Below are 57,671 nucleotides of genomic sequence, written 5' to 3'. Positions count from 1 at the left end.
CGGTCTGCTGCAGAAGGAGAACAGTTTCCCTGCACGCCTATTTTATCGCCAATCATGAGCAGTTCATCGTAAGGATCGCCAACCAATCCGAACACTTGGGCGAAGGCAGGCTCCGTTTTGATTCCTGCTTCTTTCAAGCGGATGATCTCAGCCCTTAGATGGGGATACGTTTCCAAAAGATGAGGATAACATCGGATAAATCGTTCATGATGTTTAAATCGGAAATGGCTTTGTGGGCGCGGCATTGAATATCATTGCCCGCAAGTAAGTAGGATATCGTCTCAAACATACGCTTCCCTCCGCTTTTATTAACATTGAAGAGCAGCTTCCGGAATGCCGGGGCTGCTTTTGACTTTACTTAATGAACATGGCCATGCTCCAACGTATTACGCAGCGAAACGGCTAGCTTGAACTAGCTATTCGCTTCCCGTGATCTTCTGCCGGTCTTGAATCCTTCCGGCTATTCCATAGAAAAACAATTCGATCAACGGATCGATACTCCGGGTTATGCGATCCTCGTTATCCGCTTCCCAGTGGCGGCCTAACTCATTTTTGAACATGGTGAAGTAAATCATCGCTTTCTCTTCCGTCAGATCCAGGCGAATATATCCCTCCCGCTTCCCGACCTCGACAAACTTCATGAAAAACCGCTTTACCTTGTCCTCCGTGTAGCTTTCAAGCATTTGCGCCAATTCGCCGAATTCGGATGCCGAAATGTTTGGCAGCTCATCCGATAGCGTCTTAACGTTACTGGCTTCAAGCAGCATGATTTTCTTCGTTTTCTCAACAAAAGCAAGCTCGGAATCGAGAATGCTCTCATACTTCTCCAATTGCTTGTCCATCCAATTCAGCAGCATTTCGGCATAAAGCCGTTCCTTGGTTCCGAAGTAGTTATAGATCGTGGCCGGCGACACGTTCGCCATTTTGGCGATTTCATTCACGCTGACCTTGTGAAAGCCGTATTTGAAAAACAGCTGTATGGATACGCTGAATATTTGTTCGATTTTTATATGCTTCCTTCGTTCAAAGCCGTTCATCTTTTCCACCTCATTTGAAGTGTAGCTCAAAGTTTAGAGTAATTCAATGATTTGAGTATAAAACTATTGAACTTACAATCGGAAAAGTTATAATAATTATGTAGTGTAACGATACATTTACTATATAATTAAACCGCAGCATAGCCGTGTACCGTTCCCTAAATACCGACTAGGAGTGAGAAAAAATGAAACAACTGAGGATTCCGCCGTTCTTGCATGATGTTTTTGGTGAAAGGGAGCATAGCGGAGCTATTTTAGCCATTTTGCTTTTTGGCGGACTGCTTACCGGCTGTTTGTATGGGATGTACCCGGAGATTACCGACAATTTGCCGGTATGGCGGAGCGCTCTGGCGTCGCTGCTCATTTTCGATATTTTCTCGGGCTGCATCGCGAATTTTACGGTATCAACCAGCAATTTTTATGCGGCGCGCAAAAAGAACCGAATCGTCTTCATCGCCATCCACGTTCATATCGTGCTAGTAGCTGCCTTAGTAAACACATCGATTTGGCACTCGATTGCGGTATGGGCTTTTACGATTCTAGGAGCATTTATCGTGAACGCGCTTATCGGCAAACGCTCGCAGCGATTCGTCGCAGGTTTGCTTCTGTCCGCAGGACTAGGCTGTATTCCATTACTTCCGGATATTCAGCCATTTATGTTGATCGTTTGCCAGTTGTTCATGCTTAAGGTGTTGTTCAGCTTCGCCGTCGATCATTATGGCTATGCAAACAACAGAACAGGTGTCCCCTCATGAGCGACAGGTATAAATTATGTAAACTTACAAAGACGGACAAACCCTTATTTATAACTTTAATGAGCAAGGCTTTTGCCCGGGATCCCTTGTTTCAACATGCATTCGGCGATCCGGAGACGGACTTCAAAGCACGAGATAGAATCACTGCTTTTCTTTCCTTTATGTTCGATAAAAGCCTTACGCTGAATGAAGAAATATGGGGCTATTTTGAAAATGAAAGCTTGAAAGGCGCTTACGCGGCTGAAAGGCCGCAAGCGGGAAGGATTCGTTATTGGGAAGGCGTTCGACTCATTTGGCGGCTGATTCCTTTATGTTTGCGGCTGCCCGGAAAAACGCTGATTTTCCTTAACGATTACATGCGGGTCACCAGAAACGCAGCCCCTTCGCTGCCGCATCACTACCTCATCATGATCGGCGTCGATCCGAACGCCCAGGGCCGAGGAATCGGCAAAGCGCTGTTAACGCATCTGTTTTGCTTGGCGGAGTCGGACCATCGCTCGCAAGGAATCGCTCTGGATACGGAGAACGAGGAGAATGTCGTGTTGTATCGGAGATTCGGCTTTACGTTAAACCGTGAGACGGAAATCGGGAGTTTGCCCGTTTATTGTTTGTTTTATCGCAAAAAATAACACTGTCGTCATGGCGCTTCTTCCATCTCGAGCAAAAGCTTGTATTGCCAATCTCGTTCTTGGGCAGTCCGCCCCGTCTTCGCCGGCTTACAGAAGCTTCACGATTCATTTCCAATAACGCGAATCCGCTCCGGTGCATGTTATAATGAAGGCATCAACAAGATCAGTCATCTCACATTTCCGATTAGGAGAGGTTGCATTTGACTACAGATCTTCGGGTTATGCATATGACCGACATCGAACCTCATGTAAGGTTTATTAACTTATTCAAGTTTTACCCCGGTCAAACCTACGGACCGCGAATGATCTATGATCATCAGTTTTTATATATTTTCGATGGAACCGGCGACATTGAAATTGACGGCACCGCTTACCGTGCAGCGCCAGGAGATCTTTTCTTTTATGGTCCCAAGGTCGTTCATCGTATCGCTTCCGACAGCAAAAATCCGTTCACGCTTTCCGGTATTCATTTTGACTTTATTAGCGGCTTCCAACATATGAACTTCCCTATCGGTCCTTTGAATCTTCCTTTTTTCGATTCCTCGCTCGTCAAAACGGGTAAAGTGTCCTTCGTCGATTTTGACGGCTTTCTCCCTCACATCAATGTTTTGCCGGAAGCGCGAATCGGTCAATATTTGCGGGAAATCGTAGGCGAATTCCGAAACGGATTGCTGTATAATCAAACGTATTTGAACGGCTTGTTTACCGCTTGGCTCATGCTGGTTGCCCGCATAACAAAGAGCAGAGACGCCTCCCTGCCCCTCAGAAACGGTCTCGTACAAGAAATTCTCGAGTATATCCAAACCAGGTACAATGAACCGATAACCTATGAACGACTTGGAAGCGAATTTCACTTCAACCCCATTTACTTAAATAAGCTTATTCAATTGCATACCGGAACCTCCTTGCACCAGCATATCATTAACTTGCGGATACAAAAATCGTTAGACTTGCTGTTAACCTCGTCCATGACGGTCAAGGAAATTTCCAGTCATATCGGCTACGATAATGTCGCTTACTTTACACGACTATTCAAAAAGAAAACAAAGTATACGCCGCAGCAAATTAGAGGACGTTAAGGACTTAAAAATGCCTCCTGCCGCTTGCTTGCGGCATGGAGGCAGCTTTGAGGCAGCATCGAAATCAGATTGTCAACAACAATTCTAGTCCTATATTGCCCCCTCTTCCATTAGCTCCAATTCATCCACCCATGCCGGACCATCTGCAATCTGATCCATTTTGAAATAAACCCAAATCGTTTTCGCTTGCGGCAGCGCCGTAACCTTAACTTGAACCTTTGTCCAGTCGCTGTTTTTAGCCGCTTCCGTCCATGTGTAGGTTAAGCTGCTTCCGTTCTCGTTCGCCTGTCTGATTCCCAAAGCTACGGAACCTGTCGTCGCACTGTTTTTGACCCATCCCGTAAGCGTATAAGTATGACCGGGTATAACCGCAATCCCCCGCGGCGGAGCCGTATTAATGGTGTTCCACGCGTTATTCGCATCGGGACTAAGCTTAACGGAATATTGTCCGTTGTGGACGACCGCTTGATCCCGAACCCCAGCGCCCGTATACCACCCGTCCGGTCTGCCGTCGGTTCCCAATTTTTCAAAACTGCCGTTGTATACAGGGTTTGTGCTGACCGTAATCGAAAGCGGAAGCGTTAAATAAGTCACATTTCCGACTTTCGCTTCTACCTTTATTCCATAAACGCCTTCGGTTACCGTTGCGGGTATATACACGGAGCCTGTAACCGTCTTTTTTTCCTTAGCAGCAAGCGCAACGGAAGAATCAAGCGTCATCGCTATCCCGTTCGGAACTTGCCCTATCAAATCTACCGATATCGGATTGGCCGAAGCGTTCGTCAACTCGATCGAAAAAGGGTAGTGCCCCGCTTGATTAGCATAAATACTGTCCGGTGTCAGCTTACCGTCCAGTACGGCGGTGATTGCAGTCAAAGACAAATCATCCACCCAAGCCGAGCCGTTCGCCGTCTGGTTCAGCTTGAAATATACGCTAGCCCCTACAGCGTTCGCGCGTGCAGTGAAGGTAACCTCCACCTTCGTCCACTCGCCGCTTTTCTCCGCTTCCTCCCATGAGTAAACGATGGAGTTGCCGGCTGCGTCGATTTGTCTGACCCCCAATGCGACCGATCCTTCCGTTGCCTCCGTTTTGACCCATCCCGTCAACGTATATTTCGTTCCGGGTTCCACTGGAAATTGTTTGGCGGCGTTTGTGTTCAGTACATTAAAGCTATTGTTCGGATCCGGATTCAATCTTGCGGAAGACAAGCCGCTATGGGAAACGTTCCGATCCCAAACGCCGCTTCTCAGCTCCCACCCGGCCGGTGAGGCCGAGCCGGACGCCTTCTGTTCGAATCCGCCGTTATAAACGGCATTCGTATTGATCAGAACGGAAAACGGGAGAGTCGCATGTCTGACGCCTGCCGAAGAGGCTTCGATGGCAACAGCATATTCGCCGTCCTCCGACGTCTCGGAAACCGTCAAAATACCTTGAACGGTTTTATTTTCATGCCCTGCCAGTACGACAGATGGTGCGAGATCAATCGAAAAGCCTTCCGCTGTTGTGTGCTGCAGATCGAGCACAAGCGGTTGATCGGATGCGTTTGTCAGTTCCAGGGCGAACGGATAAGAGCCTGCGTTAGTAATATCCATTCGATCCGGCGTCAGCCTGGCAGTAAGCATCGGCGAAACCGTAAACGCCGTTTCCGCGGGCACTTGGACGGCCGTTCCTTTATAATCGAAGGCTAGTGTAGCTTTTACGACATACTCGCCCTGCTGTCCGGCAATTGGTATAACCGGTTTCTCTGCATGGGCAAAGCTCTGGCCTTTGACGATTTTCCCAAGCTGCTTTACGGTCGGAGGCAGACCCAGCGCTTCCGGGTATTCGATGCGAAGCTCCGCATTTCGGATCGCTTTATCGCCTATATTTTGACCTGTTACGTTCAATGCCAACTCATCGCCCGGCAGCAAAGGCAATCCCGCAATTTGCACGTTAAGCTGCGCCATCGATTGTAAGATCGGAAGAAGACTGGAATACGCAAAGTCAAGCAAATCGTTTATTTGCGCTCTTTTCCCTTGAAGCTCAGTATCGGTTTTTTGGGTCACCCACTCTCGCAATTTCTCGATATTGTCTATCGCTTTTTCAGCTTTTTTGACGGTTTTTCCGCCATCGGTTTGCGCGCTTTCCAGCTCTTCTTTTACTTTCAGCAGCTCTGCTGCTAATTTCTGCGATTTCTTCTTCCACTGTTGGCTGGCGAGAAGCTCCGATGCGCTTTCCCACTCGCCGATCGCTTGCTGAACTCCGTTCAAATAAGGCGTTATCCGGTACACTAGCGTTTCCTCGGGCCCTAGGTCGATGTTCAGCACTTCCTCCCAACTGCCCGTCCGCTTTGGTTGACCGCCATACGCGAGCTCAACCGTATTCCCCGCTTGCGGGAGCGGAATTGCCGCGGTTTTCGCGGATTTTGTTACATTTAAAGCGATGACGTATTGCTCCAACCCTTTGTTGTATACGCCCCATTGCACGTCGCTGCCTGCGTGGCCGTCCGTCTTGGAGCCGCTTGTCGCCAGATCGGCGATCAAAGCCAGTTCGCTTTTAAACTTTACTAGCCCTGGCCATAGCTCGGATTCCTTCAGCTTCCAGCCCGGATCGTTATAGGCATAAAACCCGAGCCCCTTGCTCCCGGCCAGGAGAGACTGATACGCCATATTGCGGACTTGCTCGATTGTCGGAAGATAGTTCCATACGGTTTCCGGAAGCCGAAACATTTGCAGGATCGTCCAAATAGGCTTCGCATTGTCCACGGCTGCCACGGCGTCTCTTACCCCGTCGCCGACGATGGAAATCGGCTGCATGTAGTCCTTTGCGTACGGGTATCGGTCGGTAACCAATATATCCGTCGCTTGTCCTGTGGAAGAGTATGCGTATGGAGCCGCTTCCACCATATAAGTCGGATGAATCGGATCTAATGAACGCACCAGCTTGTATGCGTCCAGAAGCTCTTGCTGCGGAATGCCGTTTCCGACAGGTTCATCCATAATCATATAACCGAGCACGGCTGGATGAGACTTGAAACGGTTTACAATACGTTCCGTCAGGTCGTAATTTTCCTTAACTTTCATGTCCTTGTACAGCGGAACCAGCACCTTCAGTCCGTTCGCATGCGCCGAGTCGAACCAGCTCTGCATGGTGTCCAGATTGGAGCTGGCGACGCCCTGTACGGTATTGACGCCAATGGCGCTTAATTCGGCAAAGTCCGTCCGTTCGACATGGTATGCGATGAACGGAAAGAACGGTTCGCCGTTCTCGATTACCGGTCCGTTCTGCGGAATCGCCGCCGGTCGTTCCCACCTGTAAATCGTCTTCTCCTGTCGCTCCAGCTCCAGTCCGTTCTCATCCTTAAGTACTGCCGTCACAAAATACGGCTTCCGCAGCTCCATCGACAAAGGGTCGAACGAAGCGTTAAGCTCCGCAGCGGCAGCTATACCCTCCTGATGAAACAACGTCCCCTCATCCTCGTCACGGATCGAGAGATCCACCTTTTTGCCTGCATATACGCCGTTCACCGGATCCAAAGCGATTTTGACAACACCTTCGGACATCTCGGGATAAAAGTAGACATGATTCGTACCGAGTACGAGCTGCTGCTTGTCCTTCGTCTTTACGACCGAAACGTCGTCGAAATGTACGGTCCCCGTCCCGCAAAGACGCAGGTAAACGTACATATACCGTGAAGCGGATGGCGCTTGAATTTCATATTTCATCTCATGCCACTGTCCGTCCAGCTTCGATTGCGGCTCGGCATGGACAAATCCTTCCACCCAATTCTCCACCGTTTTCTCCAGACCTTTATAAAACTCCACTTTATAGCAGACATTCCCGCTATCCAGAAAGGCCCGAAACCAGGACGTCACGTCATATGTAGCGCCCTCCTCTACCGGAACAGGTGTCGCCACCCATGGACTATTGTTAATAGCCGTTTGAATGGAAATACCATAAATATCCGTTCGGGCAGCTTCCGGCACAGCTTTAATGGATTCATTCCAAACGTTCCAGTAAACCGACCACTTTTCGGGAGCGATCCCGGACGTATTCTCAAAACCGGCATTTTCAACAAGATTTCCGGTCAGCGCCGCTGCTGCCGGTTTTGGGACCCATACGGCAATAAGTTGGAAGATTAAACAGCAGGCAAGCATGAAGGCGAACCACGATTTTTTTCGCAAACTCATTCTATCACCCTTCCCATGTTTGAAAGCGCTTATAAATTTCAGTAATCGATTTCTTAACAGATTGCTGTATCCTCCCCCTTTTTCACTCGACTCTTATTCTATTGAGCACCTATAGAGAGCAATTGGACAACCGTCCAATAGAGAAAAGTATAGCAATATTTTTGACGATAATAATTGCACAAACCAAATCAAACCTTGCACATTCCGCATCATCAACGGTTAGCTCGAAAGCGGCGGCCGGCGATCGGCATATCCTAATCGACTTAGCCTCCATCCTTTTTGCAACGTCAAAAAGGATGAAGCGTCATGAACGACGTCCATCCTTTCGAAATCTTATTGCGAATCAGTACTCGTGCCCCGGCTTCCCTTCCCATGCATTTATGTAAATGCGCCGAATGTCGTCCAGCGTGTACGGCATGGGACTGCGTGCCAATAACCGCGTTTGTTTAATCGCGTCCTGTGACAACCGCTCGATGTCTTCTCTTCGAATGCCGAAGTCCTGAAGCGAAAGCGAAAGCCCGATTTCACGGATCATTTCTCGGAAGGAGGTAACCGCCGTTAGCGCCGCTTTTCGTTTCGTCAAGCCGCTGCTTGGCACGCCGAGCGCTTCCGTCATCATCAGCATTTTTTCATGACTGCATGCCGGCCAGATGAAGTCGAACACATAAGGAAGCAGCAGCGCGTTTGATTCGCCATGCGAAATTTTGAACAAGCCGCCCAAAGGGTAGGCAAGTGCATGAACGCCGGCAACGCCGGCATTATAAAAGCTTAGACCGGCAAGCAAGCTGCCGTACGACATCTCTCTTCTCGCGCTTTTGTCCGAACCGTGCAGAACGGCCGTATGAATGTTTGAACTAATTTTTCTGATCGCTTCCAAAGCAAGCGTATCCGTAATAGGCGAAGCATTGACGGAAAAAAAAGCCTCCGCAGCGTGCGTTAATGCATCCACTCCCGTAGCGGCGGTAATTTTAGGCGGAAGCGAGTAAGTAAGCTCCGGATCGACGATCGCAATATCCGCCAATAAGTACGGATGCGTCAAAACATCCTTCGTCGATTCCAAAGAAAAGACGGCGATATCGGTCACTTCCGCTCCCGTACCGGATGTAGTCGGTATTAATATTTTGGGCAGCCCTTTGCCGGATAGCTTCTTCTTCCCCGTTAAGTTCAAGTAATCCGCAATGGACCCGTCATGCTTGCTCAGCACAGCCGCCGCTTTCGTAATGTCCAAGCAGCTGCCTCCGCCGATCCCGATCACAAGCTCCGCTTGACTGTCCCGCAGCGCTGCAACGGCTTTATCGCCGACGGGAATAGGCGGTTCCGGTTGTATATCGCTGTAAATGGTATAGTCCACCTTGCCTTCATCAAGAATCCGGGTTAACGAATCGAGAATGCCGGCTTTCAGTACGCCCGGGTCGGCAAAGATCATCGTTTTCGATACGCCCAAGGCAGCGATCTCTTCCGGCAGCCGCGACAAGCTGCCCGTTCCGGTAATGATTTTAATCGGCGATACAAACGTTTTTATTTCACGTTCCATGGCTTTGGCCTCCCATTTGGTTGAGCTAGATTTGATAACGAAGACTGATCATTTTCAAGTCGGTCATTTCTTCCACCGCATATTTGACGCCTTCCCGTCCATATCCCGAATCTTTCAGACCGCCATACGGCATATGATCAAAGCGGATGCTCGGCGTATCGTTAACCAGCACTTGCCCGACTTCCAGCTCCGTGCTCATTTGCATCGCCTGCTTCAGATCGTTCGTAAATACGCCGGCATTCAGCCCGTATCGGCTCCGGTTCATTAATGATACGGCTTCCTGACTATCCGCAACGCTTTGCACGACGGCCACCGGACCGAAAACCTCTTTGCACGAAATATTCATGTCAGGCGAAACCCCGGACAACAAAGCGGGAGTCAGGATTCCATCCTTCACGACACCCCCTGCAATTAATTCGGCTCCGTTCGCCACCGCTTCATCGATCCAGGAACATATCCGGTTAAGCGATTTGGCATTGATCAGCGAACTGACGACCGTCCGTTCATCCAGTGGGTCGCCGACAGGAATACGTTCAACCTCATCTTTATACATGCGCAGGAACTCCGAGTATAGTTCCTGATGCACATAGATTCGCTGCGTGCTAATGCACACTTGGCCGCTGTATGCGAATGCCCCGATCGCCGCTTGCTTCGCAATCGACAACAGCTGATCGCAGACGGACTTGTCGATGTACATCGCGGAGTTGCTGCCGAGCTCCAGGGTTACTTTTTTCAAGCCGGCCATGCTTTTAATGGCAATCCCGACCTCAGGGCTGCCGGTAAACGATATTTTCCGGACTCGCTCATCGTCGAGCAGCACCTTGCCGAGAGCAGGCCCTTCGCCAGGCACGATACTAATTGCCCCCTGAGGCGCCCCCGCTTCCGTAAGCAGCTCCGCCAGAAAAAATGCAGACAGCGGCGTTTGCTCCGCCGGCTTCACGACAATGCTGTTTCCGGCGGCCAAAGCCGGCCCGACTTTATGAACCAGGAGATTTAACGGGAAGTTAAAAGGCGTGATGGCACCCACTACGCCGATCGGCTGACGTATCGTAAACGCGTATCGCCCTTCGCCGCCGACGGCCGCATCCATGGGAATATGCTCGCCGCAAATACGTTTCGCTTCCTCCGCCGAAAAAAGCAAGGTTTGAATCGCCCGATCGACCTCCGACCTCGCAGCGCTTATCGGCTTTGCCGCTTCCCCGCTTATTATGCGAGCTGCCTCCTCCTTTCTCTGTTTATACAGCTCGGCCGTCCGATATAAAATTTCCGAACGGCGATGTGCAGGAAGGCTCTTCATGCGCTGGAAGCCCTCTTGTGCGGAAGCAATCGCACTCCGCATCTCCTCCGGCGACGAAAGCGCAATATTCGCTATTTTCGCTCCGGAGTATGGATTAAATAACTCGTAGTATCGGCCGGCCTCGGCTTCTTGGCCATTTAAAAAAATCCCCTTGTTCATCAAACACGCATCCTCCTTTTTGTAAATCTGACGCTCCTCTTATGAATACGTATTCATTAAAGCCTAAAAAAATTATGGTATTCTCGCTGTTGTTTTTCTGTTTATTAGGATAGGCTCCAATGTGCATCGTTCGGGCATTGGACGCTCTTCCTCCTGTTCAAGGATTGCAATTAGCCGCTCAATGGCAAGCTCGCCCATATTTTTGGCGGATATCGCCCCGATTGTCGTCAATTGTATCGCGTGATGAGCAGATATTTTGATATTGTCCATCCCGCACAGGCTCATTTGCTCCGGAACCCGAATCCCAGCCTTGTGCAAATAATCCAAGCATTCAAGCGCGATTGCATCCGTAGCGGCAATCATCGCCGTAGGACGTTCCGAATCGCGAAGCTTGATCAAATCGCCGCAAGCCGCTTTGATGCTTTCCTCTCTCGTATCCGTCATTTTGATCCACGGCTTCAAAACCTTAAGCCCGCGACGTCGCATGGCTTCTTTATACCCTTCATGCCTGTCGTAAAAAGTGGATGCGTGCAGCGGCCCGCCGATATAGGCAATTCGCCGATGGCCGAGCGCAGCAAGATGATCGACGGCTAATTCAGCAGCCTTCCCATTATTCAGCTCGATATAATTGCCGCCCTTGCGGTGCTTTCTGTTGAATGTGACGAACGGAATGTTCAGATCCTCGAGCTCCGAATAAATCGGATCGTCGATCAGAATGGAGGACATGACGATCCCTTCCACCCGATGGCTCAAGACGGTCTGATACAAGCTGGCGTCATCTCCGATAAAATGAAAATACACTAGCACGTTATAGCCTTTCTCCGCAGCGATATTTACGATTTTATCCGTCGTCTCCACGTAGAAAGGATTATACAAGTGCTCGGAAATGAGAGCGATCGTATTCGTTTTATTCTTTACTAGGCTTCGAGCGACGAGATTCGGACGAAATTGCAGCTCTTTCATCGCTTTTTCGACTTTCTCCACGGTTTCCGGTTTGACTAAGCTGGATCCGTTTAACACTCTGGAAACCGTCGATTGCGATACGCCGGCCAGCTTGGCAACATCATGAGAAGATACCACTTCATCACCTGCAATTAGTTTGAATACGTATTCATTAGTCATATTAAAGCGAAAGCACTTTTTTGTCAATTACATATCATTCACTAATTCTAATCCGGATCCCCTATTTCTCGCTCTCATAGTTGTATCGCCGCTTATTTAACGCCATTAATGATGCCAATTAGATCGGATGGTTCGGCCAGTTTGGCATACCCCGTAATAGTAAGGTTCCTGATTTCAGGAATAAACCACGTAGCATGGTAAGCGGACATTCCGGCTTCTGAAGCCCCGTTCAGCTCATTAGAGCCCCCGTCTCCAACAAAAAAAGCATCCGAAGGAGCAACGCCTATTCTATCGCAAGCAATCCGGTAAATAGTAGGATCAGGCTTTGCCGCTTTCACGTCAAAAGAAAAAACGGCATCGTCAAAATACGCAACCAATGCCGACGATTGCCAACCCATGACTTCTTCCGGCGTACAATTACTTATCAGCCCGATTTTTAGTTCTAACCGTTTGATTTGTTCCAACATACTCAAAATGCGATGATCTATGGTTTTGAAGGGTTTGGATTTTGAAAGTATGCGCTCTTGATGCAGCTTTTCGATCGTTTCTTCGCTAACAGCGTGTCCAAGCTCGTTAAATATGTCCCTTAAAACAGAAGGGAAGTCCGCATACGTTCCATCCATCCTTTTCTCTTGTCTTTTCCTCCATTCGTTTTCAAATCGTTTCGCTTCAATGCCAAGCCGTTCTACGAAATGCGTCGAGCGCGGGGCTTTTCTTTTTCCATCGTCATACTCTGAAATCAACGTTTCGAACAAATCGAAAAAGACGGCTTTTTTCAAAATGAATGTCCTCCCCATGCGTTGAGCTCGTGAAATCATTCCTTCGTGGATTACTTGTATCCCGTTCAGCGGAATGTTCCATGACAATATTAATTTAACTCCTATATGTATTTTCCTTTTTTTGAAAATAAGCCATGTGATATTCGTATCTCTCCACCTGAATGGTTATCCGGCTTGACCCCCTCTCAATCGACAAAAAACCGAAAATCCCCATACGGCGAGGATCGTCGGTTTGCTTTTTCACTTTTGCGCCGAAATCATGCTTATTGTTTTTCCGGGTTTCTCGACCGGCCACGCATACCAGCCAATCCCAACAGCCCGAGCAACCCCAACCAGCCCCAATTGTTTCGCGCATTGCCGGTTGTCGCATACGTTCTTGTCGAATATCCCGTTACACCATGACCGCTTGGCGGGTTAACCGAAGTCATATTTTGAGTTGTTGTACCCGGAGCAGCAGTGTGCGTACCCGTCGTACCCGGGTTTGGCATGGCGGTTCCTGTCGCGAAAGCCGGTGCAGCAAGAAGCAAGCTACATAAGGAAAGAACAAGGGATGTTTTGGATAATTTGTTCATGATCGATTCCTCCTTCATGATAACTAACTTTCAAATTTAATGTTATCTTTGCAAGGAGTTTTTATCCCTTTGTTTACTGTAAACTTACGGTATTTTCAAACCGAAGCTGTTTGCTATATGGATACTCTCCGTAATTACGGGCATATTACACCTTCGCTGTATAAAACGCAGAAACGAAAAGGAGCTGACGAAATGGGTATCTTGAGCGGAAATCCGAAGGACGAGCCGCTCCATTACGGAGAAATATATAGTGTTTGGACTTTCTCTACAAAATCTAAAGGTTGCAAATCCGTATATACGGCATACTCTTTCCATGCGGGCGATAAAGACCTCAAGGATATTTTGGACGATCTAATTAATCAATCCGAACTGGAAATAAAAGAATGCGACAAGATACTGATTCAGCATGGAATTTCACCTTCGCCAAGCCTCCCGGAAAGACCGGAAGCCAAGTTGAGCGATATTCCTGCCGGAGCCAGAATAACGGATGTCGAAATTGCCGAGCTTATTGCAGCAGATACGGCAGCTAGCTTGGCCGTTTGCAGCCAAGTCACAGGTACAGCCATTCGCGAGGATATTGGAGCGTTATTCAGCAAGTACCATGCGACTAAAACCGTTCTAGGCCTGAAAATTCTTGAAATGAGTAAAAACAAAGGCTGGCTTGTGCCTCCTCCATTACACGTTAAAAGACCTGAACTAGTTGAAGTGTAAAGTAAATGCCTTTCAAAGTTATTCAACAATCACTGCACGGACATCAATTAGCCATGCAGCAAATGCAGCACGTTTCGCAGCTTTGCAAACAATTGGAACAAGCTGTACAAACTAATGGAGCTATTACATATAATCAGCAACCAACTTTCCATATAAATACTAATATGTATAGACAGTAATCCATTCGTATAAAAAAGCCTTTCGATTTTGAAGGGCTTTTAAAATATTTTTTTCTGTTGATCTGCCATTCTGATAAAACAATGCGTTATTATGCGCCGCATAATGATTTTTAGCTGAAAACAACCTGATTTTCCTGTTAAACTGTTGTAAAATCAAAATGGTATAGATTAAACGTGTTGCAGACTTTGCTTGCAAGCTGTCACGCCAGTGTTGTTAAAGACTTATTCCTGGAATCCACCATGATATTTAGCTAATCACCAAATTTCTGTTTCTTACTTGCAGAATCAATGAAGCTATTTTCCTTTTTTATTTATGAATATTTTGAACTTTATTCCAAAGGCAATCAAATGGATTTATCTGATTTAAGCAAAATTTTAGGCTGATTGCAGGAATAACAGACTGTCGTCTGTGACAAAACAGCTTTAAGGCAGAGCCTTCAACACAACATTTTCAAATAAATTCTGAATGTCAAATGACATTCGCCAAGGTTGCCGTAATTCAGGAGAAAAAAGCTTAGAAAAATGAAAGATTCTTCAAATACGATGATTTATAATGAAGAATTAGGGGTGATAGATTACAATGAACCAAGACAGTAAAATAGAAGTAAGAAAGAGTATTTTATATAATTCGTTGAATGAACTTTTACGTAAAAAAATGCCAGCAATTTGCAGAGATATAGAAAAAGCTATTTCTGACAGAAATTACACTGATGTGATGAATAATATTGTATGTTTACTTGAAACGCATATTTGGGGACAAGACACTCAATGGAGAGTTGAAGCGGAGGTCGAATGTTATCCTTGCCATGAATGTGGAAGACCTTTTGCAATTGGTGGATTTGTCTTTCTTGAGGAAGTTGCGGGGCAAAAAATTATACATTTGAGACACAAATGTATAATAGCTTTGATGAATCAACAATTAAGAAAGATACAATAAAAATTAATTATGATAAAGTCAATGATTATGAATTTATACAACCATTTATTCAAGAGACGGAAGAATTTTTAGACCAATTTTATAATGTTTTTATGACAGGTTCAGATATTTTTGTTCGAGAATGGCGACTAGCAAAATCAGAACAGGAAAATTTGTAACAGAAAAAGACTCCATGACTAGCACTGCTAATAAGCATCTGAGTTATAGCTAGAGTTTAAAAAACTGTAGGAAAATCTATATATTTTCAAAGTAAATCAATCCCTTCTTCTAAGTTGTTTCTTCATGGAAAGAGGATTTTTGATTTCCAACAAATTTTTCTTGTCAAAAACGAAATTTCCATTAAGCAATTGATTACATTTTACAAACAGTCAGTTTGTAAACCATCGTTGCAATCATCTCAAGGTGAGCGAATTCTTCAGTCACAATATTCGTAAGGGGCTTTGCCCACTCGAACAGGGTATTGGCGTTTTTTTCGTAAATCCGAATAGAGTGTAATCACCCCGAACTAAAGTAATTCAAAAAAACCGCACTGCGGCGGTTCTTCACTTATTTTTTAGTAAATTTCCCCACTCTCGTTCTAAGCTTATATAGGAACCATGTTGCCATTATCGATTCAGTCGCCTTATGGCGTGAAACCTTGTTAATAAAATAAAAATCTTGAGGCGTCACTGCAATTTTGGCGATAGGCTTAACCGGCGTTTTGCTTACCCACTCATCGAAGAAAACGATTGAATCGCTTACATTCTCGAACGACTCTTGGGGCAGCAAATAAACCATACCGTCTTGCCAAGGGTTTTTCATCTTTGTTTCAGGCGTCAAGGAGAAAAAGTAATAGGTGTGCTTGTCGTTACGCACATTCAAACAAGCGTTTCGAAAATTGCCCGACAGCTTGCTTCGATCGAAAACAGCATAAAAGACAGGCCAAATGCCATCCTTTGTTGCAAAAACCGCCTCAACGTATTGACCATTAAAGAGGGTTTGTCTCCGGGTCTCGAATTCAAGAATGCTTTTGTTATTCGATCCGTGCAAGATTACGGGTTTCGTTTCGGATATGTACTGGAGAAAGCGATATTTAGGAAACCGGCAGTCGTAACCAATTTCGGAATGACTGCTGGCCGCTTCCGCGTATATGTTCTCAAACACCTCTATCTCTTCAGACGAAAAAGAAAGGTACGGGGCCCGGTAAAATAACATCCCCAATAGCATGGAAGCAAGTTTATTTACCACATGCACCTCTCCAGGCTTCATGTTATGAATATCGCCGTACGGTAGCTACCCTTAAGAAGTTATTTGCTTAGGTACGCTTAGCTCTAAAAAATCGTGCGCGGCAACGACGTTCGAAAAAACGGCGTTGACGCTTTGAATAAGCGCATCAACCTCGGTGCTGTCGAAACGGGAACTGAAATGCGTGACCGCGAGCTGCTTGACCCTCGCATCAGCTGCGATTTGCGCAGCTTGAAGAATCGTGGAATGACCGTATGCAGCGGCCTTCTCCTCCATGCCCGCAGCGAAAGTCGCTTCGTGAACCAGCAAATCCGCGTCTTTGGCCAAGCTGGTCGCATTATCGCACGGGCAAGTATCTCCAAGAATTGTCACGATCCTCCCTTTAACCGGTTGTCCCACAACTTCGGAAGAATAAATGATTTGGCCGTTCGGCAGCGTCAGATCTTCCCCTCTTTTGAGCTTGCCGTACGATGGGCCAGGCAAAACCCCAAGACGGGAAAGCAAGTCCACATTTAATTGCCCGGGCCGCGGCCGCTCCTCGATACGGTAACCGAAGCAGCGAATCCGGTGATCAAGCTCGGCGGCTTCGACAGTGAAGCTATCATCCGAGAAGATTTGTCCTTCCTCTACTTCGATAACTTCAAGCTCATAATTCAAATGAGTTTTGCTTGTTTGAAACACGCATTCGATATAGCTGCGCAGTCCCTTCGGCCCGTATACGTGCAAAGGCCCCGAGCCTTCATTATAAGTTCGGCTGCTAAGCAATCCCGGCAAGCCATATAGATGATCGCCATGCAAATGGGTAATAAAGATTCGTTCAAGCTTGTTCAGTTTGAGCCTTGTTTCAAGCAGCCGATGCTGCGTCCCTTCCCCGGCATCAAACATCCAAAAAAAATTGTGCGGTTCAGGCATAGCGAGCACAATGGAAGTAACGTTGCGCTCTTTCGTCGGCCGGCCGGCACTTGTTCCAAGAAATTGAAGCTGCAAAAGAAATCCCCTCTCCGTGAAAGAATAATCGGTATGTTTAGAATCGTCAGGGATTCCCACATTTATGCCGCCCAATAAGGCGGTCAATTATCCATAAACAACTACCGTTATTTTAACAATTTTTCTCATTATTAGCCACCTGTCGACAATGCGGCAATGATTATCAACTATTTGTAAATCCAAAGCACATCCTACCGGTGCCTTTCCGTCGGCGTTGATCCAGCAAAGAACGAAATGCGCTTTCGCATGTTCGCGTTAATAACGGGCAGTAAAAAAATAGAGACACCTCGCTCCGATGTGCGAAATGCCTCATGACAAACAATTATTTCAGTGACGAATCATACTCCATGAAAACTTCAGCTAACGCTTTTGCCGTTCGATAGCTCTCCTCAAGCGTGTTGTTTACGCCTCCGATTTCCAGCAGCAAACTGCCTGAAGAAACGGACTGGTTGTATTCCCCGTCGCCATCCTGGGAGCTTTTCAACAGAATGCCGCGCGACAGTCCGGGATATTTCTTGTTTAGCCGTTCATTCAGCGCATCGGCAAATTTCTTGTTTTCCTTATAGTTAGGGTGTGCGGTTCCGATAACGAAAAGAATACGCGCATACGATTTATCGTTAATTGTAGCCGTCGTTCTAACCCGCGGAACATCGCCGTCGCGATGAATGTCGAAGAAATATTTCAGCTTGTCGTTCGCTTCTACCGCCTTGTTGACCGCTTTCCGCGATTCGGAATAGGCTTGTCCGAAGTTCAGTTTCTTATCCTTCAAGTTTTGTGCAAAATCTTCTTCTTCGACAATGGCCGGCATTCCTTTTTCCTGCAGCTGCTGAGCCAAATACTTACCCACCAAGCTAATATTTACTTTAGGATCGTCGAAGGAAGTGCCTTTCGTATTGCTCGCGACATTTTTCCAAGATTCGAGATTGTGGGTATGATAAATATATACTTTGCCATTGCATGCTTGCTTATCGCTTTCGGACGAAGACTGACTTACGACGCGGCTCGATACTTTGGTTTCCACAACCCAGCTCGCAACATAAGCCTTGCCTCCTCCCGGAAGCTGTATGTTGTACCATTCTCCGTCCGAACCGACGATTTGAAACGAGTCTCCCGGCTTAGCCTTGCCGATAATGTCGTAGTCGGTCCCCGGTCCTTTTCTCAGGTTGGTGTTGTCGGTAATATGAACGGATGTAACCTTCTCGTTTTTTTGTCCGCCACCCGCCGCACTGCTTTGTACATCTTTAGCAGCAGACTTGCCGTCGCTATAACAAATGCTGTTGCTTTTGGTATCGGTGTTTTTGGTATCAGAGCTTTTGACATCGGAGCCTTTAGTATCGGTGCTTTTGACATCGGTGCTTACCACCCAGCTTGCGACATATGCCTTACCGCCTGCGGGAAGCGATATTTTGTACCACTCGCCCTCAGAACCGATGACCGGGTACGATTCGCCTTTCTTCGCCTTGCCGATTATTTTGTATTCCAGCCCAGCCCCGCTGCGGAGATTGGTAACGTCGGTAATTTTTACGCTCGTCGCTTTACTTATCTGCTTATCCTTCTGCTCGATTCTCTCATTCTCATTTTTGGAGGCCTGAGCGGAGGCATGCGTCAAGTCCACTGCGCTTAATTGCCAAACAAGCAGAAACGCGCCAATCAGCAGCTTTTTTCGTAACAAAGGATGTTCTCCCCCTAACCGGATTTTTATATGCACCATTCGACACCAATCGAGGAAAATCCTTCTTGCATTCTAAGAGAATAGCAAAAGCAGAACAAACGGAAGCAAATTCCCGGAAGCTTGCAAGGTTTGGACAAACAAAAAAAGAGCTATACGGCCTAAAGCCGTATAACCCTTTGGAGAAATTGCTTGAATCATGTATATTTATGCGGCGCCTATACTTCAATAATAATCGGTAAAATCATCGGCCTTCTTTTCGTGCGCGCATACAAAATCTTGCCTAAAGAATCCTTTATCGTTTGCTTGATAACGTTCCATTGATTGATATTGTCCTCGTGCATCTTGTTGACGACTGCGGTTACGTGCTGGTTGATTTCTTTCAAAAGCGTTTCCGAGTCGCGTACATAAACGAAGCCTCTGGAAACCGTCTCCGGTTCGGACACGAGCTTGCCTTCCGTCTTGCAGAGAGAAATCACGGTGATCAATATACCGTCCGCCGACAGCTGGCGCCGGTCGCGAAGCACCACGTTGCCGATATCGCCGATGCCAAGGCCGTCCACAAGGGTTTGACCCGATGGAATTCGTCCGGATAAACGGACTTTGCCGTCACTCGATTCTACAACGTCGCCGTTATTCAAAATGAATATATGGCTGCTTCGTACCCCCACTGCTTCGGCGAGAATACGGTGCTGGTGCAGCATCCGGAATTCCCCGTGAATCGGGATGAAATAGTCGGGCTTCATTAGAGTGAGCATGAGCTTTAGCTCCTCTTGGCTGCCATGCCCGGATACATGCAGCTCGCTTCTGGAGCCATAGATAACTTGCGCGCCTAGCGTATACAGATTGTCCACGATTCGCGATACATTGCGTTCATTGCCGGGGATCGGATTCGCCGCGATGATCACCATATCGCCTGCTTGTATTTCCATCTGCCTATGATTCGTACTGGCCAGTCTCGATAACGCCGCCATCGGTTCGCCTTGACTGCCGGTACATAACACCGCAACCTTCTCCGGCGGCATTTTGGCGGCTTCCTCCGGTTCTACGAGCATCCCTTCGGGGATGGTCAAATACCCAAGCTCCTGTGCAACCGTTACGACGTTTACCATACTTCGGCCGAGCAGGCTGAGTACGCGGTTTGTTCGTTCGGCAGCTTCGACGACTTGTTGAAGTCGATGTACGTTTGACGCAAAAGTCGAAATAAACACTCTCCGTTCCGCTTTCCCGAACGCTTCGTCAATGTGCGCGCCGACCAGCCGTTCCGATGGGGTAAAACCGGGCCTTTCGGCGTTGGTGCTCTCCGAAAGCAGCACAAGCACGCCCCTTTTGCCGATATCGGCCATTTTATGTATATCCGGATATTGCTTATTAACCGGCGTCATATCGAATTTGAAGTCGCCGGTGTGCACGACCACACCCTCCGGCGTATCGAAAACAACACCTAGGCAATCCGGAATGCTATGATTCGTGTTAAAAAAACGACATGTAATGGTGCCGAAATCAAGCACCGAATCCGCGTCGATACGTTGCAAGACCGTTTCCCGAAGAATCCCGTGCTCCTTTAGCTTGATCTCAATCAGCCCCAAAGTAAGCCGGGAAGCGTATACGGGTACCTGAAGCTGTTTAAGCAGATAAGGGATGCCGCCGATATGATCTTCGTGCCCGTGGGTGACGACCAGCCCCTTTACTTTGTCTTGATTGCTTAACAAATAACTGATATCCGGAATAATGAGATCGATTCCCAGCAGCGTTTCATCCGGAAACTTCGACCCGCAATCGATGATTACGATATCATCTCCATACTGCAAAATGTACATGTTCTTTCCGATTTCGTTAACGCCTCCCAGCGCTGCAATCAGAAGACGTTTTTCGGATTCGGCCATCATGATCCCTCCTCGATTCGTTGTCTTTAGTATGAATTTGGGATCGGTTCATTATCCTTTTGGGAGCGCTGCTGTATAAGAATTGTTTAAAAAGAACGGCAAAAAAGCCGCTAATCCGCTTAACGGCTTTTTTGACCTATGATTCCATCAGTGCGCAGCTTCTACTTGATCGACGTGTTTCACATGCTTCTGATTGATCAAAACGATGAGCATCCCGACAATAACAAAGCCGGCACCGACTACAAAAGGAACATGAGGATTGAACCACTCCGCCAATTTACCTGCAAAATATGGGGCGATAGCTCCGCCGATGAAGCGCAGAAAGCTGTATGCCGCCGATGCCGTCGATCGTTCTACCGGCGCTGCGTTCATAACCGCGGTTGTCAGCAGCGTATTATTGTTCCCTAACAATGCCCCGGCAAAAATAACCGCAGCGGCCACAACCCACTTTGTATCCGTCCAAATCCCCATAGCGAGCAGCGTTAATGCAAATAATACAAGCATAAATGCCAAGGATTTAATCGTACCGAACTTGCGCTGCAATAAGGGAGCCGTGAACACGGAGGTGACGGCAAGCAGCAGCCCCCAGCCTAGAAAGACGTAACCCAAGCCGTGCTCATCCATCCCCATATGCCCCAAGACGAGCGGAGCATAGGCCATTATCGTGAAAAAACCGAAATTATACAAGCAAGCCATAATGCCCAGCACCAAAAGCGAACGATGCTTTAGTGCCCGGAACGGGTCAACAATTGACGTTTTCTTCCTCGCGGCAGCCGTCGGCGAAGACTGTGGACTGGAATTGGCCATCATGAAGGATAATGCGACGAATGCAATTACCATCAATGCGGCGACGCCGAAAAAAGGACCGCGCCAAGAAATTGCGCCAAGCTCGCCACCGAGCAAAGGTCCGACGGAAATACCCAAGCCGACCGCCGCTTCGTATAAAATGATCGCCTTTCCAACGCTCGAAGTGGATAACGTTACGATGGCGGTCAACGACGTTGCGACAAACAGTGCGTTGCCGAGACCCCAGCCTCCCCTTAGACCGATGAGCGCCCAAATATTATTGGACATCCCCCCTAACGCTGAGAAAGCGGCGATTACGACAATCCCGAGCAGCAGCGTTCTCTTCATACCAAGCCGGGACGTTATGACGCCTGTGACAAGCATCATGACCGCCATCACCGCATTGTAGCTCGTAAAAAGCAGCGATACTTGACTAGCCGAAGCGTCCAGCTTCTTGGCGATTGCAGGCAAGATCGGATCGACGAGCCCGAGTCCCATAAAAGCGATGATACAAGCAAAAGCAACCGCCCATACGGCCTGAGGCTGTTTGAGCAGCGAAGCTTTTCTTTCCGAGGCAATCGTATGTTCCAAAGTTGACATCCTTCAACAATCTCCTTCTTTTACATTGTGCCGCCGAACTACAGCAGGCTTCTGAACGTTTCCCGAATGACATTTCCCCGGCTAATGATGCCGGCCAAAACTCCGTTTCGCTCGACGGGCAGCTTTTTAATTTTTTTGTTCCCCAGCGTAGCGGCGATAGATTCGATGTCCTCGTCCCATGCGGCTTTCATGACCTTCTTCCGAGCGATCTCCATCACATTCAGATCAAGCAGTTCCTTGGCTCTCGCTTCAAATTCGACATCATCCCCTTTGAAAACGGCGGAATAATAAACGATATCGACGATTAGATCGTGATGCTTGCCGATATAGCGCATAATATCTCCGTCGCTTACGTAGCCGACAATTTCGTTTCGATCGTTGACTACCGGCAGGCCGCTGATGCGATGCTCGATAAATCGCTCCACGACATCACGAACCGTGTCGCTTGCCTTCACTTTGTACACTTCTTTGACCATAATTTCATGGGCTTTCATTGTTCCCGCCTCCATTAAGTTGTATCATACAACTATATGATTGTATTATACAACTATATCCGAGGGTGTCAATGCACCGGCAAAAGTCGAAAACGCACCGAGCGATTCAAAATAAAGCTGCCGTATGATACCATAAAGAACGAAAGACGAGGTGGAGACGAAAATGGATGCTTTGGCGATTGAACAAATTGAGCTGGAATTGGCGTTTCTCGTACGCCATGCTACATCAATTTCTACGTATACCGGGAATATTGACCGTTCCGCATATTTGCTGCTGCATCATATTACTGCCCAAGCTTCGGTCGGAGTAAAGAGTCTTGCGGAAGAATTCAATTTGGATATATCGACGGTTAGCAGGCAAACGGCAGCTTTGGAACAGCGGGGATTTGTCGTCAGAATTCCCGACCCGGCGGACAGAAGGGCTTATTTCTTCCAAATTACGGAGTCCGGAACGTTGGCGCTGGCCGAACACCGTAACGCGAGGCTTGCCAGAGTCAGCAAAAAGCTAGAGGGCTGGTCGGATGAGGAATGCCGGCTGTTCGGCAAACTGCTGGAGAAATTGAATAACGCGATTCGCGGCTGAACGTATGGAACGGCAAACAGGCACCTTTGAGGCGCCTGTTTTTGCCGTTATTTGAAGCCGAGCCTTTTCCGGTATTCGGTCGGCGATACGCCGTTCAGCCTTTTGAACAGCTTGGCAAAATGAGGATAGTCCTCATAACCGACTTTGTTGGCCACTTCATACGTTTTATAGAGACTGTCTTCGAGCAGCCGCTTCGCCTCATTCAGCCGCAGTTGGGTTAAATAGGTGACGAAGCTGACGCCCAGCTCCTGCTTGAACACCCTGCTGAAATAGGAAGGAGACATCTCGCACAGGTCCGCGGCTTCCTGCAAATCCAGATCGGGCTTGGCAAAATGGCTCTTCATATGCTCAACCGCGCGATATAAATGATGATGTGCGCTCCATCGCCGCGTTTCCCGCAGCATGTTCATCAATCGCTCAAAGAACGAATTTGCCGCTTCCAGCAGCTCACCGTCGGCGGAAGGCCAATCAGCCGGCATAGGCGTTGGCAGCGGCAATGCCTCATGCTGCTTTGCTTCCAATTCGCCGACCGCAAGTACCGCGAAATCTGCAAGCATGCTTTTCCGCTCGTCCCCGTCGTCCGTCAATTCCGATAGGTCGCGATAAATCGCTCCAAGCTCTTGCTCGACCTCATCCCCTTTAAGCAGCCAGACCGTTTCTGCGAATGGAACGACCTTATCCCTGGAGGCTACCAGCCATTTGCTGCGCCGCTCCGAGGATAACCGCGTCCCGGCAAGCCGTTCTGCGAGTTTGTCCAGCATGGTCGAAAATACGGCGGGCTTGATCGGCTTCAGCAAGTAGTCGAACGCGCCGTGGCGAATGGCCTGCTGTGCATAGCTGAAATCGTCGTATCCGGAAAGAATGACGATTTCCGCCCGCAGCCCCTGTTCCCGAATCGCTTGCATCAACTCCAAGCCGTCCATTTCGGGCATCCGGATATCCGTGATAATAAGCGCAGGCTTCAGCGCGATCGCCAGCCGAAGCGCTTCCGCCCCGTCCTCGGCCTCGCCGCAAATACGGAACCGGTCATCCGACTCCACCATTTTGGCCAGGCCTCGCTTTATCATAAATTCGTCGTCAACCAACAAGATGTCAAGCATCGGCCACCCTCCTTTCCGAGTCACGCTGTATTGGGCTTTCGCTTAATCATTTCCATCATTGCCGCGCAACGGCTCGGTTCGTTTAACCGCAGTGTTCGAATCAATCGGCAAGCTGTTTTGGTAAGGCAGCAGCAATTCGACAACCGTTCCCGAATCGTCGGAGCGGACGATGGATAACCCGAACGGATAGCCGAAAACAAGCCGAACCCTCTGATGCACATTATGTAAGCCAATCCGTTCTTGACCGGCTTCCCGGGCTTCCGATTCGGACGATCGGAACGCTTTATTATAGCGCTCCATCCACTCGCCCGGCATCCCGCCGCCGCAGTCGACTACGCGAACCGCATACCCTTCCGTTCGAGCTTCTCCCAGAACGCCGATGTAGGAAGGCTTCTTTTTATGCCTTTCATAGCCGTGCTTGAACGCATTTTCTACAAGGGGCTGCACGATGAGACGCACGGCCTGCACGCGATGCTTGTCCAAGTCCTTCAGCCCGATTTCGATCTCGAGCGACCGATGGCGTTCCTTCTGGATTTCGAAATAGCTGCGAAGATGGTCGATCTCCTCGCGCAGCGGCACGATTTCCTTCGGATTTCCCAGACTATACCGGAATAAATCCGCCAAAGCCGCAGCCATGTTGCTGATCGGAGCTACGCCTTCGACAAGCGCATAAGCATTGATGACCTCCAGCGTATTATACAGAAAATGCGGATTGATCTGCGATTGCATCGCCAGCATCACGGCGTCGCGTTGTCGAATTTGCAGCTCTTTTTCCTTAATCTCGGACGTATGAACGACCTCGATCAATCTGCGTATTTCTGCGACCATCCGGTTGAAGCTTCGGTTCAGCTGGCCGATTTCGTCCTCCCGCCGATCAGGCGCCTGTACGCTGAGATCGCCCGCTTCCGCGAGCTTCATCAAACGCTGCAGCCTTTTGAGCGAGCGGGTCAAATAAAAGGAAAAAACGCCGAGCAGAACGAGCACAAGCAGCAGCAGACCGCCGCCGCCCCACGTCGTCACGTTACGCACCCGGATCAGCTCGCTTACGAGCTCCCGCACCGGCACCTCCGAAACGATCGTCCAATCGTTCAAAGCCGACCGGTTAAAAATGACGAGGATGTCGCCTTCTTCCGACTTTTTGACGAAATAACCTTCCCTGCTGTTCTCGAACTGCTGCCGCTCGTCGGCTGAAATACTCCGCCCCCATAGCCGGCTGTCCGCATGATGTACGATGATGCCGTTCTGATCGACAAGCGCGACGAAGCCCGTTTGTCCCAGACGGACGCTGTTAAGAATGTCGGTAATCCGATTCAGATTGAGATCGAAAACAAGATAACCGACCGTCCGATACTTTTGCGTATCCCAAAACTTGCGGATGACCGTTATGACCGGATTCGACTGATCGTAGTTGAGTCCAAGCACCTTGTACGTCTCATGCCCGGTAAGCTCCTCGAGTTTGTTCTGATCCCTGTTTCGGGCAATGATATTGCCGTAATTGGACGATACGCCGTTCGTGGATATGATGGAGAAACCGTAAATGTCGGTTCGCCCAAAAAAAAGATTCGGCAGCAGCTCGCTTTCGATACTTGCTTTGATCTGGATCTGTTCGACGTAGTCATCGGGTTTAAGCTGCATGAACGTCTGCAGAAGCGGATTCGAAACGAGCGGAAATGTCGATCGTTCCAAGTCCGCAAAATAAGAGGAGAGCTGGCCGTTGATTTGCCGAACCAGCTCTTGATTATAAATGACCGAATTCTTCTCGATCGTATCGGTCGATTGTCGGTACCAAAGCAGCCCGAATACGAAAAACGGAACGCCCAGCAGACCTAAGATCAGCAAATTAAGCTTAGCGTTTATCGACAGAGAGACGGCTTTCGTCCATAAGTCCCTTACCCTCATGCAAGTCCGGACAACGCCCAATCCAAGTCTTCCATAAGCGTTTCCGCGCTTTCCAAGCCGACGGAAATGCGAAGCAGTCCGCGCGGTATGCCGGCTGCGGCAAGAGACTCTTCGGATACGCCGATTCCTGGCGTCGCAATCAGGCTTTCAAAGCCGCCCCAGCTCGGTCCGAGCTCAAAGAAACGCAAACGCGGAATCATAGACATAATATCGGCGTCTGAAGCTTTCGGGATAAAGCTCAGCAGCCCGCTGTTTCCGCTCATTTGCCTGCGGCCGAGTTCATATTGCGGATGGCTCGGGAGTCCGGGATACAGCACCCGCTCGACCTTCGGATGTCCCTCCAGAAAGGCGGCAACCTTCATGCCGCTTTCCTCATGCTGCTTCAACCGCACCGGCAGCGTCCGCAAGCCGCGCAGCAGCAGCCAGGCTTGATGCGGATCCATAATCGCGCCGTACAGCGCTCTTTCTTCGTGGGTCAGCCGTTCCATCGCGGCAGCCGTACCGACGGCAACGCCGCCGATAATATCGCTGTGCCCGCCCAAATATTTCGAAGCCGAATGCACGACCAGGTCGATGCCCAGCTTCAGCGGGTTTTGGAATAACGGCGTCGCCCACGTATTGTCAATGATTGTCGAGATTCCTTTCGCTTTCGCGAGCCGCGCCACCTCCGCCAAATCCTGCATGGCGAATATATGGGAGGACGGGCTCTCTAGAAAAATTAGACGGGTATTCGGACGCACCGCCCGCTCGAATTCGTCGATGCTTGTACCATGCACGTACGTTGTTTCCAAGCCGAAGCGGGCCAGGTACGTATCGAGGAGCTGACGCGTTGGCCCATATGCGCTCGCTGCGCATATGACGTGGCTGTCCTTCGACAGAACCGACATGATCGCCGCCGAAATCGCCCCCATCCCGGAGCTGAAGCAGCGAGCGGCCTCGCCTTCCTCCAGCGCGGCGATTTTCCGTTCGGCGATTTCCGTAGTCGGGTTGCCGATGCGCGTATAAATATAGCCGTGCTCTTTCGTTTTGCGGGTAAAAAGCGAATTTTGAAAGATAGGCGGAACGATGGCTCCGAGATAACGATCGTAATCGTCGCCGAGATGCGCGCATATGTCTTCTTTCGTCCGGAACTCATGCCCTTTGTCAGTAACGCCGTTTTCGTTGCGGTTATTCATCCGTGTCGTCTCCCTATAAACACTCTATGGTAGAGGTTGTTCAAAAGCCAACTTATGATTTCGAAGATTTCACTAAATCTGCTCGGTGCTGATCAGTCGACTTTTTGAACATGCAATATTACCAAGTTTGTCTTTATCGTGTCAAAATTATGAAATTTCTCAAATCGCCGCACCTACAGCTCGCATACGACGGCTTGTCCGTTTGCAGGTAACATGACATTCCGCTTCGTGCCGTCGGCGACGGTTATGTCAACGCTCCATTCGAGCGTACCGCGGTTCCGCAGGATTAACCTATCTCCCACAGCTATGCACTCCAATTCCACGCCGTCCGGCAGCTCCATGGAAGCTTGATTCGAACATGCGCCTGTTAACCCAAGCTTGGCAAAGCCCGGTCTCAAATCCAGCGTGCAGCGTGCAAGGAGGAATCCTGCGGAACGGGCCGTTACGTTTCCGCTCCAGCTTTGAAGGCTGCCGGTCAGCCGGTTTGCCCCCTCCCACAAATGGATCGCGGAGTCAGACAGCCGCTTCTCTGCAGCAATCTGCATTTCGGTTTCCTTGTAGGAGGCATATACGAGTAAATCTTCTTTCTCAAGCACGATGGCGTTCCGCTCGTTCGTATGCCACAGACAGCTGTTTCCGCTCGCATGTTTCGTCTGTTCGGCCGTACGGTTGGGCAGCGCCGCAATAACGGTCGGCTCAAGCACGGCAGGTCCGTCAAACAATGCCTCTCCCCGGTCATTCAACACAAGAATATCTTCGACGCCTTTCCATTTCGGATAAACGTGGCGGTTCACGTATCGAACGCCGCTGGAACCGAAAAGCAGATAGCCGATCTCATGGTCGACATTGATGTATGCAGGCCGGCCGAACGAATGGATGCGATCGGGCTCTCCGCGCCCGTAGAAGCCCTCGAACGTTTCCTCGCCGTCCGGCGTGTATAACGTACGCCGGCCTGGTGCCAGCTCCGGCAGCTTTTCGTAGCGTTCGTTTCGTATTCCGATCAAGCCGGTCCGCCAGTTTTGCAAGCGGCAAGCTTTCGTGACGCGGAAACGCTCTGCATAAACGCTGCCGCCATCCGGAAGCGCAACGAAAGCAACGTCTTGCATGAGCTCGCCGCCGCCGCGAGGAATGGTGACGACCGCGCCGAAGCCTTGTTCATACGGCGTAATCCGCTCTTGTTCGACATAACGTACGATATGCTCGTTCGTCAGCCCTTGGCGCCCCGACCCGCCTTCCATATCCACGGTTCCCGTGAAGCTGGCATATAGCGGCGTCACGTTCCAGACCGATTTTTGCGGCAGGGAAAGCGCCATGACATTGTTCCGCCAAGTAAAGCTTGTAAATGTGTCTGACGTACGGTGCACGATCGATCCTCCATGAGGATACACGTACACGCCGGCCATCCGCTCCGCCATTTCGCTTTTTTCGCTCGGCGCCGTCCCCGGACCTCCGAATGCATGGAGCAAATAAGAGACGGCGATATCGTACGCCGATCCATGCTCCAAATCTTTGGCGAACTGAGCATGCTCGCGGTTGATGACGCATTCCTCGCCGTTCTCTTCTAGCAGCGCTCCCTTGGAATTGCTGAGCTGAAGCTTCTCGATCATATCGAGCGCTTCGACCGCGTAGCGGGCGGCATCCGCATTCCCGTGCAGCACGTTCAGAATCGTATGCGTCAATTGCCGTTCATGCTGTCTATTGTACCACCAATCCTGTCCTTGCACCGGTACCGCAAGGCCGTCGAACTGGGCCCAAACCTTCACGGTTCTTTCGTAAAGCGGAACGTTGTTATGAACGGCTTCCGGCATAACCGCCGTTTGCCCCATAAAGGCGAAAACGGCGTGAATCGCCCGCAAATTCGTGCCCGCACAGAAGTAGCTCGGATGAACGAAGGCATGGTTTTCCGATGTAAAATCCGGGTGGAACGTGACGGTTTTCACGAGGTTGCCGTGCGGCGTATCGATTAAACCGGAAGGATCGGCCAGCCGGTCCTGGTAGGTCGTTACGGAATTGATCGCCCATGCGGCAAAGCCGCGCTGCCATGCCTCCTGATGCGGATGATCGGGAAAAAGCGCCATTGCAGCCGAAATGCCGGCCGACGTCCAGGCATTTTCCTCGCACTGCGTGTCGTAGTACACGCCGTTGCGCGGTTCGTCGTCGCACCAGCGGTCTGCATAACTCGCCGTCACGTTCTGGACGAGCAGCTTCGTTTCGATGTCCAGCTCGTCCCACAGCAGCCATGCCGCAACGGCCATAGCGGCAACCGAGCGCCCGTTCTGGCTGGCCATAAAAAAGTTGTCGCCTTGGCCGCCCCATTTTTTGCCGCTCGTATAAGGAAGTACGCCTTCCGCGCGCACGCAGTCTTCCGGACCGGTATCGTGCGTGAAGCCCATATATCGAATGGCGCTGACCGCCATATGGTTCAAGCTTTCTTTCGAAACGCCTGCGGCAGCTTCATTGTAATCGCCTAGCTTCGCCACAATGGCCAGAACTGCCGCCGTATGTGCGGTGTCAGCCTGATACCAGAACGTTCCGCCGAAAAAATGACCGCAATTCGGCCTGCCGTTCCAAGTTCCGTATTGGCGTACGGCAAACGGTATCCAGCGCTGCAATACGCCGTAAAATCGTTCCGCCGTTTCGCTGTTCTGCACCGTCGTCCACTGCAGCGAGCGAATGCGCCAAACCTCGGTTGCCGGTGTGAATTGCATAACATTTCCTCCTGTCGAAAATCATTTATCGCATACAACATGATATCGGGTTATGTTCAGGAGCTAACGGTCGATTCGCCGTTAAGATCAACGAGCCGGCAGCGTACTCCATAACGCACGGCATCATCTTGCTCCTCCCCTAACACCGGAATACATATCCGAACGCCTTGCGGCCCATGATCGCCTCCTGTGTTTGAGACGGTCAAACGGTCTTCGGCAGCTGAACCTTCTATCCGCAGCTTTCGCCGCGCTCTCTCCCACTTATTGATTTGCTCGCCCGTCCAAAAAACGAATCCGCGCTGCTTCGCCTCCTTCGTATATCGGCGCAGCCACTCGCGAATGGCCGATTTCCGGTCGATATGGATTTGATGGAAGACAAAATGCGCGACGCCGCGAACCAAAGCGGCCTGCTCCAATATGGGCGCGATCAGACTCGGATCGCATTGCAAAAAGTCGCCGTAATGGAACCCGATCTCCAGCACGTCGTACGTACGATTGCGTTCGTCGCTCCAAGCAGCCGGGAAATACGGCTGGCATGTGCCATACAGAAACCCGATATTCCCTCGCTTGCTGCCGCCCCGGGTTTGATCGGAAGCAATCCCGAACCGTTCGCACCAGCGGAAAAGCTCGCCCCAGCCTTCGACTCGGGTCAAATGATTTTTGTTGGATACGACTTTATCGGCGGGTACGGATTGCAGCAGCCCGTTCAACTGACTCTCGAAAGCTTCCTCCGACCATTCGCCTTCATCCGCCGCTACCGCATTATAGTGAAAGGCGATTTCATGCCCTTCCAAGCGCACCCGCTCATACATGCCGCGGCTGTACCAGGGCGCCATCATACACCAGGTCGCAGGGACGCCGCATGAATCAAGCAGTTCAAGCGTCGTCACCGCTTCCTTGTCGCCCGTATGATCGCTGTCCAGCGATAGAAGCGCCACATGTTCCACGCCCTCGGGCCACCGGTCGATAAACGGCAGCGGCAGCCCTTTTGCAAGGGCGGCCCGGAGCAGATGCGATACAAGCGCTTCGCGCCACAAATCCGCATACGGATGCGCAAAAAACGGCTCGCCTGCCGCCGAACGTTCCCGGTCGTAAACCCAATCGACCGCATATTCGTCGTCCGCTTTCAGATTCCCGTCGTCGATTGAAGCCGTTCCGTCAAACGCCGGAACGCCGTCGCGAATTACAGGCTGCTTGCCTTGCTGAAGCAAAACGATCGTATCCATTACGGCCACCGACCAGCGTTCGATCGAGCCCCGGCCGACCGCGAACCGTATAAACGCGGGGCCGGCTTCTTTCCCGTCAGGGCTGCCATCGCGCAATACGCCGGCAGCCTCCGATTCGCACAGCTGCTGTTGGCCTGCAGGAAGACGCCAAGGCTTCGCCGCAAGAAAACGAAGAGGACTTTCAGACCCGGCTGTTGTTCGGCCGATGTCGGCATATCCCGCTCCGATTTCTCCGGCCGGCTCATAACCAACGCGTGCCGCAAGTACATCCAGCGTGCCATAAACAATCAGCGTGCCACCTCGTTCCGCATAAGCCCATAGCTTGTCGGCCGTGCTCCGATCCTCGCCGCAATGCGCAACAAGAAGCAGATCCGGGGCTTCGCTTGCTGCAAGGTCCGCGTTGTCGTAATGGTCGAAAGGAATACCGGCATGCTGCAGCACCTCGCAAACATAATTGCCGAATACGTTCAAGTCTAAGCGCCATCTCCGTTCGGCGTCACGCTTATCGAACAATACGCCGACTTTAGCGATCCGCATTCGACATTCCTCCTGACGGCGACGAACTTCCGGCAGCGACTGACCGGCGGCACGGAACGCTGTAACGGACTTCATCGGCTTGCGCCGCGCTTCCAGGCGGGAGCGGCACCAGAATGACGGCGTCGCGTTTGCTCGTGCCGGAAACCCGGCAAGTGCCGTCCGGCTCGATTCCCGTTATGCGGAGCGTCCTCCGCCCTCGTTCCCACTCGTTAATCTCGGCGGAAGTCCAGAACGCGAATCCGCGCGTCCGCGCTTCCCGAACGAGCTTGCGGATCGACTCCCGCACCTCTTCCCGATTATGAATATGAACCTGGTGAGCTAAAAAGTGCGCTACGCCCTCCACTTGTTTCACTTCATCCAGAAACGGTACGATCACGCTTGAATCGGCCCATTTGCCGATATCGAGATCCTGGGTGAGAAAGCCGATTTCGAGCACGTCGTACAGCCGGTTGCACTCGTCGCTCCACGCGACAGGAATATAGGGGTGACAGGTTCCGAATAAAAAACCGACATTTCCTTTCTTGCTCGGACCACGCGTCTGGTCGGCTTCGATTCCATTCTGCTCGCACCAGCGGAACAATTCGCCGTATGCTTCGAAGCGGGTCAGATGGTTTTTATTCGATACCATCCTGCCGATGCCCCCGTCCTTCTGCAGCACGTTAAGCTGGCGGGCAAATTCGGCGCCGTCCCAGGAGCCGTCGTCCGCTTCCACCGCATTATAATGAAAAGCAAGCTCATGACCGGCGTCAGCAATACGTTCATGCATTTCCCGCGAGTAGCCCGGCTCGAGCATGCACCAGCTCGAAGAAATGCCGCACTCCTCAAGAAGCCGTAGCGTCGATGCCGCATGTTCGTCGATATTTCCGTCACTGTCATGCGAAAGCAGCGCCACCTGATCGACGCCTTCCGGCCAATAACCGACGAACGGCAGCGACAACCCGCGTTCGGCACACAGTCGAACCAGATGCCCGATCAAAACCTCCCGCCATAAATCGGCATATGGATGTGCGAAATACGGAGAGCCGGTTTCCGTCATACGACGATCCCATTGCCAATCCATCTCGCTTCGATCATCCGCCTTAAGCACTCCGTCGTTTACCGGAGCCGTACCGTCTGGCGCAGGAACGCCATCCGCCAGAACCGGCTGTTGCCCCTGCTGCAGACCGACGATCGTCGCCGGGATATCGACTGTCCACCGGTCGAGCCGGCCGGCGCCGATCGGGAACGACTGCAGAGCAGGCGCCGAAGACGCTGCGTCCGGCCTTCCGGGCGTCACCTCTCCCGTATTTTCGCATACTGTCGCTACGCCGTCGTCCGTGCGCCACGGCGATACGTGGAGCGCCCTGAGAGGACGGTCCGCGCCGAAATGCTCCGGCAGTCGGACGTACGATGCGCCAAACGGTTCGCCTCGCCGATGCCAAAGCTTATCGGACATGGAGTCCACCGTTCCGTATGCAACTATCGTGCCGCCCGCTTCGGCGTAACGCCATAACCGGTTTGATGTATCCCCCGTCTCGGGAACCGCAGCGGCGATAAGCAGATCGGGGCGCATGTGCATTGCCTCTAACTCCTCCAACGATTCGATCCGTTCATACGGAATACGCCGCTTATCAAGCAATTCGGTTACGTAACATTCCCAAGCATTCAACCGCAAATTCCATTTCCGCTCCAACGTCCGGCGATCAAGCAAAACGCCGACTCTCGCCATCCTCATCGTTTCTCTCACTCCCGTATCCGTTTTACGTTTAATAACATATACGTGATTCCCGTACCAATTCCTTCCTCTATAACCCGCTTGCTTTCAGAACTTTTCGCAGAGCTGCCGCCACATCATACATATCGGCTTCCGAGCCGAGCAGCACATTCTGATGCAGCCATAATCCCTCACGCTCGGCAAACCGCTCGCTTACCGGACAAAACTGCTCGCGGCGTTCGCCGGTCCATTTCTCGATGTCGCTTATGATCGCCCCGTTCTTGTTCAGCGTTACGTAGCCGGGATGAAGCGGCACGCCTTCCGCATTGACATGCCGGATGAACGCTTCCTTGTCCGCTAGCTCGGCGGCGTCCGGCGTCATTGCGAACATGTACATGTGATGCGCATGCTGCGTCATTCGCGGATCGTGCCTGAGCGTACGCAAGCCCGGCATGTCCGCCAGAAGCTCGTCAAGCAGCTTCGCATTGCGGTCGCGGTGCAGCAGCTGTTCGTCGTAACGCGTCAGCTGCGCCAGTACGATCGCGGCTTGAAACTCCGTCATCCTGAGGTTCCAGCCTACCCGCTCATGCTGATACCACGCACCGTTGCGGACACGCCCAACATTGGCGATCGACCATGCGGTATCCGCAAGCTTCTCGTCATTCGTCAGCAGTATGCCTCCCTCGCCCGCGGTCACGTTTTTACCGGATTGAAAGCTGAACGAGCCGAAATCGCCAAGCGCGCCGACGGGCTTTCCGTCCCAGCTTGCGCCTACACCTTGCGCCGCATCCTCCAGCAGACCAAGGCCGTGCTTGCGGGCGATCTCGCCCAGCCGGGTCATATTCGCCGAAGCGCCTGCTATGTGCACCGCGATAATCGCTTTTGTCCTAGGCGTGATTGCGGCCTCCACCTTCTCCGGATCGAGAAGCAGCGTGTCCGGCTCGACGTCGACGAACACCGGGATAGCGCCGAACAGCAGCGCGCACGACGCCGTTGCGATGAATGTGTACGGAGGCATGATCACTTCGTCTCCTGGCTGTACGCCCAGCGCCTGCAGCGCCACCGTCAAGCCGATCGTTCCGTTAACTACGGACACGGCATACTTCGCATCATGCATGGCGGCAAACTTTTCCTCCATGACCGGAAGCATGTTGCGTGTCGATCCGCCCCATTTACCCGACCGGACTACCTCTAGGATAAGCTCTTCTTCCTCTTTGCCGAATATCGGCCATTTGGGGAACGGATTCGTTCTCACCGGCGTCCCGCCGTTAATCGCAAGTGTATTCATTTTTACTCTCCTCCCGAAAGACCTCTAAGTTGTACGCCTGCTTGCTTTGTATACCCGAAAATATCTATGGATGTATTAGTCTCAAGGCGTTTGATTGTGTCGAGCGTCACCGTCATGAAATATTGTCCATGAAAAAGGTACCCCCGATGCTTCCTTATCGGGACATCGGGGGCTCCTTTCCCGCATATGTTTGCGGCCAAGCATTGCACGGATACGAAGATTCAACCTATTCTCGTTTATCCGTTCCTGTCCGCTTCAGGATCAGGACTATTTTTGCGTTTTGTTATACCATTCCGTCGCTTCTTTGATCAGTTGATCGCCGCCGCGTTTTTTCCAGTCGTTGACGAAATCGTCGAATTTGTCGACCGATTCTTTGCCTGTAATGACCTTCGAGGCAAATTCCAGCCATAGGCCGTCATAATTCAGCTCGGGGCGTGATTGCAAGGTAGGCATTACCGGCATGCCCAGTCCGTCGTCCTTGATGCCTTCCGTTTTGGCGATCGCCAGCGATGCGAGAATTTTGTCGCCGCCCGGACGGTTTTTGATAAACGATTCGTCGGTCAGATGCTTTTTCGGCCCAGTGAACGCCAGCCAGCTCTGATGCATGAACTCCGCGGACGTTTCCTCCGCCGTTTTCGGATAGTTGTATTTGACAGCTCCGTTATCCATCGTAAAGTTATCGCCTTCGAGCCCGAATTCCAGAAAGTCGTCTTTCGCCTTATTCGCCGGATCATAGAACCAGTCCAAGAACTTGATGATTTGTTCGGCGTTTTTGGCCGATTTCGGGATGACCCATACATAATCGGATACCGTCGAGTTGATGTTGTCTACGCCACCCGGCTTGCCGCTCGGTCCTACAGGAGAATTGATGACGGATACTTTCGCCGATGGCACACTCGCTTTGACGTCGTTTTCCCATTTGTCCGGATAGGATGCGTCATGCGCCCACATGCCTACTACGCCGGTTCCTTTAATTTTGTTGTCCCAGTCTTTACCCGTCATGACGAGGAATTCGTTGTCAAGCAGCTTCTCTTCGTACAGCTGGCGGTGCAGCTTGAGCGCATCTTTCATTTCCGGACGGATGAAGTTTGGCGTCAGCTGTCCATCGACAAGCTTCCACAGCTTCGGATGCACATCATAGGCGCCGAAAAATGCCGTTCCGAACGAAAACTTCGATCGCGCGGAGAACGGAATTTCGTCTTTCTTGCCGTTGCCGTTAGGGTCATTGTCGCGGAATGCGCGAAGTACCTCGATGTACTCTTCAACCGTTTTCGGCGCCTTCAAACCGAGCTTGTCCAGCCAGTCCTGTCGGATATACGTAACCGTAGTATTCAGGATCGGATTTTCCTGCGGGATACCGTATATTTTGCCGTCCTTGCTTACTCTCGCCGAATCCCAAGATTCCTTCGGGATATATTTTTTGAGGTTCGGCCCATATTTGTCGATCAGCTCGTCAAGCGGCTGAAGATTGCCGGCATCGATTGCAGGCGCTACCTCCTGCGTATTGATGCCTTTCGTTTGCAGAAGCTCCGGTAATTCGCCGCTTGCGAACATAAGCGTAATGTTTTGCGAATAGTTTTCGTGCGGGATGAGCTGCAGATTGAGATCGGTGCCGGATAGCTCCTCGAGCTTCTTCACATACTTATCGTTATTGATATCCCTCGACCCAGTGACGTACGGAAGATTCCCCGTTCCGAGCGCAACCGAGATTTTGGAAACGGCCGGCGTTTCGCCGCCGCTTCCTGACGTTTTGCCGTCATCCTTGGAAGCGCCGCAGCCTGCGAGCGCCGTCGTTACCAGTGTCGTGCCGACGATCAGTGACAATGCTTTTTTCATTTTCATGACTTGACCCTCTCCTTAGCTCTTGTTGTTAGAGTTGTTTATATGATTACCCTTTGACTGACCCAAGCATCGAGCCTTTCATGAAATGCTTTTGAATCAATGGATAAACAATCAGAATCGGCAGCGTCGCGAACAGGATCGACGCCATTTTGATGCCTTCCGCGGATTGCATGGTCGCTATCGCGCTTGACATCATCGAATCGACATCGCTTTCTACGATCAGCCTGCGCAGCTTAAGCTGCAGCGGATGCAGGTTCGGATCACGGATGTACATCATCGCATTGAAATAGCTGTTCCAGTGGCCTACCGCATAAAACAACCCGATTGTCATAAGCGAAGGCAGCGATAGAGGCAAAACGATTTGAAATAACGTGCGGTACTCGCCGCAGCCGTCGATTTTGGCCGAATCCAGCAGGCCGTCAGGAATGTTGCGGAAGAAAGAGATCATAATAACCATATTAAATGCACTGATGAGTCCCGGTACGATAACCGACCAAATCGTATTCAGCATGCCAAGCGATTTGACCAGCAGGTATGAAGGGATCATCGGAGCTTGAAAAATCATCGTGAACAGCACGAGCAGCATGATCAGCGAGCGGCCCTTCAAATCATGCTTGGATAAAGCGTATGCCATCAGGCATGTCAGCAGCAAATTGAGAAAGGTCCCGACTACCGTTATAAGGACCGTTACGCTAAACGATTGCCATATCGTCGGATCCGCCATGACCGCCTTGTAATTGTCGAACGTAAAATCGACCGGCAGTATGCTGACGAGTCCCTGCTTAATCGCGAGCGAGCTGCTGAACGAACCAGCGATAATATGCACGAACGGAATCAGCATCGTGATGCCGAATATCGTCAAGAAAGCGTAGTTAAAAGCGGAAAATATTCGCTGAGGCGGAGTCAGTTTATTCATCTCTTTACACCCCCTTTAATAAATGGAATTGCCGGTCGTCCGCCGGCTGATGAAATTCGCTCCGATCAAAAGAACGAAACCGATCACGGATTTAAATAATCCGATTGCCGTCGTATAGCTGTATTGGGCGCCCAGCAAGCCGACCCGGTAAATATACGTATCGAACACCTCGCCTGTTTCCGTGACGAGCGGATTCAGCAGCGTATAGATTTGCTCGAAGCCGAGATCGAGAATATTTCCGATACGCAGCAGCAGCATAACCATGATCGTCGGCAATATGCTCGGAATCGTGATGCTGATTGTTTGACGCCATTTGCCCGCTCCATCAACTTCGGCGGCTTCATACAGGTCGGGATTAATGCCGGCAATGGCAGCCAAATATATGATTGTGCCCCAGCCCACTTCCTTCCAAATACTCGAAATGACGATGATACTGCGGAAGTAGTCGGGCTCCTGCATGAAGAAAACAGGCTCTCCGCCAAACCACTTGATCACATCGTTCAGCAATCCGGTGCTTGGAGACAAAAAGTTGATGACGAGTCCGCCCACGATTACCCAGGATATGAAATGCGGCAAATAAAGAACCGTTTGCAGCGTCCGTTTAAACATCATTTTGCGAACTTCGTTTAACAGGAGCGCCAGCGCAATCGGCGCCGGGAATCCGAACAACAGCTGGTAAAAGCTGATCAGCAGCGTATTTTTGAACACGCGGTAAAACTCGGGATAGGCGAACAAATTGTCAAAATGCTTCATCCCTACGAATTTGCTTCCGAATACTCCGTCGAACACGTTGTAATCCTGAAAGGCGATGATGCTGCCCGCCAGCGGAATGTACTTGAACACGACGAAGAACAGCAGGCCGGGAACGATCATGGAATAAATCGGCCAGTGCCTCGCGAAATACGACTTCTTTTTTAATGACGAGGAGGGCAGCGGCTGCTGCTTATCCGTTAAGGCTGTCGTTGTCATGTTTCCATCCTCTCTTCCTTCTTTGCTTGTCTTCCACTCTACCGGAAACTTGAACACGCTTACATGTTTTTTCTTGCGAAAACTTGTTTTTATTTGACCGTCTTTACGAGGCTTTAATAAAAACATTATTTTACAAAATAAAAAAAGAGCCCGCTCGAAGCAGACTCTTACTAGTGCAGAAAATTTCACTTCTTATGAGGTTAGGCTCGCTATTCTCCGGGTAAAATGTACGTTCTCGCCAGACTCCCTACTCATTACCTTTGCCACGTTATAAATCCGAAGTTAAAAAACATAACGGTATATGAGCATTTATAGGAACGTTTCCTTGATCTCATCTTGCGGATCCCAAATCGACCAGGCTCCCTCAAGCAGATTCCCCTCATTGTCTCTAAAATAAAAGTATCTCGCTTCTCCCTGACCGAGCGGCGATAAGTCGCCAACTTGAACCCCATTATTCTTAAGGAAGTTATAGGTATGTTCAATATCCGGACAGTTTAAGGCGAGTATGGGAAAAGCAGCTCCGTTTCTTGTAATCTCCAGCGGCTTATTGTCCGATGTTTCGATGAGCAGCAAGGCAATGGCATGCTTATGGGGGTAATGCAGAACGGCAATTTGAGAGCCGCGGTCATTAAACTTATTGATCAAACGAAGCCCTAAATGATGCCGATACCATTCAATGGACTCGTCGATCTTCGTAGTAGGGATATAAGTATACCCTGCCCGTGTTACTAAAAATGGTTTGTCCATAGTCGCCAACACTCCTTGAATTTGTGTATGTTACAACCAGTAATACACAGGCATCTACTGACGATTAACGTGGGCGTCGGGAGCCTTGTCCCCGACAAGATTCAAGGAAATACCGTGCTCGAGAAGCGCTTTTAGGCCGCAGAGCACCATGGTGTATCCACCTGTCGAATCAATCGCTTGATTGACGACCTCATCTCCGCTCCCTGTAAAACCCGAGTTTATAATCGTGACAAAGGTTTCGTCATCTGCTCGGCGTGTTAATATCCACTCAACTTGGGTGCCATCCGACGATTCGATCAAAATGCGTTTGTTTGGCTCAATTTCTTTCACGCGAACCTCGTCATGTACACCGTACATCTCCCAATCCCACCGGACGAGCTTGCCCGTTTCCAATCTGCCGCTGCTTTTGGTAAACCAAAATTTCGTCGTGATTGCCGGGTCGACAAAAGCCTCGAACACTTCTTCAGCCGGTTTGCGAATTAACATTTCCGCCCTGACGACAGGGATATTACTTATAGTTGCCATTTGTACTTCTCCTTTCAGCTTGTTTGTTCTCATAAACATATCATTTACCAGGCTTTATGCTTTCCAAACTTATCCGGTTATTCCCTCTCAATCGGCACTCGGACTATCGTAGTCCATCTATCGGGATTCGGACTGCACCAGTTTACTAATATTTCTCGACGATCGCCTCTAATTTTGAACCCGTTATTGTGTACATATTCTTTGATTTCATCAAATGTCTTGTAAGAATCTTTATGATATCCATGGTGAAGCTTTTGTACGCATATGCCTTGTTCCATTTGAACCAGTTTCGTTTCAGGTACCGCCTGAATATTTTTATATTTTTTACACACATACGCTCTAGCTTGTTCATACATGTCGAAAGTTACGATTTCGGGTATTTGCATAACTCGGGTAAACGACCATTGCCGTTCATCAAGCTTCTCATGCCATATATACTCGGGCGGCATCAGCCTAAACGGATATCCTAAATTCTCTTTTGTCATTCGTTTCAGTTGATTTACGATCTTAGGAATCGGCCATCCATCCTCTTCCGGCAGTCCCATCCAATTCAAGCCGGATTTCCCTTCCATTGTTATGAATTGTAATGCGGGAATTTCCAAGACTTCAATGGAATCCGATTTCATTTCATAATATTGTCTCAGAAGCTTCCTGTGATCTTGTACCAGCATGACGAGGCCTCCTCTTCATTTAAAGAACCGTGAAGTCTATGAAACGGGCTTTACCTTTAGGTACTGGCTGTTCCGTAATATACCTTTCCGTTAATAGAATAGTGCAGGGTAATCTATAAGGAGGTCACATGATGGCAGCTGCAAGCCAAAAAGCGCGTGTACAGCTTTCGCCGCCGCAAAACATCTATTTCAGCAAGATTCTGTTCTCAGTCGGTAATGATCCGCTTGTTCGCGTTGATCCTCTAATTCAAATATCAAACGATTTCATCATTACGATACGAGTGAACGGAGATCAGAAAGCCCGAGCTCTAGCAACTTTACTTGTACTTAGCAGACAGATCGGTTCAATCCGTATTCTAGTAAAGGTGAGGAACGCCCAAGGCAAGTTAATCGAACCTATTCAGCGTACTCTTACTCCTTGTGAAGTCGCAAAACTTTACAACCTCGCCTTCAAATCCAACCGGCTGTTTAAATTTGCCGTCTCTCGCAGACTTCCTTTCATTGCCGTGTTCCCAGTTTTTAAAGCGAAGGTCGTCCAATTTTTTGCCGATAATTTGGCGGATCTTTTCCGCAACATAAACGATGTGGCGGCATTCGTCTTCCGTGACGTATTGAAGCAAAGAATAGGCAACACCGCGATCGCCTTCTCCACCGCGGAGAAAAAGTAAAAGCGATTCCCATAATCGGTTTAACGCAACCTTCAGGCTGCCGGCACTCCCGGCAGTCTGTTTCGTTTACTATTCAATTACTCCCCCATTACCTTCCCATTGTCTTCGTTCATTTGAGGATGAAAAAGCGATAATGAATATTGCTTTCCATTTAGGAGGTTATTCGTTATTTGTTTAATCACACCCGCGTCACGTAATTCAATAAGACCGGGAATCAATAGTTCCGAGGCGGTTATCCATTTGCAATCCATGATTTCACTACCGTCGATTTGAAGGATACCGCCAACGATTTCTCCAATAAAATGAAACATAATAACCTGATTATTCGTGTCACTAATAAAATTGTAAATACCCGTTGTTCCGGTAAGTTCAATATCATAGCCTGTTTCTTCTTTGGCTTCCCTTCGTGCGGCTTCGAAAATATGCTCCCCTTGCTCGATCCTGCCGCCTGGAAAATTCCATTTATTCCTGACCGCAGGCTTGTTTTCTTTCACCATCAGAAGCTTGCCGTCTCGAATTATAGAAACGCTTACGACCAACACAATTTCTGCTTTTGACATGTTAGCTTTCACCTCTTCATTACAAACGGGCATAAAACTTTTTGTTATAGAACATTCGTTCTCGTTCGTGTATAAGAAAAACCAAATACCCGTTCCGATTTTAAAAAGGCTGCCAATCAGAATGCGGCAGCCGTTTACACGAAATAGGATTATGTAAAAAATGCAGGAAGTTCACTCTTTAATTGATAGGGGTCGGTTTTCTTAAATACCTCCAACCGCTCCATTTCTCGACTGTTCATATTAGAGTTATCCAGGTCGGACTCGATAATAAATCTTCTTGTCCAATCTTCAGGCGAATCGTAGAAACTAATAATTTCGTTATATGCAAATTCATTGATGAGTCCGAGAGTAAAGGCTTCTTTGAATAACGGCTTCTCGACAATCAGCGGCGATACGACAGAAACATGATTGGCTTGCAGGTTCAGTACTCCCTCTTGACTGCGAACAGCGACGGAAAGCGTCTCCGTAAACGCTGTGCCTGCATGCTTCAGCATAGGGATCCATCTATTCGTATAGCTGCTGGCTAAATTGATAATATCTGCCACATGTAAAACTTTACTGCCCCGTACATCAAGCTCGATTGAATTCCCTTCATGATCCGTGACCAAATATTCCCCGGATTTAAACAAGCAGATGTGAGGCAAATTGAGTTTCTTTGCAAAGGGAATGGAAAAGAACCAATCTCTTCTTTCTCCGCCTGATATTACGATAGGTTTGTGGGAGCTGTGCGATGTGTAATAATCCACTAATGCGTTTATTGAATTGTCGTACGATTCATCATTAGCTATAGTGTGCTGGATTACTTCAAATATCGCTTTCGCTTGAGCTTCCTTTGGATGATCAGCCTTCAAAATATGGTTAATTTTCTCTAAAGCCGCTTCCGCTCCGTGCTCTCCGGCAATGTTCTGGGTGTTGATATAAAACGGGCCGGGTTTTCCAGACGTATACCAAAATGCTCCGTCGTTCCTGCTTTTACGGACGGCAAAACCGTTTGTATCGATCAATCGTTCCAGCAGCACTTGCGATGTACGTTTTGCGCTCATTGGATAAAATCCCTACCTTAGGTTTTTTACAACATTATACACTATTTATACGTCTATGGGTCCACCTGGAAAATGAGCTGGAAATGAACTGGAATGCTTATTGGCTTGAGTTATTGATAACAATTCAGCGATTAAGACACTCCACGCCGACTATCTTACGATACACGCACTTCTTCGCCATTCAGTTAACAAGCTGCTGCCAGAGCTCTTGATAATAAGGATATTTTGCGTATCGAATTCCGTATTCAAACAGTTCCAAATCCGGCATCGCGTTCTGTCTTGCAATTCGAATGACTTTATCGAAATCGTAACTTACTCTTCGCAGCTGTACGCTCACATTTTTATCGTTCAAATCCAGGATTGCATAGCTTGCCCTGTTATCTCCGTCAAAAGGAATACCGACACTGCCGCAGTTCACAACCATCCTGCCTCTTGCCTGACGCACGAACGAATGATGAATATGACCGAATAGCACGATTTGGGTGTTATCATTCCGATGAAGCTTTTCGAGATCTTCAATTGGAGCCCAAGGGTATGTAACGGTTATCATAGAATCAGGAGAAGCATGATACAGTTCAAGATTCACACCCTCTATCTTTAAGCGCTCTTGCATAGGAAAATTTCCTATCCATGATTGTTCAGCCGCGGAAAGACGTGAAATATGGTATTCGAATGCCCGCATTTTCAGCTCCTCTTTAAAAGTTGCCGGCCTCCAATCCTTACTTTCCGGAAATCGGGTGAACATATGATCGTAATTCCCTCTGACCAAAGCCAATGCTTCAAGAGATTGTAACAGCTCAACGCATTCCGAAGGCTGTGGCCCCCGCATCGTCACATCGCCCAGAAAAACGATCGCGTCGGGGCTTTGCTCCTTAATATCCTGAATCACCGCTTCAAAAGCGACTGCATTACTATGCGTATCCGATAGAACAGCCAAGCGCATGTTATCTCGATCCTCTCGATATGAAGTTTAAACTTCATATCATAAGCTCTTTGCGGATCTGTAATGATCGGGAATTCCTTGCCTCAGGTACCTGCTCCAGCAAGCGATTTCCCGCAAAAAGCAGGCCGCTTGCTCACGAGCCTAACTAATAACCGTTATGGAATTAGCTTGCCCCAGCGGATCCGCCGCTCTTCGTTTAAGAACGTCGATCCACGCATCATAAGCTTGTAATCCGTTCGCATAACCGATGAACCTCCCCTACTTACGCTTCGCTTAGAAGTAGGGGTTTCTTACCATCCCTACTGTTATACTCTACAAGCAAATAGGTTGGCTACTTGCTTTCGCTTTACGCGGAGATCTAACGGCATGGTTCCGTAAGCAACACTTTTGCTAGTGGGTGGGTACTCACCTTCTACTACTTCTCGCTCGACTACGCGATACGTAGATACTTGATCGTTTGCGTTTCGCCCAAATACCGGATTTCTGCGTGTAGATATTTGGACAAGATTCCTTTGCTCCCGTGTACATCCCGATGTTCGCAATAACCACAGGAACAATTGTAGATTCTTGCAGAAGACTTCTTCATTCTGCCGCAACAAGGACATTGTTGACTTGTATAGCTCTCGTCGATCGCTTTGATGCTTGTTCCGTGTTTTTCAAGCTTATAGGCCAGCTGCTTCCGGATTTTTCCAAAACTCCAATTGGACAGTTTTTGACTCACGATCTTTCGCTTCTTCTTTTTCGTATGGCGCTGCACGCCCTCCACTTCGCCGATCACCACTTCTTTGACATCGCTTTCCACGCACCACTGCACGAATTGCTTTGTCGTTTTGTGGATCACATCCTGCAATTGACGCTCGCTTTTGCCGAGTACGTATATTTTCGCCTTCTTGTACTTTTTCCATTGCCGACTGCCCTTCTTGCATTTGCTCATAAGCTTCTGAAGCTCGGCTAGCTTCTTGTTCCGGAGCCGGTGGATGCTTCTTGCTTTCCTTCCCGTAATCACAATCGACTGGTTTGCGGTCGTCGTGGCCGCGATGGAATGGATTTCGCCCAGATCCACACCTGCAACTTCGCGGCCCTCGTTAACCGCAGCCGCTTTCCCGTCGTCATAACTCATGGACACCATCAGTTTTCGGTCAAATACCAGTTCAATTTCTTTGATCGCGGCATCCGGTATGCGGGGAACAAGGATCGTAATCGGCTGCTGCCGCTTGCCGTTCTGGACCCCTAGACTCAAGGTTATCGCATTACCCTTAATTTTGAACGATTGGTCTACCCATTTGGTGTTGAAGTACTTCTTGTTTTTGTAAGGGTATTTGGGATTCAACCCTTGGCTTCTCGCTTGTTTGGCGCTGTCTCTGGCAAACAGATATTTGTGGCAAACCGCCTGTACGGACTGGGAGTGCAACGGGAAATGATGCTTCAATGCCGCTTGAAGCTCAGTCTTTCCGATCCATTTCCTTTTGTGCTGCAGCGTATAGTTTTTGGAGACGATCAGACACTGGTTCCAAATTTCCGCCGAAATCCGGTTGCATGCAAACAGCCGATCCAGATCGGCTTTTGAAGCTTGAAACGCCGTTTTGACACATCGGATCACGTTGCTCTCCTCTCTTTCCCTGGATTTGCGGTTCTACTTCGCGAAGCCAGTCAAAATCCGTCTTGAACGTTGCCGGTGTCCGGTATGTTTGCCGATTCGGTCGTTCGGCATACGCATGATCGTATTTGGACTTGTTCTTACATTCCGCCAGTATCTGATTGTAGAGAAACCGGAGACAGCCAAATGTTTGACGAATCATCGACTCATGTTCAGATGTAGGATAGATACGGAACCGATAAGCCTTATTTATACACGCACCCCCATAAGCAGATTATACTATAATAAGGGGAATGCACGTTCCCCTTTCTCCTATCAAACAACAAAACGAAATGCACCGATTCATCCCCCCTCCAACACGTTCACTACGTGAGTATGGTTGTTTAGAGGTCGGGGACTTCTCGGCTCTTAAGTTAAATGTCGGCTCACCGCCCCGGGCATGGCGAATCACAAACTTAAACATTCGCATTGCCTGCAATACTTGTTAACGAAATTTCCGGATTGTCCAGCATAAGCGCATGATGGAGACGGTTGTTGAACTTCAGCACCGAGGTTTGGTAAGGCTCAAGCATAACCTTTTTGTCCAAGATTTTTCTCATCGTCATCTTCTCTTCCTTCCGCCGCATGATATAATCGCGGATTGTCGCAGCCATGCGCTCCTGCATCATTTTATGGCGCGATCGGGAGATAAGCTTATACACGTTGCCGGTTGTCAAGCCGAACAGTTGAGCAATTTCTTGGGGGGAGCACTCGTCAAAAAAGTGCGCTTCGAATACGCGTCGCTCGCGTTCCGTTAAGCAAGGCAGCAAACCGCGTACCATATCGATAAATTCCCGTTTCTCCAAGTTTTGCTGCGGATCGGTTCCCGCATCACTACCGCCGGCAGAGCTTAGACGATCCGATAAATAGTGCAAAATGGCGTCCATGTCTTGTAAGTCTACGTCCCGACGGTGCAACGATGGCAAGGAATAACCGGATATCGGCAGCTCGCGCTTATAAGGACCGCCGCGTCTCATGCGCATTAACGCCTGGTTCGTCACGATCTTTCTCAGCCAAGGCAGAAACCTTGCCGCATCGCTAAGCGATCCGAGATGAAGAAAAGCTCGCACCAATGCATCCTGAACGATATCCTCGGTCAGATGATGATTTCGCGTAATTTTGCTCGCCCATGTAAATGCTTTCATTCTGTGCCGAACGACCAGCTCGTCGAAAGCAATCCGATCCCCATCGCGCGCAAGTTGTGCGAGCCTTTCGTCACTCTCGTCGCAAAGCCCCAAGGGCTCCGATCGATCCGGCTTCGTGGTCAGCTTGAATCTCTCCTTTCCGCAATCTATATCATGTTGATGCCGCAGAATCAGAAAATCTGACGGATTACTTATTTCGCTATGGAGCTTACACGAATTGATTTACGCCCAAATCAAGCCTCTACAATAAAAGATACGGGAGCCGCAGGGAACGAGTTCCTCCGAGGTCGTATATAAACGATCATTTGTATTCGAGCACGAGAAGAACATTGCCGTTAGGATCGAAGAACTTTACTATTTTCGCAAAACCTTCATCACTATAGCTAACGATGTCAATGTTGCTACCCTTCAAATCCTCGTGCAACAATTCTATGTTTTCGGATACCATGACGAAAGCAGGCATTTGTTCTCCGTCTTTAGTAAAATTTATTGTCGTTTCATCATCCGTTTGCCACAAATTGATATGATCGTTCTCATTCAACTGCAGAAACGCAAGCCTGCTGTTTCCTCTGCCTTTTAATTTAAAGCCGAGATTTTCTTCATACCATTGAATGGAATCCTCTAAACTCCTGACTGGAATTTGCACATTCTCAATACACTTCACTCGTTGGTAGTCCATATCGAGCCTCCTCAATCGATTAGCAGATAATGAGCCATTTTCAGACCGATCGTTTCATGTATGTGTACCATGTTCGAAAATTGGCGTTATTCTTATGTCTAGGTTGGAGCTCTATGTAAATTATACCAAACATATGTTCTCTTGTATAGGGAGCACACTAAATTATTCCAAATATTCCTACCTTCTCTTAGTCGCAATATAATGAGTAAACAGCGCTATATCTTTAAAAGGCTGTAATTTGCCTAGCTCCATTTCCAGTTTGACGATTTTATCGTTCCAAGCCTCATCCTGCTTGATTTCATTGTCGGTTATGTAACCGTAAACATTATGAATTCCATACGTATTTTGCACCTCATACCCGCATTCATGAAGCCATTTCTTAATTTCCTCTATGGAATAAACCGTAAGGTCCGTTTGAATGATGCTGCTGTACTCACGGGTATTGCCGATGCTTGCCAAAGCATCTTCCGGGTCTTTGTTAACGATCGCTTTCTTCAATATTTTAGCCGCCGGATTGTGCGCAATGAGCGATAACATGCCATGTTTACTCTGTTTATCGCCTATACGCTTAATAAAGCCTCTTGGATCCTCGACATATTCAAGAATGTTATGGCAATAGATCGTATCATAACGATCCGCCAATCGGCTCGCGGACTGAAAATCGGCATTTATGAAAGTTGTCGTCAAACCTTCCCGCTCGGCATCCTCATGTGCTATCCGAAGCATTTCCGGAGTAGGATCTATTCCCGTTACTTGACATCCTCTTCTGGAATATTCCAGACTTGTAATGCCAAATCCGCAGCCAATGTCCAAAATGCTGTTTTCGAACGATTCCAAGTGACTGTCGATTTGATTCCACGCCGTCAAATAAAACAGCTTTCCCCACGGCATTTTCGTATAGGCTAAATATTGACTCACAGCATTGGAAAAAGCCTCATTTTTCGATGACATAGCATAGCTCCTTTCAATATTTTACTTTTGCGAACTGCCCTTACCTTTGCGATTATTTTTTTATTTGCCCTTTTACATCGTGAAACAGCTGTTTATTTTAGAAGGCTTATTGCTCGCTCCGGTTACCACATTAGAAAATAAAAAGGCAAGGGAACAAATCCCTTACCTCTATTCAAACATAGTCACTTACGAGTCTTGCTTTTACCGGATGCACGTTTTTATATCCACAATGTACCATATATGACAATACGAAAGCTATGCCAGTTTTCTGCAGTCAACAGCTTCCGATACCGAAACATCGATAATTTTTTGTTGCATATTGGAAATTATGATGTAAAATCATTGTTATAGATCAAATGATATGTATCGAACGTAATACATTAAGGTAAGGAGAACAATATGGCGCCCAAGTCAAAGTTTACGAAGGAACAAATCATCGATGCAGCTTTTGAAATCGCGAGAACGGAAGGAATCAACGGCATTACGATCAGAAAAGTCGCAGATAAGCTCGGGAGCTCCATCGCACCGATTTATGTGAATTTTAATGAGGTCGACGAACTGATCCAGGAAGTTGTCAACAAAACCATCGACGTAAGCAAACAGTTGCTTATGGAGCAAAATACGGGAAATCCGTTTTATGATATCGGAGTTGCCAGTTTGCGATTCGCTAAAGAATACAGCGTATTATACCGGGACCTTGTCATGAAGAAAAACGACCACATCCAAGATCATGAACATGAAATGGGCAATCTTGTGGAGCTGATGAAGCAGGACCCCCATCTTGAAGGCCTCACGAACGAGGAACTTATGACCATTTTGCTGAAAATGAAAATTTTCCAGACAGGACTTTCCTTAATGGTGGCCAACGGATTGCTGCCGGCCGATTTTGATGAGGGCAAAACGATTCAAATTTTAAACAGCACGGCGATTGATATTATCGGGGCGGCGCAGATGCGCAAGGCTGGGAAATGGGAAGGTGAAATGTAATAATGAACTCAAGAAAGCCCGTTCTCATGGATAAAATCGTGATCATCACAGGAGCAAATTCGGGGATTGGAAAAGCGGCAGCGCTAAAGTTTGCTTCTGAAGGGTACCATGTGGTCATGGCATGCCGCAATATGCTGATCAGTACAGCCGCGCAAACGGAAATCCAGGATGTCTCAAAAAATTGTAACGTAGATCTGATGGAGCTTGACGTTTCTTCCTTCGATTCCATTCGTGCATTTTGCTCGTCATTTACAAATAAATACCCCCGTTTGGACATTTTGATACACAATGCGGCTTACTTAAATCATGGCGAAAAAGAATATAAACTTAGCGCTGATCACATCGAGCTGTCTTTTGCTACGAATACATTCGGTCCTTTTTTGTTGAGCCGTTTACTGGCCGACCATCTCGCCAAATCGGAAGACCCGAGAATTCTTCATGCTTGTACGACGAACATTAAACATTTTTTCGACCCGAAAAGGAAAATCGACTACGATAACCTGCGCGGCGAATTCCGCGGATTGCGGCCTTACAGCGTTTATAAAATGTACGGCGATTCGAAAATGGGGCTTTTGATGTTGTCCTTCAAACTTGCTGAAGCGTTTAAAAGCCGCGGAATCAAAGTTAATGCGCTGCAAATTAACCGCGTAAAGCTGTCAAATGAGACCATCCGCAAAATGAGTCCCTTTTGGAGAGTTCTTGCATGGGCGCAAAATATAACGAATCCTTTGCCAGCGGGTATGGCCGACAACTATTTTCACATTTGCACCTCGGATGAATATAAGGATGTCACCGGTCAGCTTTTTAACCAACATCGAGAGATGATTCGGCCGGCAGTACATGACAAAGGCTTTGCACAATTGAAAAACATACTCGGTTCAAGTTATTACCCCCGCTTTGCGGCCGCCCCCCATAATATTGAGCAAATATGGGCGCTAAGCACCAAGTTAACGGAAGATTAATTTTGCTCATAATCTGCGGGATAATTATTTTTCTTAAGGTAGTTAACTATGACATCTTGATTTTCATGCCACCAAAGGATCGGTACGGTTCCTATCTTAGAGAAGCCTAGTCTTTGAGCCAGTTTATTCGATGCATCGTTGCCGGCGTCGCAATCCCAATATGGAGTTAATCCTAATGCTATACATTTCCGAATGTAGGATTTGCAAACCGTTGTCGCTAAACCGATTCCACGATGATTTTCCAAAGTAACGATATCAGGTGCAATCAAGCCACCTCCGATGAAAAAGGTATTACAAACGCTGACGAACTCTCCTTTTGATTGCACGCAGAAGCCAAACGCTTTTTGAAGATACTCGTTCTCCGAGTTCCAGAGATTTTCGTATGTCTTATCCATAGTGTCGCGATACTTAACGAAAAGCTGGGCATCAATGGGAATTAACTGGTAACCGTCCGGTATCGCGAGTTGTTCATTCATCTGTATTTCATCTCGTAAAATATAATGTGAACGGTTAAGTCGTACAACATTGCCTTTCAAAGACGTCTCTAATACATGCAGCCATTGTATACTGGATACATAAAGATCGTAATAATTAAATCATACAAAATCATCGAAGGGGTTTTTAGTTACCATTTCACTAAAACGATTTATTCTGTGTTTTAGATATGGCGTAAACGCTACTCATTTCTCACCTTTGGTCTGCGGTATTGCTTCATCTTCAACGCTCCTGACATTATTCATTCGATCATTTTTATCAATCAGACATTCTTTCCAACTGCTGCTTCGCAACCGTCTCAACCCATGCAACAAAATCTGGGCAATCGTCAATCCGATAAATCGTATATTCCGGATAGCCTTCATAGGGATGAAGATAATCGAAGCAATGGTCTGGAGCAATCATGATGACAGACGAATTATCTTTATGATAAAGCGTCATATTTCCGTTCGCTTCAAAAGCAAATGCAATATACTCGCTTGGGTTAACAGTCGATTTACTATCATTATCGCTGCAAATATCGTCAATATAGGTTTCCAATCCTTGAAAGCCCTCTGCTGCAGCATCATTAGTGAGCGCCGAATTTAAGTTTAAGAGCCAGCTGCCGTTTTTTTCATGCCATCTTTCCGTTATACCGCCAAAATACTCTAAAAGCAGCCTATGATCTTTACAAAGCGGCTTATTGATTTCTGAAGCAGGGGGCTTGGCCAACCAGCCGAACGATTTCCCTCTTTTATTCGTCCATCCCAAAAGCTGATAGTGATCATCATTTACCGTTACATTCGTAACGCGCGCTTTCAGCAGCAGCTTGCTTAAAGCTGGATATCGGTCGATAAACGTTTTTGAGAGGCTAAAGGCAGTATAGCCGGATAAACTTTCAGATAACGTAACTTTATCGTTAGGCTTGATAAACCAAGTGATGTCTTTGATGAAGTCGTTCCAATCGGTATTTGGCATTAGCCGCCCTACTTTCTTCTTGTCATTTTTACGACATGCTTTAGCCTTGCGTACCAATTACAATCCCTTATAATGCGAGGTATCGCCATATAGTTCAACAGTCCGATTTTCTCCGTCGACGATCACCTTGCAAAGCGCCGTCGAATGAACGATAGGTGGATTCCAAAGATCAGCTAGAGGTTGTCTGTTAAAAAAGGCCATAATAAGCTTTAATGTTGCCGCATGGGTTACGATGAATATGGTTTTACCCTCATTTTCTTTTATGATCCGTTGAATTTTAGGGATGACCCGGTTATGTAATTCATGGAACGATTCCCCGCCGTTGCTAGGTTTATATTGATGAGGGTTATTCCAGAAATCATGAAACTGCTCCGGACAGCTTTCCTCAATGTTGGCGTTAACCTCTCCTTCCCAGCTGCCCATATGGATTTCCCTCAGATCGTCATCCGGGATAATAGCAATCGATCTGGCGCCTCGCAAAATTTCTGCAGTCTTCAGGGTTCTGCCGCTTGAGCTGGCGTAAATCGCATCGAAACCGATATGACCGAGTGACGCCGCCAACCACTGCGCATGCATAATTCCCAGCTCCGTCAGCGGTGAATCCTTGTGGCCCTGCAGTTTTTTCTCAACGTTCCATTCCGTTTGCCCATGCCTTGTTAAATAGATTGTCGTATTTCCCATACAGCATCTTCTCCTCCCTCTCTCCCTCCGATATTTGTCATCTTACGATGGATTGTATATTTTGACAATTCTTGTTCTTGTACTTGTTCTTTTTTCCGACGTCATAACTCTCAGGGCTTAATTATGTAGCATATCAAACAAAACGGCATTATTTTTCATTTTTAGCGAATAATAGTCGTCAAATCATTCTTTCTGGGAGCTCCGAGCTTATTATGCCGAATCGGGTTACTATGCCGCCTTATCCGCCGCCTCGAACGGTTACAGTCGCTGAGGCTTTGCTGGAGCAGCTTCGGCTTTGGGGCGTTACGAGGATTTATGGGGTTGTCGGGGACGCTGTTTTTGGTCTCTTGGACGCACTGGCCCATCAAGACGATATCGCTTTTATTTCCGTCAAACATGAGTCGACAGCTGCCATGATGGCTTCGGCGGAGGCTAAACTTACAGGAAAAGTAGCCGTATGCCTGGCACAAATGGGGCCGGGCCTTGCGAATCTCATCAACGGTTTGGGAGACGCATATATGGACAAAGCCCCGGTACTGGCCATAACGGGAGAAGCCCCGTTGAACAAAATCGGTACGCCTTACAAGCAATCCGTGAACCAACAGGAATTGATTAGCGCCGTCGCGTCATACAGCAGACTGGTTGTTCACCCCGATGCCGCAGTCGAGTCGTTGTCGCAAGCGATGAAGAAAGCGCTATTCAATCGCTCGGTATCCCATCTGTCCATGCCCAAGGATCTTTTTCAAATGGACACGCAGTATTCCCCTCAGCTGCCTCCACACACCTCCGTCCACGCTCCAAACCGGGATTGTCTGCAGCGTGCGATCGAGCTGATGAGCACCGCCGATCGTCCTATGCTGTTGGTGGGCAGCGGCATACAAGTCAGTAAGGAAAAACTTCAGGAGCTGGCCGATGTATGGTGCTGCGGCATCGCGATGAGCTACGGAGCGATCGGGATCGTGTCCGAAGCGCATCCCCACATGCTAAACGGGATTGGCGAAGGAGGAAATCCATATCTAACCGAGTTGTTCAAGGAATCGGATGTCGTATTCGCATTGGAAACGGACTGGTGGCCGGACGGGATGGTCCCGCTTAACGCCCGCGTTATTCAAGCTGCGAATCAACCGGGAAGCTTTAGCGTTTCGCTGCCGATGGATACGGGACTTGCCGGAGACCTTACCGCCATTGTCGAGGAGCTTACGGATGCTTTGAAAAAGCGCAGCATTAACAACCCTCTTTGGCTGGAAAAAATTCGACTCTTCAAACAAACATGGCTCGCACAAAAGGAATCGGAAGGCTCACGGGAAGAATCACCGCTCCACCCTGCCGGCATCATTCGAGCGGTCGAGCAGCAAGTCGCCGAGGATGCCGTCATTTGTTTGGACGAAGGCGATTCCACGCTCTGGTTTCTGCGAAACTTTCGAGCCAAGCGGCAGCAAATCTTGCTTTCCAATCGCTGGCGCACGATGGGATTTGGCCTGCCTGCAGCCATCGCGGCGAAGCTCTGCTTGCCTCAGAAACAGATCGTCTGCTTAACTGGGGACGGCGGTTTGACCATGGTGCTGGCGGATTTGCTTACGGCCAAACGATACGGCTTGATGATCACGGTAATCGTTTTTAATAACGGATCGCTTCAGATGGAAAAGGATAAAATGCTCATGACAGGGCTTCATCCTGAAGGGACTTCGCTCACGAATCCGGATTTTGCCAAGGTTGCCGAAGCATGCGGGTGGGTCGCTTATTCGGTCGCCACACATCAACAACTGAATGAAGCCTTGTCGCAAGCGAAATCCGCTTCTTCACCTGTACTGATTGACGCACTTACCGCTCAAATTCCGCATCCCGATTTTCAAACGATATCAAGGAGACCGACAATATGAACAAGACAATTCCTTCATCCGATACTCCGATGCCGACGACTATTATGCGTCCCGCGCCTCCTTATCCGTTCCAGCATCAGGACCGGCAGCCGGGCATCGAATCTCTAATGAATCCCAGACCCGTTTTCGATAACCCTCATTACATAGGCAGCGGCAAACTGTCAGGAAAGGTAGCGATTATTACAGGCGGAGACAGCGGTCAAGGCCGAGCGATTGCCGTCGCTTTCGCCAAAGAAGGCGCGGATGTCGTCATCGTTTATTTGAACGAGCATACTGACGCAGCGGAAACCAAGCAATACGTCGAGCAAAAAGGCCGCAAGTGCTTGACCGTCGCCGGAGATATTGGAAGTGAAGCCTTCTGCAAGCAAGTGGCGGAACAAACGATGGAGCAGTTCGGCGGCATCCACATTTTGGTGAATAACGCGGCAGAGCAGCATGTGCGAAACAATCTTGAGGATATCACTTCCGAGCAAATGGAACGGACGTTCCGGACTAATTTTTTCTCCGTTTTTTATTTGACCAAAGCCGTACTGCCTTATTTAAAAGCGGGCAGCACGATTATCAATTCGGCTTCGCTTACGGCCTATGAAGGCAACGAACAACTGATGGATTATTCGGCAACGAAAGGGGCGATCGTCGCTTTTACGAGATCGCTTTCCAAGTCTTTGCTAAGCAGGAGCATACGCGTTAACGGCGTCGTTCCCGGAACGATGTGGACCCCGCTCATTCCCGCTTCTTTTCCTGAAGCTCAAGTTGCGGATTGGGGGATGAAAAACCCGATGAAACGTGCGGGGCAACCGTTTGAAGTCGCGCCGGCGTACGTATATTTGGCATCCGAGGATTCGTCTTACGTATCTGGACAGTTTATTCATGTCACCGGCGGAGTGGTAATGAACGGATGACCTTCGAATGCTTCGTTATTTTTTGAATTTATGAGGAAACTGCTTGACAATGCCTTCGGTAAAAGCATCCGCCATTTCCAGCGCTTGCTTCTCTATTTGATCGTAGGTCGCAATATCGGCTTTATAGTTTTGGGATAACCGTTGTACGGCTTCAGCTTTGGTCAATCTCAAATGCTCGTGCAGCATTTTTTGCAAAACCGGCTTTGGCCAGTTCGGATTGATTCTGCTGAGAAAGGCGGCGATCTCGTCGGCGTTGGCATACCATTTTCGTTCCGCTTCCGCTACAGCCTTGCTATTACCGGCTTTGGCCGCTTTGACCAATTGAGCTGCCAGAACAAGGTGTTCGGTAAATAAGCGGTTAAATTCCGAAGCGACTCTGCCGCCATAGTAGCGTCTAAACACAGCGGCCATATCCGGAGCATTGCGCAGAAGACGTTCGGTGACCGCCGCCTCGTCCGGCAACCCCGACGCTATGCTTATAATAAGCATTCTCGTCCAAGCGACATGCTGCTCCCAAAGTGTCCGAAACGTTTGGTTCAATTCATCCTCCGTTTGTCTGCTATCGGACAGCTGCGGTGCATCTGCTTCATTTCTTACGAATGGCGCTGCGGGCTGAATGAATGGAGCTTGATAAGCGTACGGATAAAACTCATCGCTCGAATAATAAGGAGGCCGGTACTGCGGAATCGACGGCCAATTCGCATAAAAATTCATGCTATTTCCTCCCTGACATAGATATTCACCTAATACACATATGTCAAGGCAAAGTGATTGGTATGGGCTTAATTTGAAAAAGAGCCGCCGGCAGGCAAGCTCTTTCTTCCATTCCTCAAATTTTGCTCTCTTCTTCCATGCCGCTTCGCTCGATAGATTCCGCTTCTTCTTCAGATTTGGCCTCATGGGCTTGTTCCGAATTGTCCTTGATTGTTTCGTCTACCGAATTGGCAAGCTTGCCGATTCTTTGATCGATCTTTGCAATGGCATCCTCCATGTCGGATAACTTCTCTCGCTTGGATGAAGAAAGCTGGCCGGATAATGAGCGGGCCTCGTCAAGCTCGATTTCCTTTTTCAAAATAACCGTTTCACCCTGCAGCTTCGTTCTCAAACCGCCAAGATTTCGAATTTGCTCGAAGCTGCCGGCCATGCCGATGAGATTGTCTGTTTGTTTCTGCTGCTGCTCCTGCTCGGTCAAAGGCTTCTCCTGACTGGCATCCGCTTTCTGCTTTTGATCTTCGTCTTTACCAAGCGTTTTGTTACGCTCGTCCAATAGATGCTGATTCATTAGTTCGTCCAGCTTACGGATCCGCTCGTCAAAATCCTTGAGTTCATTCTTAATCGTGCTTATATCGTCGCCTTTATCTAAGGTTCGTTCTATCAAATTGTTTTTATTTTCCTGCAGCTTTTCCTTCTGCTTCATCAAAGATTCCATAATACCGTTCGTTTTCGCAGGGCCAAGCTTGGAAAAAAGATTTCGCGCCCCCTTGCTGATCGAAATGGAGTCGTGTTTGTCATTTTTATCATGTTTCCCGGCTTCCTGGCTGCCGAATGAGCTTACACCAAATTTGCCGAAATGAGGAGAAGCAGAAGGCAAATGTATTTTCATCGTTTGTTCCTCGATTCGATTTCATGTTTTCACGGTTCATATAACCAATTTATCGGAAATAACTCCGTTTTTATTAACGATTAAATCTTCGGCCCGGCAAAAGCTCGGCCCAAGCAAGGATAAACGGCTTCGACGTCCTAAACGCTTTCGAAGAAAGCGACTTCGTAAGCTTCCGCTGGGACACTCGCGTTTACCGTTGAAATATAAGCACTTTATAGATGAATCATATATTCGCTTCTATTTTCAAAAAAATCAGCCATCCGACTATTTCCGGATAGCTAATTGCTTTGCTACTTCTTATGATTCGTTAGAACGTTCACGATCTTATCCAACTGAAGCTCCAGCGAATACGGATCCTCCATGACAAATTCGTCGCCGGACTGTCCGTATATGTAAACCTGTCCCTTCTTGACCGCGGGTACCCCCTTCCAAATCGCGCTATCTAACACCGCTTTCGCATCTTCCATGGTATTTACATAAACAAATACATGATCGCCCAAAAATTCAGGCAGTATTTCCAGAGATACCTTCGCAAATCCTTCGGTCATCGCTAACGCTTTTTCGGTCGGCGGCAATTGCAGCATCTGATAAATCGTTCCGGAGCCGTAATTGCCTCCCTTCGCCGCGAGCACATACAGATCTTTCTGGCTTAACTGCACGACGGATACGGTTTCTCCCGCTTTCACGATGCCTTCAATTTGTTTTTTGGCATCCGCCACCTTCTTTTCAAATTCAACAATCCACTGCTCCGCTTCCTTCTGCTTCCCGAAAATTTCGCTGATTTTACGGAATTTATCAATGGGACCAGCCGTTGAATTTTTTTCCCAATACGGCACAAACACAGTCGTTCCGATTTTTTGGTATTGTTCAATATTGGCTTCAATCGATCCGATGATCAGATCGGGCTCCAAGGAAATCAGCTTTTCCGCATTCATCGGAAACCCGCCCAAACTTTCGATTTTGGACAACGTATCTTTCGATATGCCCGCTTTCTCGATCCAGGATTCCTTCAGCATGCCGTCTCTTACGCCTATAGGAACAATCCCCAGTTTCAAAAGCTGCCCCATATATTGATCCGACGCCACCTTTTTCGG

52 protein-coding genes and 1 pseudogene (2 of these 53 cut by a window edge) are annotated in these 57,671 nt (G+C 48.8%); 11 read left to right on the top strand and 42 right to left on the bottom strand.

Translation table 11 applies throughout. The features are described 5' to 3' along the window. Positions 1–245, bottom strand: the 5' portion of a protein-coding gene (locus DQG23_RS43675; protein WP_113029134.1) for a DUF4269 domain-containing protein. 10 nt of this gene lie to the left of the window's left edge; only the first 245 of its 255 coding nucleotides appear in the window; its start codon is at positions 243–245; its stop codon lies off the left edge, out of view. 171 nt (positions 246–416) lie between these two features. Continuing rightward, positions 417–1,037 carry a TetR/AcrR family transcriptional regulator gene (locus DQG23_RS02150; RefSeq protein WP_113029133.1) on the bottom strand — a complete coding sequence of 207 codons (621 nt, stop codon included), beginning with the start codon at positions 1,035–1,037 and terminating at the stop codon, positions 417–419. Between the two features lie 185 nt (positions 1,038–1,222). Here DQG23_RS02150 and DQG23_RS02145 point away from each other — a divergent pair, with 185 nt between their 5' ends. The 3 genes from DQG23_RS02145 to DQG23_RS02135 all read left to right on the top strand — a co-directional run bounded on the left by DQG23_RS02145 (position 1,223) and on the right by DQG23_RS02135 (position 3,500). Beyond that, positions 1,223–1,792 carry a hypothetical protein gene (locus DQG23_RS02145; protein WP_113029132.1) on the top strand — a complete coding sequence of 190 codons (570 nt, stop codon included), beginning with the start codon at positions 1,223–1,225 and terminating at the stop codon, positions 1,790–1,792. Positions 1,793–1,878: 86 nt separating this feature from the next. Continuing rightward, complete coding sequence (locus tag DQG23_RS02140) at positions 1,879–2,421, top strand: GNAT family N-acetyltransferase (protein ID WP_337589380.1); 543 nt, start codon at positions 1,879–1,881, stop codon at positions 2,419–2,421. Positions 2,422–2,621: 200 nt separating this feature from the next. Next, positions 2,622–3,500: a helix-turn-helix transcriptional regulator gene (locus tag DQG23_RS02135; protein WP_146762235.1), complete on the top strand. Its 879-nt coding sequence runs from the start codon at positions 2,622–2,624 to the stop codon at positions 3,498–3,500. A gap of 90 nt (positions 3,501–3,590) precedes the next feature. Here the strand turns inward: DQG23_RS02135 and DQG23_RS02130 are convergent, their stop codons facing one another. From DQG23_RS02130 to DQG23_RS02105, 6 genes are all read right to left on the bottom strand, one after another. Next, a complete protein-coding gene (locus DQG23_RS02130) occupies positions 3,591–7,670 on the bottom strand; it encodes a carbohydrate binding domain-containing protein (protein ID WP_113029129.1) in 4,080 nt (1,359 codons plus the stop codon). A 343-nt stretch (positions 7,671–8,013) separates the two neighbouring features. Next, positions 8,014–9,204 (bottom strand): iron-containing alcohol dehydrogenase, encoded by a 1,191-nt coding sequence (locus tag DQG23_RS02125; protein WP_113029128.1) that lies wholly within the window; start codon positions 9,202–9,204, stop codon positions 8,014–8,016. 25 nt (positions 9,205–9,229) lie between these two features. Then, the gene (locus DQG23_RS02120) at positions 9,230–10,660 is read right to left on the bottom strand and encodes an aldehyde dehydrogenase family protein (RefSeq protein WP_113029127.1); all 1,431 of its coding nucleotides are present in this window, start codon (positions 10,658–10,660) and stop codon (positions 9,230–9,232) included. Between the two features lie 72 nt (positions 10,661–10,732). Next, entirely contained in the window at positions 10,733–11,740 is a 1,008-nt protein-coding gene (locus DQG23_RS02115) for a LacI family DNA-binding transcriptional regulator (protein ID WP_158560255.1), read from the bottom strand. Positions 11,741–11,874: 134 nt separating this feature from the next. After that, the gene (locus DQG23_RS02110; protein WP_158560253.1) at positions 11,875–12,561 is read right to left on the bottom strand and encodes an HAD family hydrolase; all 687 of its coding nucleotides are present in this window, start codon (positions 12,559–12,561) and stop codon (positions 11,875–11,877) included. A 263-nt stretch (positions 12,562–12,824) separates the two neighbouring features. Further along, complete coding sequence (locus DQG23_RS02105; RefSeq protein WP_113029124.1) at positions 12,825–13,133, bottom strand: WGxxGxxG family protein; 309 nt, start codon at positions 13,131–13,133, stop codon at positions 12,825–12,827. 192 nt (positions 13,134–13,325) lie between these two features. Here DQG23_RS02105 and DQG23_RS02100 point away from each other — a divergent pair, with 192 nt between their 5' ends. Together DQG23_RS02100 and DQG23_RS41740 are read left to right on the top strand one after the other, a co-directional pair. Continuing rightward, a complete protein-coding gene (locus tag DQG23_RS02100) occupies positions 13,326–13,844 on the top strand; it encodes a DUF3231 family protein (RefSeq protein ID WP_113029560.1) in 519 nt (172 codons plus the stop codon). 759 nt (positions 13,845–14,603) lie between these two features. Beyond that, positions 14,604–14,960 (top strand): hypothetical protein, encoded by a 357-nt coding sequence (locus tag DQG23_RS41740; RefSeq protein WP_146762233.1) that lies wholly within the window; start codon positions 14,604–14,606, stop codon positions 14,958–14,960. Between the two features lie 366 nt (positions 14,961–15,326). On the opposite strand, the pseudogene DQG23_RS02090 reads toward DQG23_RS41740, so the two are convergent. From DQG23_RS02090 to DQG23_RS02060, 7 genes and pseudogenes are all read right to left on the bottom strand, one after another. Further along, positions 15,327–15,395, bottom strand: a pseudogene (locus tag DQG23_RS02090) (manganese catalase family protein); the annotation flags it as partial. A gap of 111 nt (positions 15,396–15,506) precedes the next feature. Beyond that, positions 15,507–16,187: a hypothetical protein gene (locus DQG23_RS02085; RefSeq protein WP_113029122.1), complete on the bottom strand. Its 681-nt coding sequence runs from the start codon at positions 16,185–16,187 to the stop codon at positions 15,507–15,509. Between the two features lie 51 nt (positions 16,188–16,238). Beyond that, positions 16,239–17,171, bottom strand: coding sequence for a ribonuclease Z (gene rnz / locus DQG23_RS02080; RefSeq protein WP_113029559.1), 933 nt, complete (start codon positions 17,169–17,171; stop codon positions 16,239–16,241). A gap of 322 nt (positions 17,172–17,493) precedes the next feature. After that, positions 17,494–18,843 carry a stage II sporulation protein P gene (spoIIP, locus tag DQG23_RS02075; RefSeq protein ID WP_158560252.1) on the bottom strand — a complete coding sequence of 450 codons (1,350 nt, stop codon included), beginning with the start codon at positions 18,841–18,843 and terminating at the stop codon, positions 17,494–17,496. Between the two features lie 215 nt (positions 18,844–19,058). After that, positions 19,059–20,726, bottom strand: coding sequence for a ribonuclease J (locus DQG23_RS02070; protein ID WP_192894535.1), 1,668 nt, complete (start codon positions 20,724–20,726; stop codon positions 19,059–19,061). Positions 20,727–20,873: 147 nt separating this feature from the next. Next, complete coding sequence (locus DQG23_RS02065) at positions 20,874–22,112, bottom strand: MFS transporter (protein ID WP_113029119.1); 1,239 nt, start codon at positions 22,110–22,112, stop codon at positions 20,874–20,876. Between the two features lie 38 nt (positions 22,113–22,150). After that, the gene (locus DQG23_RS02060; protein WP_113029118.1) at positions 22,151–22,606 is read right to left on the bottom strand and encodes a CBS domain-containing protein; all 456 of its coding nucleotides are present in this window, start codon (positions 22,604–22,606) and stop codon (positions 22,151–22,153) included. 163 nt (positions 22,607–22,769) lie between these two features. Here DQG23_RS02060 and DQG23_RS02055 point away from each other — a divergent pair, with 163 nt between their 5' ends. After that, complete coding sequence (locus tag DQG23_RS02055) at positions 22,770–23,189, top strand: MarR family winged helix-turn-helix transcriptional regulator (RefSeq protein ID WP_113029117.1); 420 nt, start codon at positions 22,770–22,772, stop codon at positions 23,187–23,189. A gap of 47 nt (positions 23,190–23,236) precedes the next feature. Here DQG23_RS02055 and DQG23_RS02050 read toward each other — a convergent pair whose 3' ends face one another. The 13 genes from DQG23_RS02050 to DQG23_RS01990 all read right to left on the bottom strand — a co-directional run bounded on the left by DQG23_RS02050 (position 23,237) and on the right by DQG23_RS01990 (position 40,485). Continuing rightward, positions 23,237–24,289: a response regulator transcription factor gene (locus DQG23_RS02050; RefSeq protein ID WP_113029116.1), complete on the bottom strand. Its 1,053-nt coding sequence runs from the start codon at positions 24,287–24,289 to the stop codon at positions 23,237–23,239. Positions 24,290–24,331: 42 nt separating this feature from the next. Continuing rightward, the gene (locus DQG23_RS02045) at positions 24,332–26,188 is read right to left on the bottom strand and encodes a sensor histidine kinase (protein ID WP_113029115.1); all 1,857 of its coding nucleotides are present in this window, start codon (positions 26,186–26,188) and stop codon (positions 24,332–24,334) included. After that, positions 26,185–27,363: a trans-sulfuration enzyme family protein gene (locus tag DQG23_RS02040; protein WP_113029114.1), complete on the bottom strand. Its 1,179-nt coding sequence runs from the start codon at positions 27,361–27,363 to the stop codon at positions 26,185–26,187. Before DQG23_RS02040 ends, DQG23_RS02045 begins: the two co-directional genes overlap by 4 nt. A 173-nt stretch (positions 27,364–27,536) precedes the next feature. After that, entirely contained in the window at positions 27,537–30,071 is a 2,535-nt protein-coding gene (locus DQG23_RS02035; protein ID WP_113029113.1) for a hypothetical protein, read from the bottom strand. A gap of 56 nt (positions 30,072–30,127) precedes the next feature. Then, entirely contained in the window at positions 30,128–31,834 is a 1,707-nt protein-coding gene (locus tag DQG23_RS02030) for a polysaccharide deacetylase family protein (protein ID WP_113029112.1), read from the bottom strand. Further along, complete coding sequence (locus DQG23_RS02025; RefSeq protein ID WP_113029111.1) at positions 31,821–33,548, bottom strand: polysaccharide deacetylase family protein; 1,728 nt, start codon at positions 33,546–33,548, stop codon at positions 31,821–31,823. The genes DQG23_RS02030 and DQG23_RS02025 overlap by 14 nt, the downstream gene beginning before the upstream one ends. A gap of 70 nt (positions 33,549–33,618) precedes the next feature. Next, positions 33,619–34,815, bottom strand: coding sequence for a DegT/DnrJ/EryC1/StrS family aminotransferase (locus DQG23_RS02020; protein ID WP_113029110.1), 1,197 nt, complete (start codon positions 34,813–34,815; stop codon positions 33,619–33,621). Between the two features lie 267 nt (positions 34,816–35,082). Then, the gene (locus DQG23_RS02015; protein ID WP_113029109.1) at positions 35,083–36,657 is read right to left on the bottom strand and encodes an extracellular solute-binding protein; all 1,575 of its coding nucleotides are present in this window, start codon (positions 36,655–36,657) and stop codon (positions 35,083–35,085) included. A 46-nt stretch (positions 36,658–36,703) separates the two neighbouring features. Further along, positions 36,704–37,573: a carbohydrate ABC transporter permease gene (locus tag DQG23_RS02010; RefSeq protein WP_113029108.1), complete on the bottom strand. Its 870-nt coding sequence runs from the start codon at positions 37,571–37,573 to the stop codon at positions 36,704–36,706. A 15-nt stretch (positions 37,574–37,588) separates the two neighbouring features. Continuing rightward, a complete protein-coding gene (locus DQG23_RS02005; RefSeq protein WP_238177711.1) occupies positions 37,589–38,542 on the bottom strand; it encodes an ABC transporter permease in 954 nt (317 codons plus the stop codon). 309 nt (positions 38,543–38,851) lie between these two features. Further along, entirely contained in the window at positions 38,852–39,289 is a 438-nt protein-coding gene (locus tag DQG23_RS02000) for a VOC family protein (protein ID WP_113029107.1), read from the bottom strand. A 54-nt stretch (positions 39,290–39,343) separates the two neighbouring features. Then, the gene (locus DQG23_RS01995) at positions 39,344–39,814 is read right to left on the bottom strand and encodes an SRPBCC family protein (RefSeq protein WP_113029106.1); all 471 of its coding nucleotides are present in this window, start codon (positions 39,812–39,814) and stop codon (positions 39,344–39,346) included. A gap of 77 nt (positions 39,815–39,891) precedes the next feature. Further along, entirely contained in the window at positions 39,892–40,485 is a 594-nt protein-coding gene (locus DQG23_RS01990) for a hypothetical protein (protein ID WP_113029105.1), read from the bottom strand. Positions 40,486–40,616: 131 nt separating this feature from the next. Here DQG23_RS01990 and DQG23_RS01985 point away from each other — a divergent pair, with 131 nt between their 5' ends. Then, positions 40,617–41,153 carry a hypothetical protein gene (locus tag DQG23_RS01985; protein WP_113029104.1) on the top strand — a complete coding sequence of 179 codons (537 nt, stop codon included), beginning with the start codon at positions 40,617–40,619 and terminating at the stop codon, positions 41,151–41,153. Positions 41,154–41,230: 77 nt separating this feature from the next. On the opposite strand, the gene DQG23_RS01980 is transcribed toward DQG23_RS01985, so the two are convergent. From DQG23_RS01980 to DQG23_RS01945, 8 genes are all read right to left on the bottom strand, one after another. Then, positions 41,231–41,713, bottom strand: coding sequence for an NUDIX hydrolase (locus DQG23_RS01980; protein WP_113029103.1), 483 nt, complete (start codon positions 41,711–41,713; stop codon positions 41,231–41,233). Between the two features lie 149 nt (positions 41,714–41,862). Then, a complete protein-coding gene (locus tag DQG23_RS01975; RefSeq protein ID WP_113029102.1) occupies positions 41,863–42,756 on the bottom strand; it encodes a hypothetical protein in 894 nt (297 codons plus the stop codon). A 181-nt stretch (positions 42,757–42,937) separates the two neighbouring features. Beyond that, entirely contained in the window at positions 42,938–43,699 is a 762-nt protein-coding gene (locus tag DQG23_RS01970) for a metallophosphoesterase family protein (protein ID WP_113029101.1), read from the bottom strand. Between the two features lie 430 nt (positions 43,700–44,129). Further along, the gene (locus tag DQG23_RS01965; protein ID WP_420330198.1) at positions 44,130–45,245 is read right to left on the bottom strand and encodes an RNA-guided endonuclease InsQ/TnpB family protein; all 1,116 of its coding nucleotides are present in this window, start codon (positions 45,243–45,245) and stop codon (positions 44,130–44,132) included. After that, the gene (locus DQG23_RS43670; RefSeq protein WP_420330197.1) at positions 45,142–45,549 is read right to left on the bottom strand and encodes a helix-turn-helix domain-containing protein; all 408 of its coding nucleotides are present in this window, start codon (positions 45,547–45,549) and stop codon (positions 45,142–45,144) included. The genes DQG23_RS01965 and DQG23_RS43670 overlap by 104 nt, the downstream gene beginning before the upstream one ends. A gap of 202 nt (positions 45,550–45,751) precedes the next feature. Further along, a complete protein-coding gene (locus DQG23_RS01955; RefSeq protein ID WP_113029098.1) occupies positions 45,752–46,573 on the bottom strand; it encodes an RNA polymerase sigma factor in 822 nt (273 codons plus the stop codon). A 208-nt stretch (positions 46,574–46,781) separates the two neighbouring features. Beyond that, the gene (locus tag DQG23_RS01950) at positions 46,782–47,159 is read right to left on the bottom strand and encodes a VOC family protein (protein WP_113029097.1); all 378 of its coding nucleotides are present in this window, start codon (positions 47,157–47,159) and stop codon (positions 46,782–46,784) included. Positions 47,160–47,336: 177 nt separating this feature from the next. Further along, positions 47,337–48,110 (bottom strand): class I SAM-dependent methyltransferase, encoded by a 774-nt coding sequence (locus DQG23_RS01945; RefSeq protein ID WP_113029096.1) that lies wholly within the window; start codon positions 48,108–48,110, stop codon positions 47,337–47,339. A gap of 399 nt (positions 48,111–48,509) precedes the next feature. Between DQG23_RS01945 and DQG23_RS01940 the strand changes: the two genes are divergently transcribed. Together DQG23_RS01940 and DQG23_RS01935 are read left to right on the top strand one after the other, a co-directional pair. Further along, the gene (locus DQG23_RS01940; protein ID WP_113029095.1) at positions 48,510–49,097 is read left to right on the top strand and encodes a TetR/AcrR family transcriptional regulator; all 588 of its coding nucleotides are present in this window, start codon (positions 48,510–48,512) and stop codon (positions 49,095–49,097) included. Positions 49,098–49,099: 2 nt separating this feature from the next. Continuing rightward, positions 49,100–50,059 (top strand): SDR family NAD(P)-dependent oxidoreductase, encoded by a 960-nt coding sequence (locus DQG23_RS01935; protein ID WP_238177710.1) that lies wholly within the window; start codon positions 49,100–49,102, stop codon positions 50,057–50,059. Here the strand turns inward: DQG23_RS01935 and DQG23_RS01930 are convergent. The 3 genes from DQG23_RS01930 to DQG23_RS01920 all read right to left on the bottom strand — a co-directional run bounded on the left by DQG23_RS01930 (position 50,056) and on the right by DQG23_RS01920 (position 52,192). Beyond that, positions 50,056–50,616, bottom strand: a complete 561-nt coding sequence (locus tag DQG23_RS01930) for a GNAT family N-acetyltransferase (protein ID WP_475110180.1) — start codon at positions 50,614–50,616, stop codon at positions 50,056–50,058. The two genes, DQG23_RS01935 and DQG23_RS01930, sit on opposite strands and share 4 nt — an antisense overlap. 196 nt (positions 50,617–50,812) lie before the next feature. Continuing rightward, positions 50,813–51,568 carry a hypothetical protein gene (locus DQG23_RS01925; RefSeq protein WP_146762232.1) on the bottom strand — a complete coding sequence of 252 codons (756 nt, stop codon included), beginning with the start codon at positions 51,566–51,568 and terminating at the stop codon, positions 50,813–50,815. Continuing rightward, positions 51,569–52,192: a histidine phosphatase family protein gene (locus DQG23_RS01920; protein ID WP_113029092.1), complete on the bottom strand. Its 624-nt coding sequence runs from the start codon at positions 52,190–52,192 to the stop codon at positions 51,569–51,571. Between the two features lie 212 nt (positions 52,193–52,404). Between DQG23_RS01920 and DQG23_RS01915 the strand changes: the two genes are divergently transcribed. Both DQG23_RS01915 and DQG23_RS01910 read left to right on the top strand, forming a co-directional pair. Then, on the top strand, positions 52,405–54,072 hold the full coding sequence (locus DQG23_RS01915) for a thiamine pyrophosphate-binding protein (RefSeq protein WP_238177709.1): 1,668 nt from the start codon (positions 52,405–52,407) through the stop codon (positions 54,070–54,072). A gap of 29 nt (positions 54,073–54,101) precedes the next feature. After that, complete coding sequence (locus DQG23_RS01910) at positions 54,102–54,974, top strand: SDR family oxidoreductase (RefSeq protein WP_113029555.1); 873 nt, start codon at positions 54,102–54,104, stop codon at positions 54,972–54,974. Positions 54,975–54,989: 15 nt separating this feature from the next. On the opposite strand, the gene DQG23_RS01905 is transcribed toward DQG23_RS01910, so the two are convergent. The 3 genes from DQG23_RS01905 to DQG23_RS01895 form a co-directional block, all read right to left on the bottom strand. After that, a complete protein-coding gene (locus tag DQG23_RS01905) occupies positions 54,990–55,688 on the bottom strand; it encodes a hypothetical protein (protein ID WP_238177708.1) in 699 nt (232 codons plus the stop codon). A gap of 115 nt (positions 55,689–55,803) precedes the next feature. Continuing rightward, positions 55,804–56,577, bottom strand: a complete 774-nt coding sequence (locus DQG23_RS01900; RefSeq protein ID WP_113029091.1) for a hypothetical protein — start codon at positions 56,575–56,577, stop codon at positions 55,804–55,806. A gap of 290 nt (positions 56,578–56,867) precedes the next feature. After that, a protein-coding gene (locus DQG23_RS01895; RefSeq protein ID WP_113029090.1) for an AraC family transcriptional regulator crosses the window boundary here: on the bottom strand, positions 56,868–57,671 show its end. 1,182 nt of this gene lie beyond the right edge of the window; 804 of the gene's 1,986 nt are visible here — the last part of the coding sequence; the start codon falls outside the window, past its right edge; the stop codon is at positions 56,868–56,870.

Source organism: Paenibacillus contaminans (assembly GCF_003285015.1).
Lineage (GTDB): Bacteria > Bacillota > Bacilli > Paenibacillales > NBRC-103111 > Paenibacillus_V > Paenibacillus_V contaminans.
The sequence above is the reverse complement of the archived record's forward strand: the minus strand, read 5'-3'. Positions and strand labels throughout refer to the sequence as shown.

Excerpts from the sequence above, each read along its gene's own strand:
- DQG23_RS02015 (WP_113029109.1), bottom strand. The coding sequence starts at position 36,657 with ATGAAAATGAAAAAAGCATTGTCACTGATCGTCGGCACGACACTGGTA.
- DQG23_RS02065 (WP_113029119.1), bottom strand. The coding sequence starts at position 22,112 with ATGTCAACTTTGGAACATACGATTGCCTCGGAAAGAAAAGCTTCGCTG.
- DQG23_RS41740 (WP_146762233.1), top strand. The coding sequence starts at position 14,604 with ATGAACCAAGACAGTAAAATAGAAGTAAGAAAGAGTATTTTATATAAT.
- DQG23_RS02150 (WP_113029133.1), bottom strand. The coding sequence starts at position 1,037 with ATGAACGGCTTTGAACGAAGGAAGCATATAAAAATCGAACAAATATTC.
- DQG23_RS01940 (WP_113029095.1), top strand. The coding sequence starts at position 48,510 with ATGGCGCCCAAGTCAAAGTTTACGAAGGAACAAATCATCGATGCAGCT.
- DQG23_RS02145 (WP_113029132.1), top strand. The coding sequence starts at position 1,223 with ATGAAACAACTGAGGATTCCGCCGTTCTTGCATGATGTTTTTGGTGAA.
- DQG23_RS01990 (WP_113029105.1), bottom strand. The coding sequence starts at position 40,485 with ATGCTGGTACAAGATCACAGGAAGCTTCTGAGACAATATTATGAAATG.
- DQG23_RS02070 (WP_192894535.1), bottom strand. The coding sequence starts at position 20,726 with ATGGCCGAATCCGAAAAACGTCTTCTGATTGCAGCGCTGGGAGGCGTT.
- DQG23_RS02105 (WP_113029124.1), bottom strand. The coding sequence starts at position 13,133 with ATGAACAAATTATCCAAAACATCCCTTGTTCTTTCCTTATGTAGCTTG.
- DQG23_RS01920 (WP_113029092.1), bottom strand. The coding sequence starts at position 52,192 with ATGGGAAATACGACAATCTATTTAACAAGGCATGGGCAAACGGAATGG.
- DQG23_RS01975 (WP_113029102.1), bottom strand. The coding sequence starts at position 42,756 with ATGAGCGCAAAACGTACATCGCAAGTGCTGCTGGAACGATTGATCGAT.
- DQG23_RS01980 (WP_113029103.1), bottom strand. The coding sequence starts at position 41,713 with ATGTCAAAAGCAGAAATTGTGTTGGTCGTAAGCGTTTCTATAATTCGA.
- DQG23_RS01995 (WP_113029106.1), bottom strand. The coding sequence starts at position 39,814 with ATGGCAACTATAAGTAATATCCCTGTCGTCAGGGCGGAAATGTTAATT.
- DQG23_RS02040 (WP_113029114.1), bottom strand. The coding sequence starts at position 27,363 with ATGAATAACCGCAACGAAAACGGCGTTACTGACAAAGGGCATGAGTTC.
- DQG23_RS01950 (WP_113029097.1), bottom strand. The coding sequence starts at position 47,159 with ATGGACTACCAACGAGTGAAGTGTATTGAGAATGTGCAAATTCCAGTC.
- DQG23_RS01910 (WP_113029555.1), top strand. The coding sequence starts at position 54,102 with ATGCCGACGACTATTATGCGTCCCGCGCCTCCTTATCCGTTCCAGCAT.
- DQG23_RS02025 (WP_113029111.1), bottom strand. The coding sequence starts at position 33,548 with ATGAGGATGGCGAGAGTCGGCGTTTTGCTTGATCGCCGGACGTTGGAG.
- DQG23_RS02010 (WP_113029108.1), bottom strand. The coding sequence starts at position 37,573 with ATGAATAAACTGACTCCGCCTCAGCGAATATTTTCCGCTTTTAACTAC.
- DQG23_RS01915 (WP_238177709.1), top strand. The coding sequence starts at position 52,405 with ATGCCGAATCGGGTTACTATGCCGCCTTATCCGCCGCCTCGAACGGTT.
- DQG23_RS02000 (WP_113029107.1), bottom strand. The coding sequence starts at position 39,289 with ATGGACAAACCATTTTTAGTAACACGGGCAGGGTATACTTATATCCCT.
- DQG23_RS02120 (WP_113029127.1), bottom strand. The coding sequence starts at position 10,660 with ATGAACAAGGGGATTTTTTTAAATGGCCAAGAAGCCGAGGCCGGCCGA.
- DQG23_RS02125 (WP_113029128.1), bottom strand. The coding sequence starts at position 9,204 with ATGGAACGTGAAATAAAAACGTTTGTATCGCCGATTAAAATCATTACC.
- DQG23_RS01935 (WP_238177710.1), top strand. The coding sequence starts at position 49,100 with ATGAACTCAAGAAAGCCCGTTCTCATGGATAAAATCGTGATCATCACA.
- DQG23_RS01985 (WP_113029104.1), top strand. The coding sequence starts at position 40,617 with ATGGCAGCTGCAAGCCAAAAAGCGCGTGTACAGCTTTCGCCGCCGCAA.
- DQG23_RS01945 (WP_113029096.1), bottom strand. The coding sequence starts at position 48,110 with ATGTCATCGAAAAATGAGGCTTTTTCCAATGCTGTGAGTCAATATTTA.
- DQG23_RS02100 (WP_113029560.1), top strand. The coding sequence starts at position 13,326 with ATGGGTATCTTGAGCGGAAATCCGAAGGACGAGCCGCTCCATTACGGA.
- DQG23_RS01900 (WP_113029091.1), bottom strand. The coding sequence starts at position 56,577 with ATGAAAATACATTTGCCTTCTGCTTCTCCTCATTTCGGCAAATTTGGT.
- DQG23_RS02020 (WP_113029110.1), bottom strand. The coding sequence starts at position 34,815 with ATGAATACACTTGCGATTAACGGCGGGACGCCGGTGAGAACGAATCCG.
- DQG23_RS02005 (WP_238177711.1), bottom strand. The coding sequence starts at position 38,542 with ATGACAACGACAGCCTTAACGGATAAGCAGCAGCCGCTGCCCTCCTCG.
- DQG23_RS02130 (WP_113029129.1), bottom strand. The coding sequence starts at position 7,670 with ATGAGTTTGCGAAAAAAATCGTGGTTCGCCTTCATGCTTGCCTGCTGT.
- DQG23_RS02060 (WP_113029118.1), bottom strand. The coding sequence starts at position 22,606 with ATGAAAGCCCATGAAATTATGGTCAAAGAAGTGTACAAAGTGAAGGCA.
- DQG23_RS01970 (WP_113029101.1), bottom strand. The coding sequence starts at position 43,699 with ATGCGCTTGGCTGTTCTATCGGATACGCATAGTAATGCAGTCGCTTTT.
- DQG23_RS02045 (WP_113029115.1), bottom strand. The coding sequence starts at position 26,188 with ATGAGGGTAAGGGACTTATGGACGAAAGCCGTCTCTCTGTCGATAAAC.
- DQG23_RS02055 (WP_113029117.1), top strand. The coding sequence starts at position 22,770 with ATGGATGCTTTGGCGATTGAACAAATTGAGCTGGAATTGGCGTTTCTC.
- DQG23_RS02030 (WP_113029112.1), bottom strand. The coding sequence starts at position 31,834 with ATGCGGATCGCTAAAGTCGGCGTATTGTTCGATAAGCGTGACGCCGAA.
- DQG23_RS02050 (WP_113029116.1), bottom strand. The coding sequence starts at position 24,289 with ATGCTTGACATCTTGTTGGTTGACGACGAATTTATGATAAAGCGAGGC.
- DQG23_RS02035 (WP_113029113.1), bottom strand. The coding sequence starts at position 30,071 with ATGCAATTCACACCGGCAACCGAGGTTTGGCGCATTCGCTCGCTGCAG.
- DQG23_RS01905 (WP_238177708.1), bottom strand. The coding sequence starts at position 55,688 with ATGAATTTTTATGCGAATTGGCCGTCGATTCCGCAGTACCGGCCTCCT.